The sequence below is a fragment of the Specibacter sp. NPDC057265 genome, assembly GCF_042668835.1.
GTDB lineage: Bacteria > Actinomycetota > Actinomycetes > Actinomycetales > Micrococcaceae > Specibacter.
In genome coordinates this window covers 1-51114 of record NZ_JBHUYE010000023.1, presented here as the reverse complement: position 1 = coordinate 51114, position 51114 = coordinate 1, and the positions used below count along the sequence as shown (strand labels likewise).

Sequence of the window (51114 nt, the reverse complement as noted above, 5' to 3'; positions counted from 1 at the left end):
GGCAGATTGTTGCCGGGCCGGCGCCGTGCCTGGGTGCTGGTGAAAAAGCCTAGATGGCGCCTGCGGACGCGCCAAAGAGCGGCGCCAGGGCCTGCCACCGCGCAATTTCGCAGCCATCGGTGCGTTTGAAGGTGGCATTGACTGTCTTGCCTTTAAACCAGCCGGTCACCACCGCCACCTCGGGGCCGCCATATTGTTGGGTGCACATGCGGGCGGGGTCCGGGACGGGAAAGAACGTTTTCTCCCCATGCCGCTCCACGGCCGCCAGCGCCGCCGCGGGATCGGGCACAGTGGAGCCGTCGGCGGGGACGGGTCCGGTGGCCACCAGCTTGAAGGTGCGCGGTGCAGCACCCGGAGCGCCGCTGAGCTCCACGGTGAGGTCAATGTCGTGGACGTCTTCCGTGCCGGGCTGGGTGTTGTCCGGGCCCGTGCTGCCGCCATGATCATGCTGCGCGCAGGCACCGACTCCCAGCAGGGCAGTCAACACGAGCACGGCTGCGCAGACGCGGAACAACTGAGGTACATGGAACACGGCTCATCACTTCCCAAGTTTGATGCCATGCTACCCCAACCCCGGGGCGCCTGACCTTTGGGATCCGAGAAATTGCGTCAGGCAAGGGCGCGCCGGCAAACGGTCCGGCGGACAAAAGGCTCCCCCGGCGGCACTGCCACGAAGGCCGTGCAGCCGGGGGAGCCTTGGCAAAAAGCCTGCGGGCAGGGAAGCCCTAAATGTCGCCCCGGATGAAGGCCTCAACCTTTTCATGGGCCACGTCGTCGGCGTACTGCTCCGGCGGGGACTTCATGAAGTAGCTGGAGGCCGAGAGGATGGGCCCGCCAATGCCGCGGTCCAGGGCAATCTTGGCAGCACGGATGGCGTCAATGATCACACCGGCGGAGTTGGGCGAATCCCACACTTCCAGCTTGTATTCCAAGGACACGGGCGCGTCGCCGAAGTTGCGGCCCTCGAGGCGCACAAAGGCCCACTTCCTGTCATCAAGCCAGGCAACGTAGTCGGACGGGCCAATGTGGACGTCGTCCTCGCCCAGCACGGCCGAGGTGTTGGAGGTGACGGCCTGGGTCTTGGAGATCTTCTTGGATTCCAGCCGCTCGCGCTCAAGCATGTTCTTGAAGTCCATGTTGCCGCCCACATTGAGCTGGTAGGTGCGGTCCAGGACCACGCCGCGGTCTTCAAACAATTTGGCCATGACGCGGTGCGTGATGGTGGCGCCAATCTGGCTCTTAATGTCATCGCCCACGATCGGCACGTTGGCGGCAGTGAACTTGTCAGCCCATTCCTTGGTGCCGGCAATGAAGACGGGCAGGGCGTTGACGAACGCCACACCGGCGTCGATGGCGCACTGGGCGTAGAACTTGGCGGCGGCCTCGGAACCAACGGGCAGGTAGCAGACCAGGACGTCAACCTCGGCGGCCTTCAGGGTGGCCACCACGTCCACGGGCTCGGCGTCGGATTCGACGATGGTCTCGCGGTAGTACTTGCCCAGACCGTCGAGCGTGGTGCCGCGCAGCACCGGAACGTTCAGGTGGGGAACATCGGCGATCTTGATGGTGTTGTTTTCGCTGGCGCCGATGGCGTCGGAGAGGTCCAGTCCGACCTTCTTGCTGTCAACGTCAAACGCTGCCACGAACTGCACGTCATTGACGTGGTACTTGCCAAACTCAACATGCATCAAGCCCGGAACCTTAGCGGCGGCGTCAGCATTTTGGTAGTACTGGACACCCTGCACCAATGAGGCGGCACAGTTACCCACGCCGACTATGGCGACCCTAATAGGATGATTGGACACGGAACTCCTTTATAAAAATCACACGGGCCCGGCTCTCACTTGCTGTGAAGGGTCGACGACAAGGTTTTACAATCTGGCAGTAAAAACTTTTCGCGCGGCTATACGGCCAGGCCTGACGCCCCAACGGCGCCCTTAACCATTCTAGTCAACTTCCCGGGCCCGCAATTTGTTCCTTCCGGCAGGAATTACTTTTGGGGCGCCGGATCCACTGCGTGTTGGTCAATGGTGCGCAGCTCCTCGTCGCTGAACTGCAGATTGTTGATTGCCGCAACATTGTTTTCCAGCTGGGTCACGCTGGAGGCGCCCACGAGGGCCGAGGTGACGGGGGTGCCCTTGGCCTGTTGACGCAGAACCCAGGCGATGGCCATCTGCGCCAAGGACTGACCGCGCCCGGCGGCAATGTCGTTCAGCGCCCGGACCCGGGACATTTTCTCTTCCGTCAGATCGTTGGTGTGCAGGAAGTGTTCCTTGGCTGCACGCGAATCCGCCGGCACACCCTTAAGGTAACGGTCGGTGAGCAAGCCCTGGGCCAGGGGTGAGAAGGCAATGGATCCGGCACCCACAGTCTCGAGCGTCTCATACAGGTTGGGTCCACCGGCCTCGGTCCAGCGGTTGAACATGGAGTAGGAAGGCTGATGGATCAGCAGCGGCGTTCCCATCTCTTTGAGAATGCGCGCAGCCTCCAGGGTCTGGGCGGGGGTGTAGGAGGAAATGCCCGCGTACAGGGCCTTGCCGGAACGGACCGCGTGGTCAAGCGCGCCCATGGTTTCCTCCAGCGGCGTTTCCGGGTCCGGGCGGTGGCTGTAGAAAATATCCACATGGTCCAGGCCCATGCGCGTCAGTGAGCTGTCCAAACTGTTGAGCAGGTTTTTGCGTGATCCCCACTCACCGTACGGGCCCGGCCACATGTGGAAGCCGGCCTTGGTGGAAATGACCAGCTCATTGCGGTGCTGTTGAAAATCGTTTTTAAAGTGGCGGCCGAAGTTGGTCTCCGCACTCCCGGCCGGCGGACCGTAATTGTTGGCCAAGTCAAAGTGGGTCACGCCAAGGTCAAAGGCGCGGCGCAAAATATCGCGTTGAACCTCAAAGGCCTTGTCGTCGCCAAAGTTGTGCCACAGCCCCAGGGAGATGGCGGGCAGTTTCAGCCCGCTGCGGCCAACACGGCGGTAGGGCATGGTTTCATAACGGTCTTCGCGGGCGTGAAAGGTCATGCCTGCCATCTTGCCACGGTATGGGTGTGGGCTGCATCATCTTTCACCGCAACTGCCGGTGTCCCCGCCCCTGACTCCCCTGTCCCACACCCTGGTGGGCCAGCCTGTCCCACACCTCGGGGATTGTCCGGGCCAGCAGTCCGGCATTGAGCGGGCGTCCAGGGTGCAGCTGCGAAAGTTCGCCGTGCAGTGCCGCGGCGAGCGCCGCGGTGCGGGCCAGCTCCTTGGCCGGTGGCGTGCCCTGCACGCCGGTCATGGCCAGCAGCGCCACCAGGATGCCGGCCAAGGTGTCGCCGCTGCCGGCAGTGGCCAGCCGTGGGAGTCCATTGGCTTGGGTGAAGATGGTGCCTGCAGGTTCGGCCACCACCGTGGTGGCGCCCTTGAGCAGCACCACGGCGCCACTGAGCCGGGCCGCCATGCGCGCGGCGGCCAGGGGCGCGGATTCAATGTCGGCGCGGCTTGCCGTGTGCCCCCAGCGCTGTAGCTGTTGGGCCAGTTCCCCGGCGTGCGGGGTCAGTATCAAGTGCTGGTTGTTCGCCCCCGCCTCCACCAGCGGCAGGGCGGCTGCATCCACCACCGTGGGCAGGGACGTGTGCATGGCGGCCCGGGCGCGCTCCAGCTGCAGGCTGTCTTCATTGATTCCCGGTCCCACCAGCCACGCCTGCACCCGGACATGCTGGGGCATGTCCTGTGAGGACACCACTTCGGGATTGCGCAGCTGCAGGGCCGCAGCAACAGCTTCCGGGCCCAGGTACCGCACCATGCCGGGACCGCAGGCCGACGCCGCGGCGGTGGCCAGCAGCGCCGCGCCCGGATAGGCTGCGGAGCCGGCAATGATTCCGGCCACGCCCCGGGTGTACTTGTGGTCCGTGGAGTCGGGTGCGGGCAGGGCGCGGGCCACATCCTGGGCCTGCAGGCGCATCAGTTCCGGCGTGCCCAGCCATGGCCCAATGCCCAGGTCCACCAGCTCCACCGTGCCGCAGAGGCGCTCGCCGGGGCCTGTGAGCAGGCCGGATTTGTAGGCTCCAAAGGTCACCGTGCGCTCTGCGCGCAGCACCGGTCCCTGCACCTGCCCCGTCGTGGCGTCAACCCCGCTGGGCAGATCGCACGCAACAACGGCCGGGCGCGCCGCGCCGTGCTGTTCCTGCAGCTGCTGCAGCCGGTCCACCACAGTGGCGGCCGCGCCGCGCAGCCCGCCGCGGGCACCGGTGCCCAGCAGGCCGTCCACGACCACTGCGGCGCTGCCGGCGGCGGCCACAGCCCGCCTTTCCCACGTCGGCGCGGCGGTGTCCGCCAACGCCAGCCACTGCCCGCCGGCGTCGCGAAAGGCTGCCAAGGCTTCGGGGTGGGTGCGTGGCCCCGTCAGGAACGCCTGCACCCCTGCTCCCAGGCAGGCCAGCCGGGCGCCGGCAAACAAGGCATCGCCACCGTTGTTTCCCGATCCCACCAGCAGCACTATTCTGGCGCCGTAGATCTTGGTGCCTCTGGAGCGCAGCGTTGCCACGACTGAACCAGCCAAACCATGGGCGGCACGCCGCATCAGTGCCAGGTTGCCGTCGGCGTCCACGCGTGGTTGCTCGGCGGCACGGACTGCTGCGGCGGTGTAGGCGTGGATCATGTCAGCTTTCGGCTATCACCATGGCTGTGGAGATGCCGCCATCATGGCTCATGGACAAATGCCAATGTTTGATGCCCTTGGCTTTGGCCACGGCCGCCACCGTGCCCTTGACGTTGATGGTGGGGCCATTGTGGTCCAGCCCTATCCAGCAGTCCTGCCAGTTCATTCCCGCCGGGGCGCCCAGGGCCTTTGCCACCGATTCCTTGGCGGCAAAACGCGCCGCCAGGGACGCGGTGTTGAGTCCACGTTCGGCGGGCACAAACAATCTGTCGCGCAGCCCGGGCGTGCGCTCCAACTGCCGGCCAAAGCGCTCAATGTCAACAACGTCCACACCAATACCAATGATCATGGTTCCACCCTATTCCCGCCCCGGCGCCACGGCACGCAAGCTCGCCGTCGGAGGCGGCTATTCCACTGTGACGGACTTGGCCAGGTTGCGGGGCTGGTCCACGTCATAACCCTTGGCCGTGGCGAGCGCCAGGGCAAAGATCTGCAGGGGCACAGTGGTCAGCAAAGGCGCCAGCAAGGTGCTGCCTTCGGGGACGTAGAACACATGCTCGGCATGCTCTTGCACCGCCTCGTCGCCTTCCTCGGCAATCACAATGGTCATGGCGCCACGGGCCCGGACCTCCTGGATGTTGGAGACCACCTTCGCATGCAGGGAGTGGCGGCCGCGCGGCGACGGCACCACCACAATGACTGCCTGGCCAGGTTCAATGAGGGCAATGGGTCCGTGCTTGAGTTCGCCGGCGGCAAAGCCCTCGGCGTGGATGTACGCCAGTTCCTTGAGCTTCAGGGCGCCTTCCATGGCCACCGGGAACCCCACATGACGGCCCAAAAACAACACCGTGCGGGTGTCGGCCATGCTGACTGCAAGTTCCTTGACCTGGTCGGCATCGGCGAGCACGCGGGCAATCTTGGCCGGGGTCGCTGACAGTTCGGCCAGGATGTCCTTGATTTGTTCCTGGAAGAGGTTTCCCCGCAGCTGGGCCAAATAGAGGCCCAGCAAATAGGTTGCGGTGATTTGGGCCAAAAAGGCCTTGGTGGAGGCCACGGCAATTTCCGGACCGGCATGGGTGTACAGCACGGCGTCGGATTCGCGCGGGATGGTGGATCCATTGGTGTTGCAAATGGATACTGTTTTGGCGCCCTGTTCCTTGGCATAGCGCACAGCCATCAGGGTGTCCATGGTTTCACCCGATTGGGAGATGGACACCACCAGGGTTTGTTCATCCACAATGGGATCCCGGTAGCGGAACTCATGGGAAAGCTCCACCTCGGTGGGGATGCGGCACCAGTGCTCGATGGCATACCGGGCCACCTGCCCTGCGTAGGCGGAGGTGCCGCAGGCCAGGACGATGATTTTATTGATGTCCTTCAGCACGGCCGGATCAATGCGCAGCTCGTCCAGCGTCAGCACTCCCGCCCCGTCGGTGCGCCCCAACAGGGTCTGCGCCACGGCGTCGGGCTGGTCGTTGATTTCCTTTTCCATAAAGGAGTCATAGCCGCCCTTTTCAGCCGCGGCGGCATCCCAGTTCACCAGGTATTCGCGCCCTTGGGCAGGGGTGCCGTAAAAATCAGTGATCAGCACCGAGTCGGCGGTGATGCTCACCACCTGGTCCTGATCCAGTTCCACGGCCCGGCGGGTGTAGTCAATGAAGCCTGAAACATCCGAGCCCAGGAAGTTTTCACCCTCACCCAAGCCCACCACCAGGGGCGAGTTCCTGCGGGCGGCAACCACCACTCCGGGCTCGTCGGCATGTGTGGCCACCAGCGTAAAGGCGCCTTCGAGCTGTTGCGCGACCAAGCGCATGGCCGTTGCCAGCCGGCCGCCGTCGGAAGCGTCGGCCGGGTTCAGGTTTGCGTGGATTTCCCCCAGCAAGGTGGCGGCAACTTCGCTGTCGGTTTGTGATTTGAAGGTAAAGCCCCGTTCGGCAAGTCCGGACTTGAGGCGGGAATAGTTTTCAATGATGCCGTTGTGGACCACTGCCAAGCGGCCTTCGGCGACAACGTGGGGGTGCGCATTTGCGTCCGTGGGGCCGCCGTGCGTGGCCCAGCGGGTATGGCCAATCCCGGCCTGCGCGCCCAGCAGGGGGTCGCGTTCCAATTCCTCCACCAGCTTGGCCAGTTTGCCGCTCTTTTTGCGCAACTGGATTCCGGCGGCGCCCGCGAGCGCCACCCCGGCGGAGTCGTAGCCACGGTATTCCAGCCGGCGAAGCCCTTCCATGATGACTTCCAAGGCCCGCTGACCGGCCGGCGCTTCAACGCCTGCTGCAACATTTCCAGCCGGGGCGGTACCGGCGTATCCCACAATTCCACACATGAAAACCAAGCATAAAGCAGAACCCAATTGCAGGACGTTCTACCTCCTACGGGGTGGTCTGCCTGAAAAACCGTCACACGAAACCACGCGCCTGCGCGGCGGCGTTTCCCACCCCGCGCCAAACAAGGCAGAATTAGCCAAGTGACAGCGCAAAGAACCGAGTCCGGCAGCAGCGTCAGCGCCTCCCCTTTTGTGGAATTGGACCGCCAGACTTGGTCCCGACTGGCCAGCAAAATCGAGCAGCCGCTGGGCGAGGACGACCTGCAGCGCATCCGCGGACTGGGCGACCAGCTGGATATGCGTGAAATCCGTGATGTCTACCTGCCACTGTCCAGGCTGCTTAATTTATACGTGGGGGCGGCGGGCCATCTGCACAATGCCACCACCACGTTTTTGGGTGAACACGGCTCCCGCACCCCCTTCGTGATTGGCGTGGCCGGCTCCGTGGCTGTGGGCAAGTCCACAACGGCCCGCGTGCTCCGCGACATGTTGCGCCGGTGGCCCGACACCCCCAATGTGCAGCTGGTCACCACTGACGGTTTCCTGTACCCCAATGCGGAGCTTGAACGTCGGGGCCTGATGGAAAGGAAGGGTTTTCCCGAGTCCTATGACCGCCGTGCCCTGCTGCGCTTTGTCAGCTCCGTCAAAAGTGGAGCCGAGGAGGTGCGGGCACCTTTGTACTCGCACCTGAGCTACGACATTGTCCCGGAGCGCGAAGTGGTGGTGGAGCGTCCCGATGTGCTCATTGTTGAAGGTTTGAACGTGCTGGCGGCCGCCCGCCCCCGCACCGACGGCCGCTCCGGACTTGCCGTAAGTGACTTCTTTGACTTTTCCATCTATGTGGATGCCAAAACCAGCTACATCGAGCAGTGGTACATTGAGCGTTTCCGTTCCCTGCGCAGCGGTGCCTTCGCCGATCCCAACTCCTATTTCCGCCGTTATGCCGCGCTCTCCGATTCCGAAGCCACCGCCACCGCCACCCGCATTTGGAAAAACATCAACGAACCCAACCTGCTGCAAAACGTGCTGCCCACCCGGGGCCGGGCCCAACTGGTGCTCACCAAGGATTCCGACCACTCCATCCGCCGGATGCTGTTAAGGAAGGTCTAGTGCAGCTGGTTGGATTCCATCAGGCCCGGCGCCCGCGCTTAAGTCCGGGGGCCAAGCTGCGCCGTGAGTTGTCCCTGCCCCGGCCAGGTGGTGTCATGGTGTCCCTGGTGGGGGCCGCCCTGGTCTTTGGCGGCGCCCTGGCCCTGGCCCCTGAAGTCGGCGGGCCGCTCCCGGCCGACCCAACGCCCGGGACCACGGCGGTGCAACCCTCCAGTGCGCCCCTTCCCACCACCGTCCCCGCAGCGCCGCCGTCAGCACCGGTGACGGCGGCCTCCCCCGCCCCCTCCCCCATACCCGGCGCGCTTGCGGCGTCGGGAGGTTCCGCCACCCCGCTTCCCCCGCCGGCTGCCGTCACCGGCGCCGCCCCCGGATCTGCGCTGCAGCAGCTCTTTGCCACCGGCACTGCGGCGCCGAAGGACAAGGCACTGCTCGATGTTGGCAACCCGGCCAGTCCCCTGGTGCTGGTGAACAAGCGCAACCCGCTGCAGCCCTTGAACTATGTGCCCACGGATTTGGTGGCGCCGGAGCTGGGAGGCGGAAACGGCGCGGAGGTGCTGCTGCGTTCGGAGGCGGCCGCGGCGGTGGAACGCATGATTGCCGCGGCGGCTGCTGAAAATGTGCACATCACGGTGAAAAGCAGCTACCGCTCCTACGCGAAGCAGCTGGAGCTGTACAACGGTTATGTGGCCGACAAGGGCGTGCAGGCCGCCGACTCCACCTCGGCCCGGGCTGGCTTCTCGGAGCATCAAACCGGACTTGCCCTGGACATTGGCGACGCCGATGCCGGGCCGGACTGTGATTTCAACTCCTGCTTTGCCGGGACCGCTGCCGGGCAGTGGGTGGCGGCCCATGCGGCAGACCACGGTTTTGTGGTCCGTTACCAGCCAGGTGGGGAAACAGTCACAGGGTACCTCCCGGAACCCTGGCATTTGCGTTACCTGGGCGCTGCGGTGGCGCAGGACATGCGGGCACGGGGCATTGACAGCTATGAGCGGTTCGCCGGTCTGCCGGGCGCCCCGGACTACAAATGACTTCGAACTTCGCATTGCCTGCGGCAGTGCGGCAAACCCCGGTGGTGCTGTAGCTTAAGGGCATGCTAAAAGGGTTTAAGGAATTCATCATGAAGGGCAACGTCATCGACCTTGCCGTCGCCGTCATCATTGGGTCCGCCTTCGGCGCAGTGGTCAACGCACTGGTGGCCAATGTCCTGATGCCACTTATTGCCGCCATCACCGGATCTCCCAACTTTGACAGCTTTGCGCTGATCACCATCAACGGGGTGGACATCAAATTCGGCGTCTTCCTCACCGCACTGGTCAATTTCCTCATCATTGCGGCAGCCATTTACTTTTTGGTGGTGGCACCCATGAACCACCTCATAGCTAGACGCAATGCCAAGCTGGACATCAAAGCAGCGGAAGTGCCCGTGGATGCGCACATTGAACTGCTCACGGAAATCCGTGACGCCCTGGCCGCACGCCCCAGCGGCGGGAAGCACTAGGCGGCACCACAAATATAGGCGCGCAAAAAAGGCGGCAGCCCCGGGCCCCGGGGCTGCCGCCTTTTTATGTCATGAATCAACCGTTGACGAAGGACAACTCGTCCTGGACCACCTGGACCAGATCCTGGCAGATGCGCGTGGCCGTGTCCACGTCGGCAGCCTCGACCATGACCCGGACCAGGGGCTCGGTGCCGGAGGGGCGCAGCAGGACCCTCCCGGTGTCCCCCAGCTCCTCTTCCGCCCGGGCAATGGCCGCATGCAGGGCGGGCACCAGGGCCGTGCGGCTTTTATCCACGTTTTTGACGTTGATCATGACCTGCGGCAGCTTGGTCATGGCCGAGGCCAGTTCCTTCAACGATTTGCCGGTCTTGGCCACCTGCGCGGCCAGCTGCAGACCCGTCAACACGCCGTCACCGGTGGTGGCGTACTTTGAGAAGATCACATGGCCCGACTGCTCCCCGCCCAGGGTGTATCCGCCGCGGCGCATTTCCTCCAGCACATACCTGTCACCGACGCCCGTTTCCCGGATGGTGATGCCCGCGTCGCGAAGGGCTATTTTCAGGCCCAGGTTGCTCATGATGGTGGCCACCAGGACGTCGTCCTTGAGCTCCCCGGCCGCTTTCTGGGCCAGCGCCAAAATGGCCATGATCTGGTCGCCGTCAATGACGTTGCCCTCGTGGTCCACCGCCAGGCACCTGTCGGCGTCGCCGTCGTGGGCTATGCCCAGATCCGCCCCAAGTGCCAGCACTGCGTCCTGCAGCGGACCTAGATGGGTGGAGCCCACCCCGTCATTGATGTTCAGGCCGTCCGGATCGGCACCAATGACAGTCACTTCCGCACCGGCGTCGGTGAACACCTGCGGGGAGCATCCGCTTGCCGCGCCGTGGGCGCAGTCCAAAACAATCTTCAACCCATCCAAGCGGTGCGGCAGGGTTGCCAAAAGGTGCACGACGTAGCGGTCCTCGGCGTCGGAAAAACGCTGGATCCTGCCCACGTCGGCACCCACCGGGCGGAAAACTTCACGTTCAAGCTCCTGTTCAATGGCTTCTTCCACATCGTCGGGGAGCTTGGTGCCGCCGCGCGCGAAGAACTTGATGCCATTGTCCGGGGCGGGATTGTGGGAGGCGGAAATCATGACACCAAAGTCCGCGCCCAGGTCGGCGATGAGGAACGCCGCGGCCGGGGTCGGGAGCACTCCGGCGTCGTAAACGTCGACGCCGGCACTGGCCAGTCCCGCCTCCACAGCAGCGCCAATGAATTCACCGCTGGCCCGCGGGTCGCGTGCAATGACTGCCCGGGGCCGCTTGCCCTCGCTCATTTGCTCATGGCCCAGGACCACGGCGGCTGCCTGAGCCAGGGAGAGCGCCAATTCAGCCGTCAGCAGGCCATTGGCCAGTCCGCGGACTCCGTCTGTTCCAAATAATTTCGCCATATCAGCCTTAGTCTAAATCATGACGCTGGCAAAGCCGCCCCGCAGCGCGTGGACTGCGCCATGGCACCGGCCGTGCCAAGGATCGGTGGGGAAACACAAAGGGCCGGATGCATAGGCATCCGGCCCTTTGTGCAGCGTAAAAGGTTTAGCGCTTGGAGTACTGCGAAGCCTTGCGGGCCTTCTTGAGACCGGCCTTCTTGCGCTCGATGACGCGCGAGTCACGCGTCAGGAAGCCTGCCTTCTTCAAGATGGCACGGTTGTTCTCAGCGTCGATCTCGTTTAAGGAACGGGAAACGCCCAGACGCAGGGCGCCTGCCTGGCCCGAGGGGCCGCCACCGTGGATGCGGGCCCACACATCGTAGGCACCATCCAGATCCAGGATGCGGAACGGGTCGTTTACTTCCTGCTGGTGCAGCTTGTTCGGGAAGTAGTTGGCCAGTTCACGGCCGTTGACAATCCACTTGCCGGTGCCGGGCACAACGCGAACGCGGGCAATTGCCTGCTTGCGACGTCCAACAGCAGCGCCTGAGACGGTCAGGGCGGGGCGTTCCTTCTTGGGTGCTGCATCTGCTGCAGCCGAGCTTTCGCTGGTGTAGCTGGTCAAAACTTCTTCCTCAGCCACAACGGCCTCGGTGTTCAGCTCTTCAGTGTTCTGAGCCACGATTCTCCTTGATTAATGATTTAGGTGGTGGCCAGGACTACTGGGCGACCTGGGTGATTTCAAATGTCTGGGGCTGCTGTGCACCGTGGGGGTGCTCAGCACCGCGGTAGACCTTGAGCTTGCTGATCTGGGCGTTGCCCAGCTTGGTCTTGGGGAGCATGCCGGCAACGGCCTTCTCCACAGCGCGAACCGGGTTCTTTTCCAGCAGTTCTGCATAGTTCATGCTTGAGAGCCCGCCCGGGAAACCGGAGTGGCGGTAGGCACGCTTCTGCTCGAGCTTGGCGCCGGTCAAGGCAACCTTCTCGGCGTTGATGATGATGACGAAATCGCCCATGTCCATATGGGGAGCGAAGGTCGGCTTGTGCTTTCCACGCAGCAGTGTTGCGGTCTGGCTGGCAAGACGGCCCAAGACAACGTCGTTGGCATCGATGATGTGCCACTGACGGGAGATATCGCCGGGCTTCGGGGTATACGTACGCACGGTTTTTGCCTTCGTTTCTTGTTCTAGGTGGTGTCACAGATGGGTGGCACCTGCTATCTATGCGTTTACCGGAACAGAGGTGAGGGCTCTAACACCAGTTATCCATACACTTCCCGATTACGCCCGCCCAGTGGTAGTCCTGCAACCGGACCTGTGGCGGGCGCGTGGTATCGAGATAGGACACGCACAACGACTATCAACGATACCTTTAACCGACGCCCCGGGTCAAAGCGGGGTGGGGAGCCTTGTTTTCCGGCAGCCGGCGTGCCCGGGTCAGCTGGGCGCGTTCACCCAACTGCGCGTCTGCCGGGTAGGCCACCTGCTCGAAAATGAGCGGGTGGGCGCTGGCCAACACGGATTTGGCATCCCTGACACCGGCCAACTGGCGCTCCCGCAGCCAGCTTTCGCCTTCCACCCCCCGCCCCACCCGCAGCGCTGCGCCGGTCAGGGCACGCACCATGTTGTGGCAAAAGGCGTCGGCCTGGATGTTGAGTTTAATCACACCGTCACTGCCGCGGCTGAAGTCGAAATGCTGCAGGGTCCTGACGGTGGTCGATCCTTCCCGCGGTTTGGCGAAGGCCTTGAAGTCGCCCAGCCCCAGCAGCTGTGCCGCCGCCGCGTTCATTCGCTCCACATCAAGGGAGTCGTTGAACCACAGGGTGTGGGCACGCAGCAACGGATCCCGGGGGGAGTGCGCGTCCGCTATCCGGTAGCTGTAGCGCCGCCAAAGGGCTGAAAAACGTGCATCGAAGCCCTCCGGCGCCCGTTGCGCGTGCAGCACCTGCACGGCCCCGTGCAGATCCCGGAGCACCGGACCCAAGGCGCCATTGAGCCGCCGCTGGGGCGCCGGCGAATGCTCCGCGGCGTGTCCGCGATTGAGCGCCTGCCACTCCTGCTGCGTGAGGTCCACGTGGGCCACCTGTCCGCGCGCGTGCACGCCGGTGTCGGTGCGTCCGGCAACGCTCAGCCGCGCCGGGCGGCGCAGGACCAGCGCCAGTGCCTCCTCAAGGGCGCCCTGGACCGTCAACCGCCCTGGCTGCACGGCCCAACCACTGAACGGGGCGCCGTCGTACGCAATATCCAGGCGCACGCGGACCAGTCCGCGCTCCTGCGGGGAAAGATGGTGGTTTTGCATGCCGTCAATTCTACCGGCGCGGCACCCGCCACACCGTCACCGCTGGCCGCTGCCCGAACCGGCCACGCCACCAGTTTCCGCCGGAAAGCAAAAGGACCCGCCTCCCCTCGCGGGGCGGCGGGTCCTTCAACGGTAAAGCGGAACCGAAGGGCTCAGAGCGCTACTTGGCGTCCTTGGCGGGTGCTTCTTCAGCAGCCGCCTCTTCAGCCGGAGCTTCCTCCACTGCGGCGTCTTCTGCCACAACTTCGGTCTCCACAACTTCTTCAGCCGGAGCTTCCTCAACCGGAGCGGCCTTGGCCGCTGCGGATGTGGCTTCCTTCACGACTGCCTGCTTGGCGCTTACGGGCTCGAGAACGAGCTCGATGACTGCCATGGGAGCGTTGTCGCCCTTGCGGTTGCCGATCTTCGTGATGCGGGTGTAGCCGCCTTCACGGTTTTCAACAGCCTTGGCAATGTCCGTGAACAATTCGTGGACAATGCCCTTGTTGGAAATGAGGCCCAGGACGCGGCGGCGTGAAGCCAGGTCGCCACGCTTTGCGAAAGTCACCAGTCGCTCTGCGTAGGGGCTCAGGCGCTTGGCCTTGGTCAAGGTGGTGGTGATCCGCTTGTGCTCGAAAAGCGAAGCGGACAGGTTCGCGAGCATCAGGCGCTCGTGAGCCGCTCCGCCTCCGAGGCGGGGACCCTTGGCGGGTGTAGGCATGGTGTTTCTCCTCAAGTGTCAGCCGGACCGAAGGCGGGCACATCAACTGTGTCCGCCCGGCCGGCTAAAAAATTTGTTGTTCGAACTTAGAGTTCGTCGTCGCCAAAGGCGTCGTCGTTCTCATCAAGGGCTGCAGCACGGGCGGCGAGGTCAAATCCTGGAGGGGAATCCTTCAGGGCCAAACCAAGCTCAACCAGCTTTGCCTTTACCTCATCAATGGACTTTGCACCGAAGTTGCGGATGTCCATCAGGTCAGCCTCGGAGCGAGCAACGAGTTCACCCACGGAGTGGATGCCCTCACGCTTGAGGCAGTTGTAGGAACGGACCGTCAGGTCCAGGTCCTCGATCGGCAGGGCCATGTCTGCGGCAAGAGCGGCGTCCGTCGGGGACGGGCCAATCTCGATGCCCTCAGCCGCGGTGTTCAATTCGCGGGCCAGGCCAAACAGCTCAACGAGCGTGGTACCAGCGGAGGCAATGGCATCCCGGGGGGAGATGGCCTGCTTGGTTTCCACATCAACAATGAGCTTGTCAAAGTCGGTGCGCTGTTCAACACGGGTGGCTTCCACACGGAAGGTGACCTTCAGAACGGGAGAGTAGATGGAGTCAACCGGAATGCGGCCGATCTCTGCATCAATGTTCTTGTTCTGTGCAGCTGAGACGTAGCCGCGGCCGCGCTCAATGGTCAGTTCAAGTTCGAACTTGCCCTTTGAGTTCAACGTGGCAATGTGCATGTCCGGGTTGTGGAATTCCACACCGGCCGGGGGTGCAATGTCTGCAGCCGTGACGACGCCGGGACCCTGCTTGCGCAGGTAGGCGACGACGGGCTCGTCATGCTCCGAAGACACTGACAGGCCCTTGATGTTCAGGATGATCTCAGTGACATCTTCCTTGACACCGGGAACAGTGGTGAATTCGTGCAGAACGCCATCCAGGCGGATGCTGGTGACAGCAGCCCCGGGAATGGAGGACAGCAGTGTCCGGCGGAGGGAGTTTCCCAGGGTGTAGCCGAAGCCGGGTTCCAGCGGTTCAATGATGAACCGTGAACGGTTTTCGGAAACTACTTCTTCAGAGAGGGTGGGGCGCTGTGCAATGAGCACTGGGGTTTCCTTTCAGCGAGCATCCGCTATATGACGCAACACAGGTAGTGGAAATGGCGGCTGATGAGACTTAACAGCGGCCAAGTTGGCCTCCACCATGGTGGAGGCCAACTTGGCTGCTAAAAATCTCGATTAGACGCGACGGCGCTTGGGCGGACGGCAGCCGTTGTGGGCGCTGGGGGTGACATCCGAGATGGAGCCAACCTCAAGACCAGCAGCCTGCAACGAACGAATTGCCGTTTCGCGGCCCGAACCCGGACCCTTCACGAAAACGTCAACCTTGCGAAGTCCATGCTCCTGCGCGCGCTTGGCAGCTGCTTCAGCAGCCATCTGTGCGGCGTAGGGAGTTGACTTGCGTGAGCCCTTGAAGCCAACTTCACCGGCGGAAGCCCATGAGATGACTGCACCATTGGGATCCGTGATGGACACGATGGTGTTGTTGAAGGTGCTCTTAATGTGCGCTTGGCCCAGCGCAATATTCTTTTTATCCTTGCGACGCGGCTTACGAACCGCGCCCCGAGTCTTTGGGGGCATTATATTCTCCTACGAAAGTTTATTGGGGCGGCGGGGCACGGACCCCACCACTAGCGTGACGCTAGTGGTGGTTACCTGCCAGCCTTCTTCTTGCCTGCGACGGTACGCTTCGGGCCCTTGCGGGTACGAGCGTTGGTCTTCGTGCGCTGGCCATGCACGGGCATGCCACGACGGTGGCGGATACCCTGGTAGCTGCCGATTTCCACCTTGCGGCGGATGTCTGCTGCCACCTCGCGGCGAAGGTCACCCTCAACCTTGTAGTTGCCCTCGATGTTGTCACGCAACTGAACGAGTTCAGCGTCAGAAAGGTCCTTGACACGGACGTCCGGGGAGATCCCCGTTTCCGCCAGGACATTCTTTGCACGGGTCTTGCCCACGCCGTAGATGTATGTAAGCGCTACTTCCAACCGCTTTTCGCGGGGAAGGTCTACGCCAGCGAGACGTGCCATATTTGGCTGCTCCTATGTGTAAACCGGAGGTCGTAGACAGTACACCCACAGGGATTTGATCCTCTGCGGCCCCGGCCTCCGACCGGGGGTCCGTTGACCGGTTGCGCAATTGCTTGCGCCTTCGTCCAACTTGTGCTGCCTGATTAATTTACTTGCGTGAGCAATTGCCCGGGGTTTTCCTTTGGAAGGAAAATTAGCCCTGACGCTGCTTGTGGCGCGGGTTCTCGCAGATCACCATGACTCGACCGTTGCGGCGAATCACCTTGCACTTATCGCAGATCTGCTTGACGCTCGGCTTGACCTTCATGGCATTCCTTTGCGTGATTGCAGTTGTGGTTATTTGTAGCGGTAGACGATACGACCACGTGTAAGGTCGTACGGGCTCAGCTCCACCACAACTCGGTCCTCAGGAAGGATACGAATGTAGTGCTGGCGCATTTTTCCTGAGATATGGGCAAGAACGATGTGCTTGTTTGTCAGCTCAACACGAAACATCGCGTTGGGCAGCGCTTCAGTCACAACGCCCTCGATCTCAATGACCCCGTCTTTCTTGGCCATATCCTCCGCTAACTTTGTTGCGCCGCTGCAGGCAACCCTGAAGGTTGGCTGCAAAGCGGCAATTGATGTACTACTTATTACTGTTCATCCCCGCGCACGCCACAGATGGGCAGGCAAAGACAACCAACAAGCTACTCTAGTACAAAGCCGCAAATAAGTTAAATCGGCGCCTTAGACACTCCCCGGCCACCCCGGCAGCTCCCCTGCCGGGGTGGTCACGCCCGGGGCCTGCGCAATTCCGTCCAAAATGGCCAGCCGCACCACCTCCGCCGCGGCGCTTTGCAATTCAATCAGTGCCGCCACGGGCATGCCGGCCGGTGCCTGCAGTTCCTCGGCGTTGGTTGCCAGCGTGAAGATGGTGTCGCCGTCGGCCAGGGTGTGGACCGGGTTCAATGCCCGCGCCATGCCGGCGTGCGCCGCCGTGGCCGTCCGCTTCGCCTGCGCCACGCTCAGCGTGGCATTGGTGGCCACCACCACCAAGGTGGTGTTCAACCCCGCTGATGACGGCGGCAGGGAAGCTCCCGCCAGCCACGGCACACCTGCGGCGTTCACCACCGCCAAGGCCCCCACGGCAATGTGTGCGTTGGCTCCCCCGAGCCGGGCGGATGCCGTCCCCACTCCGCCCTTGTACGTCCCTGCACCGATGGCGGCTCCGGTGCCGGCGCCCACATTACCGCGGTCGACGCCGGCCCCTTCCGTTTGGCTGGCGGCCGCACGTGCCGCCTCGTACCCGAGTGCGGCGTCGGGCCGCAGTGAAAAGTCACCTCCGCGGCCCAGGTCAAAGATCGCGGCGGCCGGGACAATGGGCACCACCCCGCCGGGCACCGGAAAGCCGCGGCCATTTTCCTCACACCATTGCTGCACACCGTGCGCCGCGGCCAATCCATAGGCGCTGCCACCCACCAGGGCCACGGCGTCGACCGTGGAAACCAGGGTGGACGGGTCCAGCGCATCGGTTTCGTGCGTGCCGGGACCGCCGCCCCGCACGTCAACCGCACCTATGGTGCCCGGCGGGGGCAGGGCCACGGAGACCCCGGTGAGCCAGCCGCCCCCCACGCGTTGGGCCTGGCCCACCCGGATGCCCGGCACATCCGTGATGGCACCATGGCTGTGTGTGTTTGTTGCGTCGGCTTGGCTGGTGCTGGGCACGGGCGGGCTCCTTCGGGGGCGGCAGGGGTTGTGGGCTAAGTGAATTTACCAAAGGGCCGCGCATCATTGGAAGCAACCTGTCCCCGCTTGAAGGACACAGACAAGGTTAGAAGCACGATGCCAACCATCAGAACAAGAACGGCAACACCGAGCAGGCCAATATCACTTCCCGTGGCTGGACAGCCCGCGGAACTGTCATCAATTTCAGGACAGCTCCTCCACGGCTGTAAAAACATGACAAAAGCACCTGCTGCTCCTGCGAGGGTGAGCACGGTTCCCCATGTTGCGTACAGCGTCTTTCCGGCAGCTTTCATGCTTCATCCAAACACGGCCACACCGCTCACTGCATCCCCCCGTAGGTGGAACGTTGGCCGGGCATCAAGGCTGGTACGGACCTCGGTACGAGATCGTCGGCGTAGCCGGTTACGGACCGTGCATAGAGCGGAAGGGCAAATGCGAGAGCCCTCAGCGCGGCATGCAAGGCCGCATCTGTTGCAGCCACCGTCCTGTAGAGCCAAGGTGTAGAAAGACTGCGCGGCACCAGTCACGGAGTCAGTCAGGCCGCTTCTTTCAGGGTTCGATGGCGGCCGGGCAACGTGCTCCGATGCATCATTCCCGGCTGAAAGAACTTTGCTGGTTGTCCCCGTCGGACAGAGGCAGTCCCGGCCTTTGACCGGACGGCTTAGTTGACGGCGAGGCAGTTCTCCCCGTCTATGACCACACGAAGCCTGGGCGACTCTAAACTTAGCTCACTTTCAACTACACACCCTGAACTTGCCTCAACTGAGACCGTCCCAAAGGGGAACCCCTCAATGCCGTAGGTGGATCCTACGGAGACTTCCTGCGAATTGGCGAAATCTCCATCAGGACCAATGATCTTCACCTCATAGGAGTTGCCTTGGGCTCCAGGAGCCATGGCCCGCACTTCAACTTCAACCTTTCCGGAATGAGCGTCGGTGGTGCAGCCGGTCATGGCACCGATTACTAAAAAAGCTGCCGTGAGAGGAACAAGATAGCTACTGGCCATGGGCCAAGTGTGCCATACCCCGTTGCACCGATCTAAGAAGCAGAGAAATCATTGGGCAGTCCGCCCACACGGGAATGACCTGATGACGGTGCCCAATCCCGATTTCCAAGCAGGGATGAGGCTGGGCAAATTTTGGCGTTCCATGTGCGTCGGAATTCTCTGGACCAGGTTTTGTTCTCCGGTATTGAACGCGTCTTGGCCGATGCCGTCCCAATTGCAGTCAGCGGTCCGCAAGGGAGGGATGCTTGGGTGGAGGGGCCGCCCTGGCTGCATGACTTGCCGCATGGTTTCGCGCATCTGGCGCATGCTTTCCTGCCTCGGGCATTGCCGGCGGGAGGTGTCGGCAATCCAGTACCGGGTCCAGGTCCTTTCCCAAGCGTTTTGCCAACGTGCACCCCACTCGGGAAGGCTGGCTGAGCCTGGCGCCTTTGAATTTCCCGGCAGCGGCTGCGGCAGAAATTCAGGAATGTCCGCCTCGGGGTCGAGCTGCCAAGCATGACGGATGAACACTAAAAGTTTTAGGGAAAACGGATGCTCCTGGGCCATAACTGCCATGTGCTCCGGCCACGGGGTTCCAGGCCCAAGGAATACTGAAGCACATTTTTTGCCCTTCGATCACCGGACCCCCAACACTTAATCCACTGACACGCCTCCCATGGTGGGGTCCGCCCCACAAGCATCATGACATTTGTTTCAGGCATCCCCCACAGCTGAACCGCATCGCCCCCAAAAAAGGCATTCCATGGAGTCCTGGCCGCACCGTCACGCATACCGGACCCCACCTGGCACATACTCCCCTTGTATCCTGCGGATTTATAAGTCTTTGCGCCTGGAGGAAAACGGCCCGCACCCTGGGACTTGTCCGGCGAGCGCGGGCCGCAGTGGGAACAGAAGGAACAGTTGAACCACGTAGCTTTTGCCCCCGGTCTGCCGAGCATTCACCATGGTGTCCCAAGAGGGGAACCTTGGCGCTTCCGCGTCGACCCGACCGCGGCTTGGGGCCCGGCCGGTGACGGGCCGCGCCGGGGCCCACAACCCGTGTCCGTCTAAAGGTAGGGCAAGACGTTGTCTTCGTAGGACTTGGTGATGGCCGTGGCGGCCGTGGCAAAGGCCTCGGCCGGATCTGCCTGCTGCAGCATGATCTTTTCCAACGCCGTGGTGAGTTCCTTGTCACCGTTGGGGACAAATACCCGGCCCCAATCCTGCACACGGGTGCCAGCGAGCTGGTCCACCGCAGTACGGAACTGCGGGGTCTTGGCGTAGACGGCCTGCATGGTCTCACCCTCAAGCGCTGAGGTGCGCACAGGCATGTAGCCGGTGTTGGAGGAGAAGAACGCGGTGTTTTCGGCGTTGGTCAGGAACTTCAAGAACATTCCGGCGGCCAATTGCTGTTCAGGTGATTTCCCGGCCGGAATGGCCAGTCCCGTGCCCCCGGTGGGGCAGGCCGGGCCCTGCTCCCCCTCGGGCAGGAAACCAGTTCCCAGCTCAAACTTGGCCGAACCCAAAATGCCACTCAACGAGCCCGTGGAGGCAATGGTGCAAGCTGTCAACCCGGCCCCAAAGTCAGCCACTTGATCCTTGGCCGTCACCGCGGCACTTTTGTCCTCATGGAGCATCTTCTGTAAGTACCCGGCTGCCGCAATGGCCTCCGGGGTATCCAGCGTCGTGGTCCAATCCTTGGAGTAGGCGCCGCCTGCGCCCCAGAGCAGATTGCAGAACCACCACGCAGTCCAGGACGTGCCTTTGCCCAAACCCAGCGGGGTGATGCCCGCGGCGGCCTGGATTTTCGGGGCCCATTCATCGAACTCCTGCCAGGTCTTGGGAGCGCGGTCGGGCAGCCCGGCCTGCTGCCACACTGACTTGTTGTAGTAGAACAGCGGGGTGGAGCGGGCGTAGGGAACCGCCCAGTTCGCATCTGCAAACTGGTAATCGTCATACAAGGTGGTGTTGAAGTCAGCGGTGTCGAACTCCAAATGCGCGGCAAGTTGATCCATGGGAATGATCTGGCCGTTGATCATGTAACGGAACCACCACACATCGCTGGCGATCACCAGGTCCGGGACATTGCTGGAGCCTGAGGCGGCCTGAAACTTTTGTGCCACCTCATCGTAGTTCGCGCCTGCGGTGACCAGGTTGACCTTGATTCCGCTTTCGGCCGTGAAGCGCTCAATGAGTTGCGTCTCGATGTCCTTGGAGGTGCCCGGGTGGTTTGACCACCATGTAATTTCGGTGGCTGGCGTCACTGAGGCCCAGTCGGTGGCGGCATCCGTGGCCGCTCCCCCGGCCTGCCCCACGGCCGGGCCGCCACAGGCGGCCAGTGCCCCGGCCCCGCCCATGAGGGCCGCCAATTGCAGCAGTTGGCGGCGGTTGATGCTGGCGAACGGTGAAGCTGACATGTTTTTCTCCTGGAAGAAGGTATAAAGCGAGGTTTTTTGGTGAGGGGCGGGTGTTTAGCCCGTGACTGCCCCGGAGGTAAGGCCCGTGACAATGCGGCGTTGCAAGAGGAAGAAGACAATGAGGACCGGCGCGGTGATCAGCACTGTTCCGGCCATCAGCACGCCCCAGTTGGTGACGCCGTCGTTGTTTTGGAGCAGGGTCAAGCCGACCGGCAGGGTCATCATTTCTGCCTTGTCCACCACCAACAGGGGCCACAGGTATTCGTTCCATTCAGACACAATTGAAACCAGCGCCACCGCGGCAATCGTGGGGGCGGAAATGGGAACCACAAAACGCCACAGGCGGGTCCAATGACTGGCTCCGTCCAATGCCGCCGCCTCCAGGATGGAAAGCGGCAGGGTGAGAAAATGTTGGCGGAACAGGAAGGTGCCAAAGGCGCTGGCCAGGCCGGGGATGATCAGTCCCTGGTAACTGTTGATCCACCCGAGATCGGAAACCAGGGTGTAGTTGGGAATGATGACTATCTGCTGTGGAACCAGCAGCGCAAACACCACCAGTCCAAACACGAGTTTCTTCAGCGGGAATTCCAAAAAGACCACGGCATAGGCCGTGGTGAGGCCAAGACAAATCTTTAAGGTGGCGCCCACCGCTGTGGTGATGATGGAGTTGACGAAGAAGTTTCCAAATGGCACGGCAGCAAGGGCATCGAAGTAGTTGCTCAGGGCAAAGGACTCCGGAAGCCACTGAATCGGAACTGTGTAAATTTCATCGCGCTGCTTGAAGCTCGCCAGCATCATCCACACCAGGGGCATGATCATGGCGGCAATTGCCAAGGCCATGAGGGCATAACCGCCCAACCGTGGCCTGCGCCTTTCCGGCACCGAGGGGTGGCCGGCACCGCTGGTGTTGGCACTTCCCGGGGTGCCGGCGTCGTCGGCTGTTCCTGTCAAGGGTCTCTGAGCGGACGCAACCCTCGTTTCGCTTACAACAATGCCCATCAGTAGTGAACCTTCTTTTGTACAAGCAGCATCTGCACTCCCGTGATCACCAGCAGCACCACGAACAGGACGGTGGCAATGGCCGAGGAGTAGCCGGCCCGCCCGGTGGCAAATCCCTCCTGATAGATCTGATACATCATGGTGGTGGTGCCTTCCAACGGACCACCGCGGGTCATGGCCTGAATGATGTCGAAGGACTGCAGCGAGCTCAGCAGCGTGGTGACGGAGAGGAAAAAGGTGGTGGGACCCAGCAGTGGCAGGACCACCGCCCGGAAAGTCGCCACGGGTCCGGCGCCGTCGAGGGTGGCGGCTTCCAGCAGGTCCCGGGGCACACCCTGCAGGGCGGCCAAATAAATGAGGGCGACGTATCCGACGTGCTTCCACAGGTACACGATGATGATCATGGGAAGTGCCCACGCAGGATCGTTGTACCAATCCGGGGATGCCAATCCCACGCTCTTGAGCACGGCGCCCAGCACGCCAAAGTTCGGGTCGAAGACAAAGAGCCACAGCAGCCCCACGGCGACGCCGGACAGGACATACGGCGCCACCACCACTGTTCGGGCAATGCCCGTGCCCCGCAGTTTGCGGTTGAGCAAAAGCGCCAGGGACAAGCCCAGCACCATGCCGCCGCCCACGGTTGCCAGCGTGAAGATCACCGTCACCCGCACCACGTTGGCGGTGGTGGGATCGGTGAACCAGTTGATGTAGTTGTCGAATCCAATGAAGCGCGCTGTGGCCGAGCCAATGTTCCACTGCAGCAGGGAATATTGCAGTGACTGCAGCAGCGGTTTGTAGGTGAAGACCAGCAACAGGGCAACGTTGGGACCGGCGAACAGCAGAAAGAGCAGCCATGACTTCCACGGGATGCGCTTTTTGCGCTGTGCCGTGTCCTGCGCTGTTTGAGTTTTTACGGCAGTGGCGCCGCTTGGGAGCACTTGAACCACGGCCTAGTTGCCCACCGTTGTTAAGGCAGCGTGTGCTGGAGCCTCAATGCCGGAAGGCGCCAAGCCTTGAATGAGCTCCGGATCGTCGGTGCAAATCCCATCGATGCCCAGGGCCTGCAATTCCCGGGCACGCAGCTCATCGTTGACTGTCCATACCCAGGCCTGCAGACCGGCGCGGTGAATGCTCTCAATGTCTTCCCCGTCAAGGCCGCCCTCCCAGACGGAAACCCCTTCGGCACCATGGACAACAGCGAATGCAATTGCGTCATCCAGGCTCCGGCCGGCAAAGTGGCTGTTTTGCACTCCTGCAGGAAGCAGGCCCAGAAACTTCTCGGGTCGGCCCACGCACAGCGGGTAGATTCTGGCCCCGGGGGCCTTGCGCACCACCGTGGCAAGGGCAGCCCAATCAGCTGACGAGACAAACCAGTCCAGCTCCGGGATGCCGGCCACCAGCTTCACCACTGAATCAACGGTGTTGGCGTCCTTGAGTTCAATGTTCACCCGTAGACGCCCGGCAGCGAGCCGAAGCACCTGCTCCAGAGTGGGCACAAATTGACCCGCCCCGGCATCCAAAAGCCCAAGTTCGGCGGCGGTGAATCCCGCCACCGGGCCGGAGCCGTTGGTGGTGCGGTCGGCCGTGTTGTCATGGATGACGACGGGCACGCCGTCCCGTGACAAGTGCACGTCCAGTTCAATGCCGGCAATGCCCAATTCAACTGCCCGCGAAAAGGCGGTCAGGGTATTTTCGGGCAAATGGGCGCAAACCCCTCGATGGGCGTAGATGTTCATGCGTGAGCGCTCCTCTAAATATGGCGAGAGGGGCCAAGTGCCGCGCTATGGCGTGTTGCCCCTGCTACAGGAGACGCTACGGATCGTGCAGGACGTTTTCGTGGCTTGCAGGTGGACATTTAGTTAACCGGGGTTTAAAGTCTTGCACCCCGCACCAGGTCTGTTGGGACTTGGTGCGGGGTGCAGGAACAACGCCGTTGAAGGCAACGCGTATGGAGTTGACGTACGGACCTTTAGTCCAGCGGCGCGGGTGTCACTCCCCACGGCTCGAGCCGCGACGCACCGCCGTCGGCCGCGGTAAGCACCCAGATCCCCTTGCTGTGCACAGCCACCGAGTGCTCCCAGTGCGCTGCCCGGGATTTGTCTTCGGTCACCACCGTCCAGTCGTCATCCAGGGTGCGGGTGTCCAGGCCGCCACGCACCAGCATTGGCTCCAGGGCCAGACACATGCCGGGCTTGAGCTTGGGGCCGCGATGCTTGGAGGCGTAATTCAAAACGTCTGGGGCCATGTGCATGGCCGAGCCAATGCCATGACCTACATAGTCCTCCAAAATACCCAGTTCCGGCCCGGGCTGTGAGGTGACATATTCATCAATGGCATCACCAATGTCACCAACATACTTGGCCGTGGCCATCGCCGCGATGCCGCGCCACATGCTCTCTTCGGTGATGTCGCTCAGGCGCCGGTCGGCCGGGTCCGCAGCGTCAGGGTTTCCCACGATGACTGTGCGGGCCGAATCCGAATGCCATCCTTCCACAATGGCGCCGCCGTCTATGGAAATCAAGTCGCCGGCTTCAAGGACCCGTGGTCCTGGAATGCCATGGACCACCTCTTCGTTCACCGAAGTGCAGATGGTCGCGGGGAAGCCATGGTAGCCAAGGAAATTGGACTTGGCACCGGCCTTCTGCAGCTCGGCGGCAAAAATGGCGTCCAGCTGTGCCGTGGTGACGCCGGGGGCCACTGCTGCGACGGTGGTGTTCAGGGCAGCATCCAGGATCAGGCCGCTGCGGCGCATGATGCGCATCTGGTCAAGGGTTTTATATTCGATTCGCTGCTGGCCAAATGCCATGGCTGAATCCTTTCGCTAGGGAAAACGGTGGAGGGCCCCTCCCCATGGTGCGGGTAGGAGCCCTCCTTCACCGGCTTGGCAACGCTGCCTCGCCGGTCATTGCTGGTGGCTGGTCAGGCTGTCCGGCTCGCGTCAATGGCTTCCATGATGCGTGCCGTGACGTCGTCCATCTCGCCGAGTCCATCAACCTTGGCCAGGATGCCGCGCTCCGCATAGCGGGACACCACAACTTCGGTCTGTTCGCGGTAGAGATCCAAACGGTGGCGAATCACAGTTTCCGTGTCATCGCTGCGTCCCGTTTCCAAGGCCCGGTTCAAGAGCCGCTTCACCAGTTCCTCGTCGTCGGCGGTGAGCTGCACAACCACGTCGAGTTCAGCATCCGCTGACGCCAAAATGTCGTCCAGTTCATCGACCTGCGGTGAGGTGCGGGGATAACCGTCCAGCAGGAAGCCCTCCGCTACGTCATCCTGCGCGAGCCGGTCACGGACCATGCGGTTGGTGACACTGTCCGGAACAAAGTCGCCATTGTCCATGTACTTCTTGGCCTCCAGGCCCAAGGGGGTTTCACCCTTGACGTTGGCCCGGAAGATATCGCCGGTGGAGATTGCCACAATGTCCAGCTGGGCGCAAATGCGTTCAGCCTGCGTACCTTTGCCGGAGCCGGGAGGCCCAATGATCAACATTCTCGTCATCGTAGTAGTCCTTCGTAGTGGCGCTGCTGGAGCTGCGCGTCAATTTGCTTTACCGTTTCCAGACCAACGCCCACGATGATCAGAATCGAGGTGCCGCCGAACGGGAAGCTCTGGTTGGCCCCCACCAGGACCAGTGCAATCAACGGGATCAGGGCAACAATGGCCAGGTACATCGCGCCCGGAAGCGTGATGCGCGAGATGACGTACTGGAGGTAATCCTGGGTGGGCCGCCCTGCACGAATTCCGGGAATGAAGCCACCGTACTTCTTCATGTTGTCGGAGACCTCTTCAGGGTTGAAGGTGATCGCCACATAGAAGTAGGTGAAACCGACCGTCAAGAGGAAATACATCAACATGTAGATCGGGTGGTCGCCACGGGTGAGGTAGTTGTTGATCCATTCCACCCATGCCGGAATTTCCGTGCTGTTGGCCGGAGTGGCAAACTGCGCCAGGAGCGAGGGCAGATACAGCATGGAGGATGCGAAGATGACCGGGATAACGCCGGCCATGTTGACCTTGATGGGGATGTACGTGCTGGTCCCGCCCATGGTGCGGCGGCCGACCATGCGCTTGGCGTACTGGACCGGGATGCGGCGTTGTGACTGTTCAACAAACACGACCAGTGCCACGACCATCAGGCCAATGACCATCACTGTCAGGAAGGTGCCCCAACCCTGGGTTTTGAGGATGGCGCCGAGGGAGGTGGGGAACTGCGCTGCAATGGCCACGAAGATCAGCAGGGACATGCCGTTGCCGACGCCCTTTTCAGTGACGAGCTCGCCCATCCACATGATCAGGCCGGAGCCTGCGGTCAAGGTGATGACGAGCAGCAGGATGGTGATCAGGCTGTCGTTGGGGATCAACGCCCCGTCAGTTCCTGCAGCACCACAACCGGCGAACAGCTGTCCGGACCGGGCCAGGGTCACCAAGGTGGTGGCGTTGAGCAAAGCCAGGGCAATGGTGAGGTAACGGGTGTACTGGGTGAGCTTTCCCTGTCCCTGGGCGCCTTCTTGATGCAGCTCCTGGAAACGGGGGATCACTACACGGAGCAACTGAACAATGATGCTTGCCGTGATGTAGGGCATGATTCCCAAGGCAAAAATGGAAACCTGAAGCAAGGCGCCGCCGCTGAACAAATTCACAAGCTGGTAAATACCTTGACTTGTGTCAGCTGCGTTCACGCACTGTTGGACATTTCGGTAATCAATTCCAGGCGATGGGATAAAAGCACCCATGCGGAAGATGGCAATAATTCCCAGCGTGAACAACAACTTGCGTCGCAGATCAGGCGTGCGAAAGGCGCGGCCAAATGCGGTAAGCAAGCGTCCTCCTGACGTGTAGTGATGAACTTGGCTTCTGGAGCAGAAGCCCAAGGATTGATTCTAAGGGTCGACCCGGTCGGCATTGAAACTATGACACGTCTCATGCACGGGGGTCGAAGAATGTAGGCGCCAGTCCAGGAAAGACGAAAAGACCCTTGGTGGGCGGAAGCAGTGCTTCCGCCCACCAAGAGTCTAGTCGCTAGATGTGCGCATTCGTGAACTTTCTACAGTTCGGTGGTGGTGCCACCTGCAGCAGTGATCTTTGTAATTGCGCTGGTCGAGAACGCGTCGGCAGCAACATCAACCTTGACGGTGATCTCGCCGGTGCCGAGCACCTTCACGGGCTGGTTCTTGCGAACCGCGCCCTTGGCAACCAGTGTCTCCACGGTGACTGCGCCACCTTCGGGGAACAATTCGTTGATCTTGTCCAGGTTTACAACCTGGAACTCGACGCGGAACGGGTTCTTGAAGCCGCGCAGCTTGGGCAGGCGCATGTGCAACGGCAACTGGCCGCCAGCAAATCCAGCCTTGACCTGGTAACGGGCCTTGGTGCCCTTGGTACCACGGCCGGCGGTCTTACCCTTGGAACCTTCACCACGGCCAACACGGGTTTTAGCCGTCTTGGCGCCCGGTGCAGGCCGCAGGTGGTGAACCTTCAGTGCACTTTGCTTTTCAACAGTTTCAGCTGTATTTTTTTCAGCCACTTTACTTCGTCTCCTCAACCTTGATCAGGTGCGGAACCGTGTTGATCATGCCAGCGGTCACTGCATCAGCTGTGCGGACAACGGTGTGACCGATGCGCTTGAGGCCCAGTGAACGAAGGGTAGCCTTCTGGTTCTGCTTGGCGCCAACAAGGCCCCGGATCTGAGTGATTTCAAGCTTCTTCTCAGAAGGCTGAATGTTCTTCGGTGTAGTCATTACAGACCTGCCTTTTGCATATTGCGCAGCAGCACGGCCGGAGCAACCTCATCCAAGGGCAGACCGCGGCGAGCCGCAACAGCCTTGGGGTCTTCCAGACCCTTCAATGCCGCAACAGTTGCGTGAACAATGTTGATGGCGTTGGAGGAACCAAGTGACTTGGACAGCACGTCATGGATGCCAACGCATTCCAGGATTGCGCGAACCGGGCCACCGGCAATAACTCCGGTACCAGCTGCGGCCGGGCGCAGCATGACGACGCCGGCAGCGGCCTCACCCTGCACGCGGTGCGGAATGGTCTTGCCAATCATGGGAACGCGGAAGAAGGACTTCTTGGCTTCTTCAACACCCTTGGCAATTGCTGCGGGAACTTCCTTGGCCTTGCCGTAACCGACGCCGACCAAGCCGTTGCCGTCGCCAACGATGACGAGTGCGGTGAAGCTGAAGCGACGACCACCCTTGACAACCTTGGCTACGCGGTTGATGTTGACAACGCGCTCGATGAACTGGCTCTTCTCAGCCTCACGTCCACCATCGCGGCCGCGGCCACGGCCACCGTCGCGACCGCCTTCGCGGCCTCCACGAGCACCGTCGCGGCCGCCACGGCCGCGGGCGCCGTCAGCGCCTGCAGCAGTTTCGGTCTTCGCGGCTGCACCGTCAGCTGCAGTTGCTTCTGACACAGTGTTCTCCTTGTTGATATTTTCGGTCACAGTGCCAGACCACCTTCACGTGCGCCGTCGGCAATGGCTGCGACACGGCCGTGGTAGCGGTTACCGCCACGGTCGAAGACAACAGCTTCAATGCCGGCAGCCTTGGCGCGCTCGGCAACGAGCTCGCCAATGCGCTTGGCCTTGGCGGTCTTGTCACCGTCAAATGCGCGCATGTCCGCTTCAAGGGTCGAAGCTGACGCCAGGGTCAAGCCCTGGGTGTCATCAATGACCTGAACGAATACGTGGCGGGCCGAGCGGTTGACCACCAGGCGCGGACGCACAGTGGTTCCGTTGACGCGCTTGCGAACACGCAGGTGGCGACGGCCGCGTGCTGCGGCCTTGGACTTTCCTCGTACGGATAGTGCCATGGTTACTTACCAGCCTTTCCGACCTTGCGGCGGATAATTTCGCCGGCGTAGCGTACGCCCTTGCCCTTGTACGGGTCGGGCTTGCGCAGCTTGCGGATGTTGGCAGCAACTTCGCCCACCTGCTGCTTGTCAATACCTGACACGGAGAGCTTTGTGGGGCTCTCTACGGCCAGTGTGATGCCTTCCGGGGCCTCAATGAGGACCGGGTGGCTAAAGCCCAGAGCGAACTCGAGGTCCTTGCCCTTGGCGACTACGCGGTAACCGGTTCCAACGATTTCCAGCTTCTTCTCGTAGCCTGCAGTGACACCGATGATCAGGTTGTCAATGAGGGTACGGGTCAGGCCGTGAAGTGAACGCGAGTTGCGCTCGTCATTGGGGCGGCTAACGGTGATGGTGTTCTCTTCGAGAGCCACCGCGATGGGGCTGGCAACAGTGTGCTCCAGCGTTCCCTTCGGGCCCTTGACGGAAACCAGGTTGTCTTCAACCTTGACTTCGACGCCGGCAGGCACGGAGATGGGGAGACGTCCAATACGTGACATAAGTTCTTATCCCTTCTCTCTACTACCAGACGTAGGCGAGGACTTCCCCACCCACGCCCTTCTTGGCAGCCTGACGGTCGGTCAGAAGACCGGAGGACGTCGACAGGATGGCGACACCCAACCCGCCCAGCACGCTGGGAAGGTTTGTGGACTTTGCGTAAACGCGCAGACCGGGCTTGGAAATACGGCGCAGGCCAGCGATTGAACGCTCACGTGCGGGGCCGTACTTCAGTTCGATGGTCATCTTTTTGCCGACTTCGGCATCTTCGACGTTCCACGCAGTGATGTAACCCTGCGCCTTCAGGATGTCGGCGATGTGACCTTTGAGCTTGCTGAACGGCATGGACACGGTGTCGTGGTGTGCCGAGTTTGCATTGCGCAGACGCGTAAGCATGTCTGCGACAGGATCTGTCATTGTCATTTGGGCGCTTGCCCTTCCTCGAAACGGTTTCCTTCGCGTGATGCCGCGGAATGGGAACTAAGTTCCCGCCCTGAACATCCGCAGAACGGACCTGTTACGTAGATTATTTATCTTCGGATTTGAACGGGAAGCCAAGCGCCTTAAGAAGCGCACGGCCTTCGTCATCTGTCTTGGCTGTGGTCACGACTGTGATGTCCATGCCGCGGGTGCGGTCAACGGAATCCTGGTCGATCTCGTGGAACATAACCTGCTCGGTCAAACCGAAGGTGTAGTTGCCGTTACCGTCGAACTGCTTGCCGCTGAGGCCGCGGAAGTCGCGGATACGGGGCAGAGCCAAGGTGACCAGCCGGTCCAGGAATTCCCACATACGGTCCCCACGAAGGGTGGCGTGGCAACCAATGGGCATGCCTTCGCGCAGCTTGAACTGTGCAATCGACTTGCGGGCCTTGGTGACCTGGGGCTTCTGGCCGGTGATGGCGGTGAGGTCCTTGACGGCACCGTCAATGAGCTTGGAGTCCTTGGCGGCATCTCCAACACCCATGTTGACAACTACCTTGACCAGGCGGGGAACCTGGTTGACGTTTGCGTAAGCAAACTCTTCGGTCAGAGCCGGCTTGATTTCCGCTGCGTAGCGGGCTTTCAAGCGGGGCACGATCGTGGGCGTGTTCTCTGCTGTTGCGGCGCTCATGCCAGGTCCTTCCCCGAGCTCTTGGCAAAGCGAATGCGTACTTGACGCTCGCGGCCATCGCGCTCAACGGTTTCGATGCGGTAACCGACGCGGGTCGGCTTCTTCGTGGACGGGTCCACGACAGCAACGTTTGAGATGTGGATGGGAGCCTCAACGGTCTCGATGCCACCGGTGTTGGTGCCACGTTCGGTCTGTCCGGCCTTGGTGTGCTTGGTGACACGGTTGATGCCCTCAACCAACACACGGTCAGTCTCGGTGTAAACCTTCAGGACCTTGCCCTGCTTGCCACGGTCGCCGCCACGCTCAGCCTTGGCGCCTGTGATGACCTGAACCAGGTCACCCTTCTTGATCTTTGCCATAAGTTACAGAACCTCCGGTGCCAATGAAATGATCTTCATGAACTTCTTGTCACGAAGTTCACGGCCAACCGGGCCGAAGATACGGGTTCCACGGGGGTCCCCGTCAGCCTTGAGAATGACAGCTGCGTTCTCATCAAACTTGATGTAGGAACCATCCGCACGGCGGCGTTCCTTCTTGGTGCGAACGATGACAGCCTTGACGACGTCACCCTTCTTTACGTTTCCGCCCGGGATTGCATCCTTGACGGTGGCGACAATGGTGTCGCCAATACCTGCATAGCGGCGTCCGGATCCACCGAGAACGCGGATGGTCAAGATTTCCTTGGCACCCGTGTTGTCGGCAACCTTAAGCCGCGACTCCTGCTGAATCACTAGTATCTCCTGTTCGTCGCGCCGGTTCTTGGCCACAAACCATCTGTGGACAAGCCTTGCGGAACGTATTGTTCGGGATGTCTCTGGACGTGCCTGGATTTTGCCAAAACACGCCTAAACGCTTCATGCCAACTGCACTTTCCATCCCGAGCTGGTGCGTGAAAATCACGCCTCGGACGGCAGTTTGTAGTGGCACGGACCATTTACGAGGAAATTGCGCACCTACTGCCGCCATCTAAGCGATGGCACAGAAAAAGCGCAGCAATATCCAATCCTAGCACGCACCACCAGCTGGGATCACAACGGGAGGCTGCATGCAGGCGTTACTTCGCGCACACGAAACGTCCCGGCATGCCTGCCACTGGCACTGGCACTGGCACCGGCACTGCCGTCACCATATGCGCAACACCCGTGTCGGGTTCTGCGCATGGCCACACCATGCGCAAAACCCAGCTTCAGTTCGGAGCATAAAGGAACGGCACGCAACGGCATGCGCCAAACCCAGAGTGGGTCCCGCGCACGGGTACCTGCGCACTGATGCCCCTGCCCCTGCCCCTGCCCTCTGCCTCTGCCCCTGCCCCTGCCCCTGCCCCTGCCCCTGCCGTCACCATATGCGCAACACCCGCGTCGGGTTTTGCGCATGGCCACACCATGCGCAAAACCCTGCTTCAGTTCGGAGCATAAAGGAACGGCATACAACGGCATGCGCCAAACCCCGGTGGAGTCCCGCGCATCGCGAGGCCTTAAACAACATTGGGCCCGTTGCCATAACTGGCAACGGGCCCAATGCGTAAGCAATCAATCACGCACGGGTGCGGGAAAGGGTTACTTGGCCTTCTCTACGATCTCAACCAGGCGGAAACGCTTGGTTGCTGAGAGCGGGCGGGTCTCGCTGATGACTACGAGGTCGCCGATGCCGGCGGTGTTCTCTTCGTCATGGGCCTTGACCTTCTTGTTGCGGCGCAGAACCTTGCCGTACAAGGCGTGCTTGACGCGGTCTTCGACCTCAACAACGATGGTCTTGTCCATCTTGTCGGAGACGACGTAGCCGCGAAGCTTCTTGCGCTCGTTGCGGACTACAGTCTCAGCGCCGGCTTCGGTGTTGTTTACAGAATCGCTCACTTGGCGTCCTCCTCAGATGTTGCGGCTTTCTTGGAGGCCTTCTTGGCGCCCTTTTCAGCCTTCTTGGAGGCCTTCTCCACGGGTGCGGGGGCAACGACCTCGGGACGAATCCCCAGCTCGCGTTCACGCAGGATCGTGTAGATGCGGGCGATGTCGCGCTTTACAACGCGCAAGCGACCGTGGCTTTCCAGCTGGCCTGTGGCCGACTGGAAGCGCAAGTTGAACAGTTCTTCCTTTGCCTTGCGGAGTTCTTCAACAAGACGTGCATTGTCAAACCCATCAAGCTGTGCAGGGGCAAGTTCCTTGGAACCAACTGACATCTCTACTCACCACCTTCGCGACGCACAATGCGTGCTTTCAACGGCAGCTTGTGGATTGCCAGGCGCAGGGCCTCGCGTGCTACCTCTTCGGAAACACCGGAGAGTTCGAAGAGAACACGGCCCGGCTTGACATTTGCAATCCACCACTCGGGTGAACCCTTACCGGAACCCATACGGGTTTCAGCAGGCTTCTTCGTCAAGGGACGGTCAGGGTAGATGTTGATCCACACCTTGCCGCCACGCTTGATGTGACGAGTCATGGCGATACGAGCGGACTCGATCTGACGGTTGGTTACGTAGGCCGGTGAAAGAGCCTGAATGCCCCACTCACCAAAAGTAACCGTGGTGCCGCCGGTAGCCTGACCGGAACGACCCGGGTGGTGCTGCTTGCGGTGCTTTACTCGACGTGGGATAAGCATTTAAGCCTCTCCTCCTTCTACTGCGGGTGCAGCAGCTACAGGAGCCTCCACCGCGGCAGCAGCCTCGGTGCGCTCAGGACGGTCGTTGCGACGACGGTCGCCACCGGCACGGGGGCCGCGGTTTCCGCGGTCATCGCCGTCACGGCGGGGGCCACGGCCACGGGCAGGAGCAGCGGCTGCCTGGGCAGCCAGTTCCTTGGACGTGACATCGCCCTTGTAGATCCAGACCTTGACACCAATGCGGCCGAACACGGTCTTGGCTTCGAAGAAGCCGTAATCGATGTTGGCACGCAGGGTGTGCAGGGGCACACGACCTTCGCGGTAGAACTCGGTGCGTGACATTTCAGCGCCACCCAAGCGGCCGGCACAAGCGACACGGATGCCCTTGACGCTGCCGGTGCGCTGTGCGGACTGCATGGCCTTCTTCATGGCGCGGCGGAATGCCACACGGGAAGTCAGCTGCTCTGCGATGCCCTGGGCAACGAGCTGAGCATCAGCTTCGGGGTTCTTTACTTCCAGGATGTTCAGCTGGACCTGCTTGCCGGTGAGCTTTTCGAGCTCGCCGCGGATGCGGTCTGCTTCTGCTCCACGGCGGCCGATCACAATTCCGGGACGTGCTGTGTGGATATCCACACGAACACGGTCACGGGTGCGCTCAATTTCAACCTTGGAAATGCCGGCGCGGTCCATGCCCGTGGACATGAGTGCGCGGATCTGGATGTCTTCTTTTACGAAGTCCTTGTAGCGCTGACCGGGCTTGTTGCTGTCCGCGAACCAGTGTGAACGGTGGTCCGTGGTAATCCCGAGACGGAACCCGTGCGGGTTAACTTTCTGTCCCACTTAGCGAGCCTCCTCTTTCTCGGGTGTCGCAACAACCACTGTGACGTGGCTGGTGCGCTTCTTGATCTGGAACGCACGGCCCTGTGCACGCGGCTGGAACCGCTTCATGGTGGGGCCTTCGTCAACGAAGATCTCGGTGACGTACAGATCATTTTCATTGAACGCGACGCTGTCGCGATCAGCCAGAACGCGGGCGTTAGCCACCGCGGACTGGACTACCTTGAAGACCGGCTCCGAAGCTGCCTGGGGGGCAAACTTCAAAATCGCCAATGCCTCATTCGCCTGCTTGCCACGAATCAGGTTGACGACGCGCCGGGCCTTCATAGGCGTGACGCGCAGATGACGCGCACTTGCCTTGGCTTCCATTGCTATCTCTCTCTCGTCTTTGCCGTAAAGCCAAGCGCCTAGCGGCGCTTGCCCTTACGGTCGTCCTTGACATGGCCGCGGAATGTCCGCGTGGGGGCGAATTCGCCGAGCTTGTGCCCGACCATCGACTCGGTAACAAACACGGGGATGTGCTTGCGTCCGTCGTGCACGGCAATTGTGTGACCCAACATATCGGGCACAATCATCGAGCGGCGGGACCAGGTCTTAATTACGTTCTTGGTACCCTTTTCGTTCTCCCGAGCTACCTTGACAAAGAGGTGCTGGTCAACGAAGGGACCCTTCTTCAGGCTACGTGGCATGTCTCCAGGCTCCTATCGCTTGTTCTTGCCAGTACGGCGGCGACGAACAATCAGCTTGTCGCTCTCTTTGTTCGGACGGCGGGTACGGCCTTCGCGCTTACCGTTCGGGTTGACCGGGTGACGTCCACCGGAGGTCTTACCTTCACCACCACCATGAGGGTGATCGACGGGGTTCATGACAACACCGCGGACGGTCGGGCGTACGCCCTTCCAGCGCATACGGCCAGCCTTACCCCAGTTGATGTTGGACTGCTCAGCGTTGCCGACCTCGCCGATGGTGGCGCGGCAGCGCGCATCAACGTTGCGGATTTCGCCGGAGGGCAGACGCAGCTGGGCGAACTTGCCTTCCTTGGCGACGAGCTGAACCGAAGCACCAGCCGAACGGGCCATCTTGGCACCGCCGCCGGGACGCAGCTCCACAGCGTGGATAACGGTACCCACCGGGATGTTGCGCATCGGCAGGTTGTTGCCAGGCTTGATGTCAGCTGCGGGACCGGCTTCCACGAAGTCGCCTTGGCTGAGCTTGTTCGGCGCGATGATGTAACGCTTGGTGCCATCAACGTAGTGCAGGAGGGCAATGCGCGCGGTGCGGTTGGGATCGTATTCGATCTCAGCCACGCGGGCGTTGACGCCATCCTTGTCGTGACGACGGAAGTCAATCAGGCGGTACTGGCGCTTGTGGCCACCACCCTTGTGACGGGTCGTGATACGACCAGTGTTATTGCGGCCACCCTTTTTGGGCAGGGGACGGACCAGAGACTTCTCCGGCGTCGACCGCGTGATTTCAGTGAAGTCGGCAACGCTCGAGCCGCGACGGCCCGGGGTTGTCGGCTTGTATTTACGGATTCCCATAGTATATTTCCTCGTTAAAGTGGTCTCCGCTTATGAAAGCGGACCGCCGAAGATGTCGATCGTGCCCTCGCGGAGGGAGACAATGGCGCGCTTGGTGTTCTTGCGCTGTCCCCATCCGAACTTGGTGCGCTTACGCTTGCCGGCACGATTGATGGTGTTGATCGAGTCGACCTTGACGGAGAAGATTTTCTCCACGGCCAACTTGATCTCGGTCTTGTTCGAGCGGGGGTCAACCAGGAAGGTGTACTTGCCTTCGTCGATCAAGCCGTAGCTCTTTTCCGAGACGACGGGTGCAAGCACTACGTCGCGCGGATCCTTGATGGTAACGGCGCTCACTTGCCGTCCTCCTTAATGCCTTCGGCGCCTTCAGCGGCGTCAACGGAAACGAGCTCTTCAACCAACAGCATGCTGGAAGCGAAAGCCTCAGAAGCGGCGCGGCCTTCAACGAAAGCCTCGTATGCGTGCTGAGTGAAGATCACGTCATCCGAAACCAGGACATCGTAGGTGTTGAGCTGGTCAACGTAGATGACGTGCAGGTTCGGGATGTTGCGAACGCTCAGTGCGGCGACATCATTGGCACGCTCAATGACAACGAGCAGGTTCTTGCGCGTTGACACTGCGGCCAAGGTGGCCTTTGCGGCCTTGGTGGACGGCACGGAGCCGGAAACCAATTCAGCGATGACGTGGATGCGGCCGTTGCGGGCCCGGTCGGAGAGGGCGCCGCGCAGGGCTGCAGCCTTCATCTTCTTGGGGGTGCGCTGGCTGTAGTCGCGGGGTGTGGGTCCGTGGACAACACCACCACCGGTCATGTGCGGGGCGCGGATGGAACCCTGACGGGCACGGCCGGTGCCCTTCTGTGCGTGCGGCTTGCGGCCTGCACCGGAAACTTCGGCGCGGGTCTTGGTCTTGTGCGTACCCTGGCGGGCAGCGGCAAGCTGAGCCACGACGACCTGGTGCAACAAGGGCACGCTGGTCTGTACGTCAAAGATCTCTGCGGGCAGATCAACTTTTACAGTAGCCATTTACTTATGCTCCCTTCACGGCGTTGCGTACGAGTACGACCGAGCCGCGGGCACCGGGGACGGCACCCTTAATAAGCAGCAGCGACTTCTCGGCGTCAACACCGTGAACCGTGAGGTTCATGGTGGTTACACGCTCGGCGCCCATGCGGCCTGCCATGCGCATACCCTTGAAAACGCGGCCTGGGGTGGATGCGCCACCGATGGAACCGGGCTTGCGGTGGTTCTTGTGAGCACCGTGCGAGGCCGGAGCGCCATGGAAGCCGTGACGCTTCATGACACCGGCGAAACCCTTACCCTTGGAAGTGCCGACGACGTCGACCTTCTGGCCGGCTTCGAAAATCTCAACAGAGAGTTCCTGGCCGAGGGTGTAGGTGCCGGCGTCTGCAGTGCGCAGCTCGACGACGTGGCGGCGGGGGGTGACACCGGCCTTTTCAAAGTGACCAGCCAGGGGCTTGGTGACCTTGCGGGGGTCGATCTGGCCGTAGCCGATCTGCACGGCGGTGTAGCCATCAACCTCTGCGTTGCGCAGCTGGGTGATGACATTGGAGTCGGCCTGGACGACGGTTACGGGAACAAGCAGGTTGTTCTCGTCCCAGACCTGGGTCATGCCGAGCTTCGTGCCCAGGATGCCCTTAGTGTTTCGGGTCGCGGTCATAGTTTCTCAGCACCTCCCTACAGTTTGATTTCGATGTTCACGTCAGCCGGCAGGTCAAGACGCATAAGCGAATCAACGGCCTTGGGCGTGGGATCAATGATGTCGATCAGACGCTTGTGCGTGCGCATTTCAAAGTGCTCGCGGCTGTCCTTGTACTTGTGAGGGGAACGAATTACACAGTAAATGTTCTTCTCGGTGGGCAGCGGCACGGGGCCAACTACCGTTGCGCCTGCGCGCGTGACCGTCTCAACGATCTTCCGGGCTGAAACATCAATGACCTCGTGGTCATATGACTTCAGCCGGATGCGGATTTTTTGTCCCGCCATGGCGTCGTGACTCTCTTTCCTGTAACGAAGCATCCTGTGGGAGCAATGCTGTTGACGTAAACGCTGTTTACTTTTCTTTGTTCATCCGTGGCACTCGCGGCCACACCCCGCACGAACTGAATCCGGATGATTCCGGGTTCCTCAATCCGTCGAAGCTCCGACCCCCGCGGTCGGGCGTGTCGCAATGATTTGCGCACGTACCCGGACTGTTTGCGAAGGATTGGTTATGTTTGGGCTTTAGCTTGGACCCTGCGACGAGCATTATCTCGACCGGGACACGAAAAAGCACTTGAACAACTCAATAAGTATGCCGGATCTTGGCCCCGAACGCCAATCGGCACAGCTGTGGCACTGGACACGGTGTGCCTCAGCTGTGCCTGGACGGCGTCAAAACAAGCGTCAGATTCCGCTTTGGTCCTTTGCGGCCGGGGCCGGCTTTTTGCGGTTGAGCCGCCAAATGGCAAAGGCAATGAGGGCCAGCGCCAGAACCGCAAGCAGCAGGTAGGTGTAGCCGCGCAGGTACCAAACCACCGCGGTGGCCACGCCCACGGCCCCCCAAACAGTGAACACGCGCTCATCCAGACCCATGCCTACCATCAGCAGCACCACAAACACCACCAGGGAAATGGCCTGTTCCAGCGCGTTGCCGTTGAACACTGTAATCAATGCACCCAGGCTGGCCACCGCCGACGCAGCCATGAGCAGCTGCCGGCCCATGGCGCGCTGCCCCCCGAGGTAGCGTTTCACCGACAGCGCAGCCAGCGCCATGGCGCACCACTGCACGCTCCAGAACGCGCCCAGGTCCACGTAGCTGGAGCAGGCCCAGAACCAGACAAGCGCGCAGCCAATGATTGCCGCATCCACCACTGGGCTCCTGAACCGCGCGGGGGCTTCAAAGCAGGCGGCAGCCGCCACCACCGTGAACGCCGCGGCGCCGGGCAGGACCGTGCCGTCGTCGGCCATGGCCCACAGGGCAAACAGTGCACCGCCGAGCAGGGCCGACGCCGTCAGCGCGCCAGTGTCAATGTTGCCAGTTCCGCCCAGATCCACCATGAGGAACCGCACCACATACAGTGTGCCGGTCAGGACCAGGAAACCGGCCAGCGCTGAAAATCCGGCGTTGTCCGTCATCTCCAGCACCTGTGCGCGGAACAGCAAGGCCGCAATGAAGATCAACAACGCACCCGGAATGGTCAGCCATCGCATTTTCATCAGCTGCGTGGCCGCCAGCAGCGCCAGTCCAGCCAGCAGCCACCAGCCGGCGAACACGCCCAGCGCCGCCCCGGCATCCACCACGTGCGCGGTCAGCAGCATGGCAGCCGTCGCGACCAGCCAGAACCATTGCAGCTCCGGTGATTTGGGCGTGGACAGGCAGCGCCACACAAGCACTGCCACGCCCAGAGCCAGCAGGCCCAGGGCGGTGGCACCGGTCCAGAGCGTCGGCGCCACCACGGCCGCAGCCCCCATCACCGCCATGATGGACAGGTATGCGGCACCGCGCTGCTTCAGCAACAACTGCGCGCAAATGGCCGCCGCCGCCAGCACGGCCAGCTCCAGCACCACCACCGGGCGCATGCCGGTGCCGGAGGCTCCAAATCCCCCGCTGGCACCGTAGTAGGCCAGGGGAAGAACCAGCTGCGCGGCCAGCACACCCCACAGGGTAAGCGTCATTACCTGGCCATGGCCCACCGCAGCGCGCAGGTGGGCCCGGCGGGAGATCAGCAGCTGCAGCCCAAACTGCACCACCAAGGCAAGGCACAGCACCAGCGAGACGGCGGTTGTGCCGGCGCCGAACAGCTGGGCCAATGCTGCCGCCAAGACTGTGCCCGTGCCCCGGGCCAGCAGCGCGTAAAGGCTGCGGGGCAGCAGCTGCCCCGCCCGGGCGGCAACGGCCGACGCCGTCACTGCGGCAAGTGCCAGCACCACGCTCAGGGGCGCCGGATCCGCCGCCCCCAGCAGGGCCAGGAGCAGCAATGCCACCGGTGCGGCCCAACGCGTGGCGGGCATGGGCGTTGCGGCGAGGGCACCGGCACCCATCAGCAGAGCCGCCGCCGCGGCCACGGCCGCAAGCAACACCAGCACCGTCCACACACCCTCGGGGGCACCGGGAACCCACGCCGCGGCCACCAGAACCGTCAGCGTCAGCGTGAGCGTGGCGTCCACATCCAGCCACCGGTGGCGGCGGCCCTGCCAGATGGCGCTGGCCACCCACAGCAGCTGCGGCAGCAGTGCCAGCGTCAACACCTCCCCCAGCCCCACCCGGGCACCGGCCGCAGTGGTGGTGGGATCGACCTCCGCCCACCACTGGAACAGTGCCGTGGCCAAGACCAGGGTTCCCAGCCGCGCCGCCCACCAGTAGCACCAGCGGTGCAGCTGGTGGCGGCCGTCGCGGCGCATGCCTGCGCACATGGCCAAATACCCCACAGTGAGCGCCCATGCCGTGGCCGCTCCCCCGGCATGAAAAACAGGTCCCACGGCCAACGCTGCCGTCACCAGGAACAGCGGCGCGGACAGTTCGCCCAAAACAGGCATCCGGTGGGCAAGTGAAACCGCTGAATATGCGACGGCGGCGAGTCCCATGAGTGCTGCGGCCACCAGGAATTCCATCCGCAGTGCGGTGGCCGAACCGCCACCCCAGGCGCCGAACAATGCCGGAACGGCCACCGCCAGTGACAGCAGCACCACCAGAAACGCCCCGGCCGTGGTCCAGATCAGGGCCAAATATACTGTCAACGGGTTGGCTGTGCGGGTGCGGGCCAGGGAAGCGTCCGCCAGCAGCTGCAGTGCACAGAGCACGGCGGTGATGGTCAAAATGGCCCCCACCTTGCCGGGCTGCGCAGGGACAGCCGCCGCCAGGGCCGCAGCCGCGAAGGCGGTGCCCGCCACCCGGGCCGCGCCCAGCCAGCTCCGCTTCCACCAGGCACTGCCGGCGGTGGCCCATCTAGTGACCGTGTAGCCCACCATGATCCCTAGAAGCACTGTCCAGTCCAGCGCCGTCAACAGCGGTGAGGTGACCAGCACCGCCAGCAACGCCGGCACAGGCAGCCACTCCCGCCGGGGCAGGAATGCCGGCACCGTCGCCATGCCCAACACCAGCGCCACCGCCAGTCCCCAGGCGGTAAAACGACTGCCATTTTCGGCAGCCAGGCCAACTGTCCAGACCAAACCGCCCACCGCGGCTGCGGGAACCGCAGCGACCAGGTCCCAGGACGTCCAGAGCACCAGGGGGCGCAGCGCCGCCGTTCTTGTCCGGGCCGCGGCAATGGCCAGCACCTGCAGTGCCAGCCCAAGGGCGAAGGCCCCGGCCACCCAAATGGCTTCAGCCTGCATCAGCCAGCCAATGAAGGGAGCTGCCAGTGTCAGGCAAAGGCGCAGGCCCACATAGTTCCAGCCGCGAACGGCTGGTCCCGGCAGCGCCAACAGCACAGCAAAATATATGACCCCTGCCACCAGGACCAGCAGGTGGTCCGCAGCGTTGAGCAAGGAACCGACCACCAGGGAGGCCAGCAGCCCGGCGGGGGCAAACCACGGCCCCAAATCCAGCAACGGCCTGGCGTAGAGCTGCGCTGCGCCGTGCCCCTTGCGGCTGCGGCGTTCCAGCAGTTGGGCCAGCAGCATCAGCAAGGCCGAGAAAACTATCAGTGCAGCGAAATACCAGGCCAGGGCCGCACCGAGGACGGCGGTGGAGGACCACACCGTGGAGAGCAGGAAAGCCAGCGAGGTGTAGACAATGAGGCGGCTTTGCATGCGTACGGCGGCCACCACGTACGCCACAGTGCCTATGAAGGAGGTGAACAGCCAGACGGCCGGGCCCTGGGGAAAGCCCAGGTTGTAGGTGGCGATGCCCGCAAACGGAATAATGGCCAGGGCCGTGCCGGTGAAGGCAACGGCTGCGGGCCTGAGCCGGGCCACCTTGCCGTGGGTCACAAGTCCGGCTGCGTAGAACACCGCCGTTCCAAACCACACACCCACCAGCCGCGCCGCAGGGGGCAGGGTGCTGCCCACGAACAGTGCTGCCGCAGCCACCATGAGCAGGCTGGCCACGTACAGGGTGATGTTGATGTTTTGTGTTTCGCGCCTTTGTCTGCGCTCAGCCACCAGCTGTGGATCGACGGCCATGGTGGCCGGTTGTGTCCAGGGGGCTTGTAACGACGGCGGCTGCGGCCACGGGGATGGCTGCGCCGGTGGGGCCTGCGCCGCCGGGGCCTGAAACTGCTGCGCTCCAGGGGCCGTGGCTTGGAAGGCTGCCGCGGCAGGGGCCGCAACAGCCCCGGCGGCAAGCTCCGGCGCAACGGGTGCAGCGCGTGTGACGGGTGCAGCTGACGGCGTAGGCGGCACCGCCTGCGCCGGCCCGCCGGCGGGGGTGGGAAGCTGCGCACCGGTCTGCAGATCAGCGTGACCGGGCTGCGCCGGAGCGGGCTCCCTGGCGGACAACTGCTGGGCAGCGACGGCATCGCGCCAGCCGGCCAAATGCCCATCCAGGTAGCCGCGACGGTACACGTCGTCAAGGTTTTGCGGCGCGGTGGGCGGAATGGCCGGTTCCGGATTGTGCTTCATGGGGCTCCCCTGCTGGTCATTGGCTCCCAGCATAGGCCAAGGGATCCACGCAGCCTGGACGCATGCCGCCAGATGGGCACAACTGCCCATGCCCGGCGGATTTCCCCGGTCCGGCACCTGACAGGGGGCGTGCGGTCAGGTGATTTTTCGGCGTCGCCCGGCTTGACGCAGGCCCAGCACCCCACCAACAGCCGCCCCGCCACCGAGCACCATGAGCGTCAGCCCAAGGTAATTTGGCATGCCCCAGCCATCACTGGCCAAAGCCGGCAGTTCGCTCTCAAGTTCGACGGCGGGACGCCCACCCAGCCGGTAGGCGACGGGTTGACCCACGATCTGATCCTTCGTGGGGAAATCCGCCACCCAACCGCCCGTGGAATCCAGCGGCGGGTGGTAGCTGGGAAAGTGGTTGCTTTGAAGCGTGTGCTCCTGGCCATCGCTGCCGGCAAAGGTCAACTCCACGGCCATGGCATGCCATTCGCCGTCGTCGGCGCGCACCACATTGGCCCGGGCATCCATGACCGTGCCCTGCAATCCAGAGTCCTGGAGCTCTTGGGCGGTGGCGGAATCGCTGCCTCCGGCCCGGAACATCCCCTGCCCGAACAGCAGAAGCACCGCGGCGAAGACCAGCACAATGATGGATGCGGTGCGCAAGGTGCCAGCCGGGATTTGCTGATTGTTCGCAGTCATGAAACCAGCCTATCCGGCGGGCGGATCCGGGGCATGGGCAATGGTGCCCATCGGCAAGGCTGGCCCAACGTTCTAGACTTCAGACAGAACAACCGGCGCAGGCCACGGACGTTCACCTCAATGAATGGACAGACATGAACTCAAACATGCTCGGCGCTGACCCGGAGCAGCTGCGGGCGCTCGCCAAGCTCTTCAGCAAATACTCTGCGGCGTTGGATTCCACGGCAGGAACCCTTCACCCCACCATCATGCGTGCACGCTGGAACGGCCCTGACGCGCAGAAGTTCCGCCAGCAGTGGTCCACCAGAATGCGTCCCCAGCTCAAATCGGCCAGCGAGCTGTTCCTGGACACCTCCAAAAAACTCCAGTCCCAAGCCAAGGAGCAGGAACAGGCTTCCTCCGAGGCCAGCCTGGCAGGAGGCCCTGGCGGTTCCGGCGGCGGCTCCGGGGCAGGCGGATCCGGAGGGGATGCGGGCACCGGCCTGCAGGATCAGTTGGAAAGCATGGACTCCCAGACGGCGCAGGAAGTCACGCACTGGTGGAACGGCCTCAGCAGGGAACAGCAACAGGAGCTGCTCAACGGCAAGGACGGGGACGGAATCCCCAACGCCTATCACCTTGCGGCACTTCAGGAGAAGCTGCCCTTGGATGCCCTGCGTGCGGCCAGGTCCATCCTGGTGGACAATGCCAAGGGCTCCATCCCCATGTACACCCAGAAGGACACCTTCGGTGTGGACGGCCAGGTGGCCTGGGTCCACGGCGGGGCCCACCTTTCAAGCCAGATCATTCAAAACGCCGACGGCTCCGTCACCTTGAAGCTCAGCGGCGACATTGGCGGCGGCGTCAACACGCCAAGCACCAAGGGTGGCGCCAACGCCACGCTGACCGGGGAGTTGTCCAAGACCTACAGGTTCAACAGCCTGGAGGAGGCCCTGGCCGCCCGCGACGACATGCTCACTTCGCTGCCCCCGGACGGCTTTGGCCGGGCCTCGGAGGCGGTGAAGGATCCGGGCGGATACATTGAGGGCACCCTTGACAAGGCCGCCAAGGAGAACGGGACCACCAAGGAATACATGAGCGCCAAAGGCACGCTGTCCTTCGGCGTTGAAGGCAAGGTCAGCGAAGACGCCTCCGCGTCGGCCAAGCTGGATCTGGCCTACGAACAGAACCTCGACGACGGCACCTCCGCTGCCACCGCAACGGCCAAGGTCACCGCGAAACTTGATTTGGGTGACGGCATGAAGTTCGGCGGCAACGGTGAGGCCGGGGTTAAACTGTCCATGGACAAGGACGGCGACATTCAGAAGATGACTGTCAACCTCAAGGGCACCATTGAGGGCTCTGTCAAGGATCGCGGAGAGAATCCGGATCCCATGACCGAGCTGTTCGACGCCAAGCCGCCGGCAGAGGGGCCAAGCGTCCAGTTCAAGGGCGGTGTGCAGGGAACAGTTCAGTTGGAGCTGTACACCACCGATGAGAACCGGCACCTGGTGGAAAGCTACCTGGGCAACCTGGCCAACGGCAACCCAGTGGCCGCAGCACAGGATCTGCAGGATATTTACCACGCGTCCGCCGTCACGGCGCAGCTGAATTCAACGGTTTCCTCCGAAACCAATCTGGTGGACTTCGACTCGGGCGTGGCAAGCCTGAAGGTCGGCGGCACCAGTGAAGCGACGGTCAATGCGGGGACCGTGCATAAATCTCCCTATGATGATGACTTCCACGGCATCCGCGGGGAATCGGATTATGTCCCCAAAAAATAGCCCGGCGTCCAACAACCACACCAACACGAGAGGCTGCAGATCTTGAGCATTCAATTCAGCACCGGACTTGGACTGCAGCTGACCCTGCCCGACGGAGCCGAACGCATCGCCGAATCCAGCGCCGGCCCGCTCAGTGCCCAGTTCAGCCTGCCGGGCGGAGAAGTCGTTTCCGCAATCCGCGATGACGCCGCCGCCAGCAGCCTGGCCGGCGTCATCGCCTGGACCCAAAGCATGGCCGGCCATTACACCGCCGAATACGGGGCCGTTGAAGAAATGCAGGGCAGCATCCCCGCCCAGGACCGGGAAGGCTACGCCTACAGCGTCTGCTTCACGGATGCCGAGCAGACCCCCCGCCGGGCCACCTTGGCAGGCTGCCTGCTCCCCGGTGGCGGCTTCGCCGGAATCACGCTGCTGAGCATCAATGACGGCAGCCCCCTTGACACTGCACTGGTGCAGGAGATTGTGCACGGAATCGCCCCCGCCAACCCCTAGTCAGCACCGGCCGGGCAGCACGGGCACACCCGCCGCCGCACCCCCGCCGGCGCATCCACCGGCGCGCAAGCCGCTGGCGCCGCTGCCGACAAACACAAACCGGCACACGCAAAGAAGGGCCCCAGCAAAAGCTGGGGCCCTTCTTCAAAGAGCTACAAGTGAGTCAAAGACTACTTGAGGATCTTGGTGACACGACCTGAACCAACGGTGCGGCCGCCTTCGCGGATAGCGAAGCCGAGGCCTTCTTCCATGGCGATCGGCTGGATCAGCACGACCGACATTTCGGTGTTGTCGCCAGGCATAACCATTTCCGTGCCCTCGGGCAAGGTGATGACGCCGGTAACATCCGTGGTGCGGAAGTAGAACTGCGGGCGGTAGTTGGAGTAGAACGGGTTGTGACGCCCGCCCTCGTCCTTGGCCAGGATGTAGACGTTGGCTTCGAACTCGGTGTGCGGGGTGATGGAACCCGGCTTGACGATGACCTGGCCACGCTCAACATCTTCGCGCTTGATGCCGCGAAGCAGCAGACCACAGTTCTCGCCGGCCCATGCCTCGTCGAGCTGCTTGTGGAACATTTCGATACCGGTAACCGTGGTCTTCTGGACCGGACGGATACCAACGATCTCAACTTCAGAGTTGATCTGCAGCGTTCCACGCTCGGCGCGGCCCGTAACAACGGTTCCACGGCCGGTGATGGTGAAGACATCTTCAACCGGCATCAGGAACGGCTTGTCCTTGTCGCGGATCGGGTCCGGAACGTTGTTGTCCACTGCATCCATCAAGTCCTCAACGGACTTGACCCATACGGGATCGCCTTCCAGGGCCTTCAGGCCGGAAACGCGCACAACGGGTGCCTCGTCGCCGTCGAAGCCCTGTGAGGAGAGGAGTTCACGAACTTCCATTTCGACCAGGTCGAGGAGTTCTTCGTCATCAACCATGTCGGACTTGTTCAGCGCGACCAACAGGTAGGGAACACCAACCTGGCGGGCCAGCAGAACGTGCTCGCGGGTCTGAGCCATCGGACCGTCAGTGGCGGCAACCACCAGGATGGCACCGTCCATCTGAGCAGCACCGGTGATCATGTTCTTGATGTAGTCAGCGTGACCGGGGGCGTCTACGTGTGCGTAGTGGCGCTTCTCGGTCTGGTACTCAACGTGCGAGATGTTGATGGTGATACCGCGCTGGCGCTCTTCCGGCGCCGAGTCGATGGAACCAAAATCACGCTGCTCGTTGAGATCGGGGTACTTGTCGTAAAGTACCTTGGAAATGGCAGCCGTCAACGTGGTCTTACCATGGTCAACGTGACCGATGGTACCGATGTTAACGTGCGGCTTGGTCCGCTCGAACTTTGCCTTCGCCACGGGTTCCTCCTAGAACGTTTTCAGATGACATACTTTCAACCGCGCTATTCGCAGTCGAAATTCAAAGTAAGTCTACTGGGGGCTTTTGATATTTAAGAAATTGCTGGGTGCCAGGCGCCCGGGCCACGGCAAATGCGTGAACCAGGCGCCTGACAGGGTGCGGCTACTCGCCGCGGGCCTTCTGGATGATCTCGTCGGCAACAGCCTTCGGGACCTCAGAGTAGCTGTCGAACTTCATCGAGTACACGGCACGGCCCTGGGTCTTGGACCGCAGGTCGCCAATGTAACCAAACATGCCGGACAGGGGCACCAGGGCCTTGATGACCTTGACACCGCTTGCGTCCTCCATGGACTGCATCTGGCCGCGACGTGAGTTGATGTCACCAATAACTTCACCCATGTATTCCTCAGGGGTGCGGACTTCAACTTCCATCAACGGTTCAAGCAGAACCGGGTTGGCCATCCGAGCAGCTTCCTTGAACGCCATGCGACCGGCAATCTTGAAGGCCATTTCGGAGGAGTCAACATCGTGGGACGCACCGTCAAGCAGTGTGGCCTTGATGCCGACCATGGGGTAGCCGGCCAGCACGCCGTCAGGCAGTGCGGACTGGATGCCCTGGTCAACGCTGGGGATGTATTCGCGCGGAACACGGCCACCAGTGACCTTGTTCTCGAACTCGTACATTTCGCCTTCGGCAGTATCCAAAGGCGCAATGGCGATCTGGATCTTGGCGAACTGGCCGGAGCCACCGGTCTGCTTCTTGTGCGTGTAGTCGTGCTTGACCACAGCGCGCTTGATGGTTTCACGGTAGGCAACCTGCGGCTTGCCAACGTTGGCTTCCACGTTGAACTCGCGGCGCATGCGGTCCACCAGGATGTCCAGGTGGAGCTCGCCCATGCCGCCAATTTCAGTCTGGCCGGTGTCTTCGTTGAGGTTGACGGTAAACGTCGGGTCCTCTGCGGAGAGCTTCTGGATTGCCGTGGAGAGCTTCTCCTGGTCACCCTTGGTCTTCGGCTCAATGGCAACGAAGATCACGGGAGCGGGGAAGGTCATCGACTCCAGGACAATCTGGTTGGCCGGGTCGCACAAGGTGTCACCGGTGGTGGTGTCCTTGAGGCCGATCACGGCGTAGATGTGACCCGCGTGGATCTCATCAACAGGCATTTCCTTGTTGGCGTGCATCTGGAAGAGCTTGCCAATGCGTTCCTTTTTGCCCTTGGTCGAGTTCATCAGCTGGGTACCGGAGGTTGCCCGCCCGGAGTACACGCGGATGAAGTTCAACTGGCCAAAGAAGGGGTGGGTGGCAATCTTGAACGCGAGTGCGGAGAACGGTGCCTCCTCGTTGGGCTCACGGGTGAGCTCAACTTCCTCGTCGCGGGGATCGTGGCCCACCATGGCGCCAACGTCCAAGGGGTTGGGCAGGTAGTCAATGACTGCGTCGAGCATGGGCTGCACGCCGCGGTTCTTGAATGCCGAACCACAGAAGACCGGGTAGATCTCCGAGTTCACCGTCAACTTGCGAATGCCGGTCTTGAGTTCCTCAACGGAAGGCTCTTCGCCTTCGAGGTACTTCTCCATGAGCTCTTCGGAGGACTCGGCAACTGCCTCAACGAGGGCTGCGCGGTACTCTTCGGCCTTTTCCTGAAGATCCGCGGGGATCTCCTGGACTTCGTAGGCAGCACCCATGGTGACGTCACCCTTGGAGTCGCCGGCCCAGACAAACGCCTTCATGCTCAGCAGGTCAACGACGCCGGTGAATTCGCTTTCAGCACCAATGGGCAGCTGCATTACCAGCGGCTTGGCACCGAGACGGTTGATGATGGTGTCCACGGTGAAGTAGAAGTCAGCACCAAGCTTGTCCATCTTGTTGACAAAGCAGATACGCGGAACGTTGTACTTGTCAGCCTGACGCCAAACGGTCTCGGACTGGGGCTCAACGCCTTCCTTGCCATCAAAAACAGCGACGGCGCCGTCAAGCACGCGCAGTGAGCGCTCAACCTCGACGGTGAAGTCAACGTGGCCGGGTGTGTCAATGATGTTGATCTGGTTGTTGTTCCAGAAGCAGGTCACGGCGGCGCTCGTGATGGTGATGCCGCGTTCCTTTTCCTGTTCCATCCAGTCGGTCGTCGAAGCGCCGTCGTGCGTTTCGCCGAGCTTGTGGTTCACACCCGTGTAGAACAGGATGCGCTCAGTTGTAGTGGTCTTGCCGGCATCAATGTGGGCCATGATGCCAATGTTGCGGACCTTGTTAAGGTCTGTAAGCACGTCCTGTGCCACGGTTTCTCCCTCGTTTAGAGATGAGCTAAGAAAGCTGCCGGCGGGTTGGCCGCCGGCAGCCTCATGACTCTAGTTACCAGCGGTAATGAGCGAAGGCCTTGTTGGACTCTGCCATCTTGTGGGTATCTTCGCGGCGCTTGACAGCGGCACCAAGACCGTTGGAAGCATCCAATACTTCGTTGCGCAAGCGCTCCGTCATGGTCTTCTCGCGGCGTGCCTTGGAGTAACCAACCAACCAACGCAGAGCCAGGGCGGTCTGACGACCGGGCTTGACCTCGACGGGGACCTGGTAGGTTGCGCCACCAACACGGCGGGACTTGACCTCAAGGCTGGGCTTGATGTTTTCCATGGCCTTCTTCAAGGCAACCACGGGATCAGCACCGGTCTTTTCGCGTACACCTTCAAGGGCACCGTAAACGATGCGCTCTGCAGTGGACTTCTTGCCGTCTACCAGAACCTTGTTGATCAGCTGTGTGACCAGGGGGGAACCGTATACGGGATCTACAACTAGCGGCCGCTTGGGGGCCGGACCCTTGCGAGGCATATTACTTCTTCTCCATCTTTGCACCGTAGCGGCTGCGGGCCTGCTTGCGGTTCTTGACGCCCTGGGTATCCAATGCACCGCGGACAATCTTGTAACGAACACCGGGAAGGTCCTTCACACGGCCTCCGCGAACAAGCACGATGGAGTGCTCCTGGAGGTTGTGGCCCACACCGGGGATGTAGGCGGTGACTTCCACGCCACCGTTAAGGCGCACACGTGCAACCTTGCGCAGAGCCGAGTTCGGCTTCTTCGGGGTGGTGGTGTAGACGCGCGTGCAGACGCCGCGGCGCATGGGGCTGCCCTTCAGTGCGGGAGCCTTGGTCTTGGTGACCTTGGGTGTCCGGCCCTTTCGGACCAGCTGGTTAATCGTAGGCACTTTCGTGTTCTCCGTTTTTTCTCGAGAGGTTTCTCGCTTTGCCTGCCCGGTGGCCCGCATGGTGCAGCCGCTGGGATGTGGCGATTTACTGGTAGTCGCAGACTTGGCGACTTCACAGCGCCCAGGCATGCAAAAATGTGGCATTCGCTGTACAAGAACCGTACAACCCGGACCCGCATCCGCTCCCCGCGAAGGGAATTGACACTCTTATCCACTGCCACACTAACAATTACTCATTACACTACCATGCCGGAGGCCGCCGGCTGAAATCGATGCAAGCGCCGATCCTTGACAGCTTCCCGCCGGTGGCCCAGTCTCAGATGTACTCCACGGCGTGGACAACGCCGGGCGCGGTGACGGGACTTTTGCAGAGGGTGTGGCTGGTTCATGGCTGAGGCGGATTTGGTGCTTGAGGGCGGCGGCGCGAAGGGGCCGGCACTGGTGGGTGCGGTGGCGGCGCTGGCCGGGGCCCGGGACCCGTATGTCTTTCACCGGGTGGCGGCGGCCTCGGCCGGGGCCATTGTGGGAGGACTGTTGGCGTCAGGGCTGGAGGTCTCCCAGATCAAGGCCATCATGGATGGCCTTGACTTTGCCAAGTTCAAGGACAATGCCGGCCTGCTGGGGCATGTTCCGCTGCTGGGCCCCGCCGCGGGGCTGCTGTTCCATCAGGGGATGTACAGCGGTGAATACCTGCACCGCTGGATCACTGAACTGCTGGCGGCCCAGGGCGTCTACACCTGGGCGGACCTCAGGCACGAGGACCCCGGCAGCGCCCTGCCGCTTCGGCAGCGCTACAAGCTTGTGGTGATCGTCTCGGATGTCTCCCGCGGGATCATGCTGCGTCTGCCGTGGGACTACGAAAAACTGCTCGGCGTCGATCCGGACACCGCCTTGGTTGCCGACGCCATCCGGGCCTCGGCGTCCATACCTTTTTTCTTCCGGCCCTGGAACATGCCCACGGATCCGGCAGTGACCGGCCATGACCACATTGTGTGCGTGGATGGAGGGCTGCTGTCCAACTATCCGCTGTCGATCTTCGACAGAACCGACGGGAAGCTGCCCAGGTGGCCCACCCTGGGGGTCAAGCTTTCCGGCCGGAACACCATCCGCGACCAGGCCTGGAACCCGGACAACAACAGCTTCGAACTGGCCAAATCGCTGCTGATCACCTTGCTGGGCGCTCAGGACCGCAGCTACATCAGCGATCCCCAGGCGTCCTCCCGGACCATTTTTGTGGACACCTCCAAGCAGCGCGCCACGGATTTCAAGCTGACACAGCGCGAGAAGGATGCAATGTACGCCACAGGCGAAGCCAGCGGAAAAAAGTTCCTTGCCGGCTGGGACTGGGAAAAGTGGAAAAGCGGCGACTACCGCCGGTAGCGGGGTGGATCCGCCTTAAAGCCCGACGGCGGTTGGCTGGTTTCGCAGGGAAA

At 62.0% G+C, this 51114-nt stretch carries 58 protein-coding genes; 6 read left to right on the top strand and 52 right to left on the bottom strand.

Translation table 11 applies throughout. The features are described from left to right. Window positions 1-49: 49 nt before the first annotated feature. From ACFUCV_RS13480 to glmS, 6 genes are all read right to left on the bottom strand, one after another. Complete coding sequence (locus tag ACFUCV_RS13480; protein WP_380816550.1) at window positions 50-532, bottom strand: serine protease inhibitor; 483 nt, start codon at window positions 530-532, stop codon at window positions 50-52. Between the two features lie 193 nt (window positions 533-725). Continuing rightward, window positions 726-1805, bottom strand: coding sequence for an inositol-3-phosphate synthase (locus tag ACFUCV_RS13475; protein ID WP_380816548.1), 1080 nt, complete (start codon window positions 1803-1805; stop codon window positions 726-728). Window positions 1806-1990: 185 nt separating this feature from the next. Next, window positions 1991-3016 carry an L-glyceraldehyde 3-phosphate reductase gene (gene mgrA, locus ACFUCV_RS13470; RefSeq protein WP_380816546.1) on the bottom strand — a complete coding sequence of 342 codons (1026 nt, stop codon included), beginning with the start codon at window positions 3014-3016 and terminating at the stop codon, window positions 1991-1993. A 43-nt stretch (window positions 3017-3059) separates the two neighbouring features. Then, on the bottom strand, window positions 3060-4634 hold the full coding sequence (locus tag ACFUCV_RS13465; protein WP_380816544.1) for an NAD(P)H-hydrate epimerase: 1575 nt from the start codon (window positions 4632-4634) through the stop codon (window positions 3060-3062). 1 nt (window position 4635) lies between these two features. Continuing rightward, entirely contained in the window at window positions 4636-4983 is a 348-nt protein-coding gene (locus tag ACFUCV_RS13460; protein ID WP_380816542.1) for a holo-ACP synthase, read from the bottom strand. A gap of 57 nt (window positions 4984-5040) precedes the next feature. Then, the gene (glmS, locus tag ACFUCV_RS13455; RefSeq protein ID WP_380816539.1) at window positions 5041-6957 is read right to left on the bottom strand and encodes a glutamine--fructose-6-phosphate transaminase (isomerizing); all 1917 of its coding nucleotides are present in this window, start codon (window positions 6955-6957) and stop codon (window positions 5041-5043) included. Window positions 6958-7098: 141 nt separating this feature from the next. Here glmS and coaA point away from each other — a divergent pair, with 141 nt between their 5' ends. The 3 genes from coaA (at window position 7099) to mscL (ending at window position 9568) form a co-directional block, all read left to right on the top strand. Further along, window positions 7099-8067 carry a type I pantothenate kinase gene (gene coaA, locus ACFUCV_RS13450; protein ID WP_380816537.1) on the top strand — a complete coding sequence of 323 codons (969 nt, stop codon included), beginning with the start codon at window positions 7099-7101 and terminating at the stop codon, window positions 8065-8067. After that, window positions 8067-9098, top strand: coding sequence for a D-alanyl-D-alanine carboxypeptidase family protein (locus ACFUCV_RS13445; protein ID WP_380816535.1), 1032 nt, complete (start codon window positions 8067-8069; stop codon window positions 9096-9098). Before coaA ends, ACFUCV_RS13445 begins: the two co-directional genes overlap by 1 nt. A 62-nt stretch (window positions 9099-9160) precedes the next feature. Further along, window positions 9161-9568, top strand: a complete 408-nt coding sequence (gene mscL, locus ACFUCV_RS13440) for a large conductance mechanosensitive channel protein MscL (RefSeq protein ID WP_380816533.1) — start codon at window positions 9161-9163, stop codon at window positions 9566-9568. Window positions 9569-9644: 76 nt separating this feature from the next. On the opposite strand, the gene glmM is transcribed toward mscL, so the two are convergent. The 42 genes from glmM to ACFUCV_RS13230 form a co-directional block, all read right to left on the bottom strand. Next, window positions 9645-11000: a phosphoglucosamine mutase gene (gene glmM / locus ACFUCV_RS13435; protein ID WP_380816531.1), complete on the bottom strand. Its 1356-nt coding sequence runs from the start codon at window positions 10998-11000 to the stop codon at window positions 9645-9647. Window positions 11001-11145: 145 nt separating this feature from the next. Then, complete coding sequence (gene rpsI, locus ACFUCV_RS13430; RefSeq protein ID WP_380816528.1) at window positions 11146-11661, bottom strand: 30S ribosomal protein S9; 516 nt, start codon at window positions 11659-11661, stop codon at window positions 11146-11148. A gap of 37 nt (window positions 11662-11698) precedes the next feature. After that, on the bottom strand, window positions 11699-12142 hold the full coding sequence (rplM, locus tag ACFUCV_RS13425) for a 50S ribosomal protein L13 (RefSeq protein WP_380816526.1): 444 nt from the start codon (window positions 12140-12142) through the stop codon (window positions 11699-11701). A 208-nt stretch (window positions 12143-12350) separates the two neighbouring features. After that, window positions 12351-13277: a tRNA pseudouridine(38-40) synthase TruA gene (gene truA, locus ACFUCV_RS13420; protein ID WP_380816523.1), complete on the bottom strand. Its 927-nt coding sequence runs from the start codon at window positions 13275-13277 to the stop codon at window positions 12351-12353. Window positions 13278-13437: 160 nt separating this feature from the next. Continuing rightward, entirely contained in the window at window positions 13438-13977 is a 540-nt protein-coding gene (rplQ, locus tag ACFUCV_RS13415) for a 50S ribosomal protein L17 (protein ID WP_380816521.1), read from the bottom strand. An 86-nt stretch (window positions 13978-14063) separates the two neighbouring features. Next, window positions 14064-15074: a DNA-directed RNA polymerase subunit alpha gene (locus ACFUCV_RS13410; protein WP_380816519.1), complete on the bottom strand. Its 1011-nt coding sequence runs from the start codon at window positions 15072-15074 to the stop codon at window positions 14064-14066. Window positions 15075-15206: 132 nt separating this feature from the next. Then, complete coding sequence (gene rpsK, locus ACFUCV_RS13405) at window positions 15207-15608, bottom strand: 30S ribosomal protein S11 (RefSeq protein WP_038464649.1); 402 nt, start codon at window positions 15606-15608, stop codon at window positions 15207-15209. Between the two features lie 71 nt (window positions 15609-15679). Next, on the bottom strand, window positions 15680-16057 hold the full coding sequence (rpsM, locus tag ACFUCV_RS13400) for a 30S ribosomal protein S13 (protein ID WP_062286656.1): 378 nt from the start codon (window positions 16055-16057) through the stop codon (window positions 15680-15682). A 193-nt stretch (window positions 16058-16250) separates the two neighbouring features. Then, complete coding sequence (gene rpmJ / locus ACFUCV_RS13395) at window positions 16251-16364, bottom strand: 50S ribosomal protein L36 (RefSeq protein ID WP_011775570.1); 114 nt, start codon at window positions 16362-16364, stop codon at window positions 16251-16253. 29 nt (window positions 16365-16393) lie between these two features. Next, a complete protein-coding gene (infA, locus tag ACFUCV_RS13390) occupies window positions 16394-16615 on the bottom strand; it encodes a translation initiation factor IF-1 (protein ID WP_009358723.1) in 222 nt (73 codons plus the stop codon). A gap of 171 nt (window positions 16616-16786) precedes the next feature. Further along, on the bottom strand, window positions 16787-17764 hold the full coding sequence (locus tag ACFUCV_RS13385; RefSeq protein WP_380816516.1) for a P1 family peptidase: 978 nt from the start codon (window positions 17762-17764) through the stop codon (window positions 16787-16789). A 35-nt stretch (window positions 17765-17799) separates the two neighbouring features. Further along, window positions 17800-18078, bottom strand: coding sequence for a hypothetical protein (locus ACFUCV_RS13380; RefSeq protein ID WP_380816514.1), 279 nt, complete (start codon window positions 18076-18078; stop codon window positions 17800-17802). Window positions 18079-18446: 368 nt separating this feature from the next. Continuing rightward, window positions 18447-18791 (bottom strand): hypothetical protein, encoded by a 345-nt coding sequence (locus tag ACFUCV_RS13375; RefSeq protein ID WP_380816511.1) that lies wholly within the window; start codon window positions 18789-18791, stop codon window positions 18447-18449. Between the two features lie 1046 nt (window positions 18792-19837). Beyond that, a complete protein-coding gene (locus ACFUCV_RS13370; RefSeq protein ID WP_380816509.1) occupies window positions 19838-21187 on the bottom strand; it encodes an ABC transporter substrate-binding protein in 1350 nt (449 codons plus the stop codon). A gap of 54 nt (window positions 21188-21241) precedes the next feature. Beyond that, on the bottom strand, window positions 21242-22138 hold the full coding sequence (locus tag ACFUCV_RS13365; protein ID WP_380816507.1) for a carbohydrate ABC transporter permease: 897 nt from the start codon (window positions 22136-22138) through the stop codon (window positions 21242-21244). Between the two features lie 47 nt (window positions 22139-22185). Then, a complete protein-coding gene (locus ACFUCV_RS13360) occupies window positions 22186-23133 on the bottom strand; it encodes a carbohydrate ABC transporter permease (RefSeq protein ID WP_380816505.1) in 948 nt (315 codons plus the stop codon). 3 nt (window positions 23134-23136) lie between these two features. Then, the gene (locus ACFUCV_RS13355) at window positions 23137-23922 is read right to left on the bottom strand and encodes a glycerophosphodiester phosphodiesterase (protein WP_380816502.1); all 786 of its coding nucleotides are present in this window, start codon (window positions 23920-23922) and stop codon (window positions 23137-23139) included. A gap of 233 nt (window positions 23923-24155) precedes the next feature. Beyond that, on the bottom strand, window positions 24156-24992 hold the full coding sequence (map, locus tag ACFUCV_RS13350) for a type I methionyl aminopeptidase (protein ID WP_380816500.1): 837 nt from the start codon (window positions 24990-24992) through the stop codon (window positions 24156-24158). Between the two features lie 113 nt (window positions 24993-25105). After that, the gene (locus tag ACFUCV_RS13345; RefSeq protein ID WP_380816498.1) at window positions 25106-25684 is read right to left on the bottom strand and encodes an adenylate kinase; all 579 of its coding nucleotides are present in this window, start codon (window positions 25682-25684) and stop codon (window positions 25106-25108) included. Next, window positions 25681-27006, bottom strand: coding sequence for a preprotein translocase subunit SecY (secY, locus tag ACFUCV_RS13340; protein ID WP_380816496.1), 1326 nt, complete (start codon window positions 27004-27006; stop codon window positions 25681-25683). The genes ACFUCV_RS13345 and secY overlap by 4 nt, the downstream gene beginning before the upstream one ends. A 224-nt stretch (window positions 27007-27230) precedes the next feature. Continuing rightward, on the bottom strand, window positions 27231-27710 hold the full coding sequence (gene rplO, locus ACFUCV_RS13335; protein WP_380816494.1) for a 50S ribosomal protein L15: 480 nt from the start codon (window positions 27708-27710) through the stop codon (window positions 27231-27233). A gap of 1 nt (window position 27711) precedes the next feature. Continuing rightward, on the bottom strand, window positions 27712-27924 hold the full coding sequence (gene rpmD, locus ACFUCV_RS13330; RefSeq protein ID WP_380816492.1) for a 50S ribosomal protein L30: 213 nt from the start codon (window positions 27922-27924) through the stop codon (window positions 27712-27714). Beyond that, window positions 27924-28604 carry a 30S ribosomal protein S5 gene (gene rpsE / locus ACFUCV_RS13325; protein ID WP_380816491.1) on the bottom strand — a complete coding sequence of 227 codons (681 nt, stop codon included), beginning with the start codon at window positions 28602-28604 and terminating at the stop codon, window positions 27924-27926. The genes rpmD and rpsE overlap by 1 nt, the downstream gene beginning before the upstream one ends. A 26-nt stretch (window positions 28605-28630) precedes the next feature. After that, a complete protein-coding gene (rplR, locus tag ACFUCV_RS13320; RefSeq protein ID WP_380816488.1) occupies window positions 28631-29002 on the bottom strand; it encodes a 50S ribosomal protein L18 in 372 nt (123 codons plus the stop codon). 2 nt (window positions 29003-29004) lie between these two features. Beyond that, window positions 29005-29541, bottom strand: coding sequence for a 50S ribosomal protein L6 (gene rplF, locus ACFUCV_RS13315; RefSeq protein WP_380816486.1), 537 nt, complete (start codon window positions 29539-29541; stop codon window positions 29005-29007). A gap of 22 nt (window positions 29542-29563) precedes the next feature. Beyond that, window positions 29564-29962 (bottom strand): 30S ribosomal protein S8, encoded by a 399-nt coding sequence (gene rpsH, locus ACFUCV_RS13310; RefSeq protein ID WP_380816484.1) that lies wholly within the window; start codon window positions 29960-29962, stop codon window positions 29564-29566. A gap of 103 nt (window positions 29963-30065) precedes the next feature. Next, window positions 30066-30650 carry a 50S ribosomal protein L5 gene (rplE, locus tag ACFUCV_RS13305; RefSeq protein WP_380816482.1) on the bottom strand — a complete coding sequence of 195 codons (585 nt, stop codon included), beginning with the start codon at window positions 30648-30650 and terminating at the stop codon, window positions 30066-30068. Next, on the bottom strand, window positions 30647-31009 hold the full coding sequence (gene rplX / locus ACFUCV_RS13300) for a 50S ribosomal protein L24 (RefSeq protein ID WP_380816480.1): 363 nt from the start codon (window positions 31007-31009) through the stop codon (window positions 30647-30649). Before rplX ends, rplE begins: the two co-directional genes overlap by 4 nt. Window positions 31010-31012: 3 nt before the next feature. Continuing rightward, the gene (gene rplN / locus ACFUCV_RS13295) at window positions 31013-31381 is read right to left on the bottom strand and encodes a 50S ribosomal protein L14 (RefSeq protein ID WP_062286641.1); all 369 of its coding nucleotides are present in this window, start codon (window positions 31379-31381) and stop codon (window positions 31013-31015) included. An 825-nt stretch (window positions 31382-32206) separates the two neighbouring features. After that, window positions 32207-32503: a 30S ribosomal protein S17 gene (rpsQ, locus tag ACFUCV_RS13290; protein ID WP_380816478.1), complete on the bottom strand. Its 297-nt coding sequence runs from the start codon at window positions 32501-32503 to the stop codon at window positions 32207-32209. Then, window positions 32500-32823 (bottom strand): 50S ribosomal protein L29, encoded by a 324-nt coding sequence (gene rpmC / locus ACFUCV_RS13285; protein ID WP_380816476.1) that lies wholly within the window; start codon window positions 32821-32823, stop codon window positions 32500-32502. The genes rpsQ and rpmC overlap by 4 nt, the downstream gene beginning before the upstream one ends. A gap of 2 nt (window positions 32824-32825) precedes the next feature. Beyond that, on the bottom strand, window positions 32826-33242 hold the full coding sequence (rplP, locus tag ACFUCV_RS13280) for a 50S ribosomal protein L16 (protein WP_380816474.1): 417 nt from the start codon (window positions 33240-33242) through the stop codon (window positions 32826-32828). Then, complete coding sequence (gene rpsC / locus ACFUCV_RS13275; RefSeq protein WP_380816472.1) at window positions 33243-34082, bottom strand: 30S ribosomal protein S3; 840 nt, start codon at window positions 34080-34082, stop codon at window positions 33243-33245. After that, complete coding sequence (rplV, locus tag ACFUCV_RS13270; RefSeq protein WP_380816470.1) at window positions 34083-34448, bottom strand: 50S ribosomal protein L22; 366 nt, start codon at window positions 34446-34448, stop codon at window positions 34083-34085. Window positions 34449-34486: 38 nt separating this feature from the next. Beyond that, window positions 34487-34768 carry a 30S ribosomal protein S19 gene (rpsS, locus tag ACFUCV_RS13265; RefSeq protein WP_018773666.1) on the bottom strand — a complete coding sequence of 94 codons (282 nt, stop codon included), beginning with the start codon at window positions 34766-34768 and terminating at the stop codon, window positions 34487-34489. 12 nt (window positions 34769-34780) lie between these two features. After that, window positions 34781-35620 (bottom strand): 50S ribosomal protein L2, encoded by an 840-nt coding sequence (gene rplB, locus ACFUCV_RS13260; protein ID WP_380816468.1) that lies wholly within the window; start codon window positions 35618-35620, stop codon window positions 34781-34783. A gap of 30 nt (window positions 35621-35650) precedes the next feature. After that, the gene (gene rplW, locus ACFUCV_RS13255) at window positions 35651-35956 is read right to left on the bottom strand and encodes a 50S ribosomal protein L23 (RefSeq protein ID WP_038464693.1); all 306 of its coding nucleotides are present in this window, start codon (window positions 35954-35956) and stop codon (window positions 35651-35653) included. Beyond that, window positions 35953-36642: a 50S ribosomal protein L4 gene (rplD, locus tag ACFUCV_RS13250; RefSeq protein ID WP_380816466.1), complete on the bottom strand. Its 690-nt coding sequence runs from the start codon at window positions 36640-36642 to the stop codon at window positions 35953-35955. Before rplD ends, rplW begins: the two co-directional genes overlap by 4 nt. Before the next feature lie 4 nt (window positions 36643-36646). Then, complete coding sequence (gene rplC, locus ACFUCV_RS13245) at window positions 36647-37297, bottom strand: 50S ribosomal protein L3 (protein ID WP_380816464.1); 651 nt, start codon at window positions 37295-37297, stop codon at window positions 36647-36649. Between the two features lie 17 nt (window positions 37298-37314). Beyond that, window positions 37315-37623, bottom strand: a complete 309-nt coding sequence (gene rpsJ, locus ACFUCV_RS13240) for a 30S ribosomal protein S10 (protein ID WP_038464699.1) — start codon at window positions 37621-37623, stop codon at window positions 37315-37317. Window positions 37624-38022: 399 nt separating this feature from the next. Beyond that, a complete protein-coding gene (locus ACFUCV_RS13235; protein ID WP_380816462.1) occupies window positions 38023-42180 on the bottom strand; it encodes a hypothetical protein in 4158 nt (1385 codons plus the stop codon). Between the two features lie 135 nt (window positions 42181-42315). Next, a complete protein-coding gene (locus tag ACFUCV_RS13230) occupies window positions 42316-42867 on the bottom strand; it encodes a hypothetical protein (protein WP_380816460.1) in 552 nt (183 codons plus the stop codon). Between the two features lie 134 nt (window positions 42868-43001). Between ACFUCV_RS13230 and ACFUCV_RS13225 the strand changes: the two genes are divergently transcribed. Both ACFUCV_RS13225 and ACFUCV_RS13220 read left to right on the top strand, forming a co-directional pair. Then, complete coding sequence (locus ACFUCV_RS13225; protein ID WP_380816458.1) at window positions 43002-44630, top strand: WXG100 family type VII secretion target; 1629 nt, start codon at window positions 43002-43004, stop codon at window positions 44628-44630. 42 nt (window positions 44631-44672) lie between these two features. Continuing rightward, window positions 44673-45122 (top strand): hypothetical protein, encoded by a 450-nt coding sequence (locus ACFUCV_RS13220; RefSeq protein WP_380816456.1) that lies wholly within the window; start codon window positions 44673-44675, stop codon window positions 45120-45122. Window positions 45123-45292: 170 nt separating this feature from the next. Here ACFUCV_RS13220 and tuf read toward each other — a convergent pair whose 3' ends face one another. From tuf to rpsL, 4 genes are all read right to left on the bottom strand, one after another. Next, complete coding sequence (gene tuf / locus ACFUCV_RS13215) at window positions 45293-46483, bottom strand: elongation factor Tu (RefSeq protein ID WP_380816454.1); 1191 nt, start codon at window positions 46481-46483, stop codon at window positions 45293-45295. A gap of 163 nt (window positions 46484-46646) precedes the next feature. Then, on the bottom strand, window positions 46647-48761 hold the full coding sequence (gene fusA / locus ACFUCV_RS13210; RefSeq protein WP_380816452.1) for an elongation factor G: 2115 nt from the start codon (window positions 48759-48761) through the stop codon (window positions 46647-46649). 73 nt (window positions 48762-48834) lie between these two features. Then, entirely contained in the window at window positions 48835-49305 is a 471-nt protein-coding gene (gene rpsG / locus ACFUCV_RS13205; RefSeq protein ID WP_038464713.1) for a 30S ribosomal protein S7, read from the bottom strand. A 1-nt stretch (window position 49306) separates the two neighbouring features. Continuing rightward, the gene (gene rpsL, locus ACFUCV_RS13200; protein WP_038464715.1) at window positions 49307-49681 is read right to left on the bottom strand and encodes a 30S ribosomal protein S12; all 375 of its coding nucleotides are present in this window, start codon (window positions 49679-49681) and stop codon (window positions 49307-49309) included. 387 nt (window positions 49682-50068) lie between these two features. On the opposite strand from rpsL, the gene ACFUCV_RS13195 reads away from it, so the two are divergent. Further along, window positions 50069-51061: a patatin-like phospholipase family protein gene (locus tag ACFUCV_RS13195; protein ID WP_380816449.1), complete on the top strand. Its 993-nt coding sequence runs from the start codon at window positions 50069-50071 to the stop codon at window positions 51059-51061. Window positions 51062-51114: the final 53 nt, after the last annotated feature.

What these genes read in the sequence shown, in the direction of transcription:
- rplE (WP_380816482.1), bottom strand. Translation starts at nt 30,650, where the DNA reads ATGAGCGCCGCAACAGCAGAGAACACGCCCACGATCGTGCCCCGCTTG.
- ACFUCV_RS13380 (WP_380816514.1), bottom strand. Translation starts at nt 18,078, where the DNA reads ATGAAAGCTGCCGGAAAGACGCTGTACGCAACATGGGGAACCGTGCTC.
- rplB (WP_380816468.1), bottom strand. Translation starts at nt 35,620, where the DNA reads ATGGGAATCCGTAAATACAAGCCGACAACCCCGGGCCGTCGCGGCTCG.
- ACFUCV_RS13345 (WP_380816498.1), bottom strand. Translation starts at nt 25,684, where the DNA reads ATGACGAGAATGTTGATCATTGGGCCTCCCGGCTCCGGCAAAGGTACG.
- ACFUCV_RS13195 (WP_380816449.1), top strand. Translation starts at nt 50,069, where the DNA reads ATGGCTGAGGCGGATTTGGTGCTTGAGGGCGGCGGCGCGAAGGGGCCG.
- ACFUCV_RS13370 (WP_380816509.1), bottom strand. Translation starts at nt 21,187, where the DNA reads ATGTCAGCTTCACCGTTCGCCAGCATCAACCGCCGCCAACTGCTGCAA.
- glmM (WP_380816531.1), bottom strand. Translation starts at nt 11,000, where the DNA reads ATGGCGAAATTATTTGGAACAGACGGAGTCCGCGGACTGGCCAATGGC.
- rpsJ (WP_038464699.1), bottom strand. Translation starts at nt 37,623, where the DNA reads ATGGCGGGACAAAAAATCCGCATCCGGCTGAAGTCATATGACCACGAG.
- glmS (WP_380816539.1), bottom strand. Translation starts at nt 6,957, where the DNA reads ATGTGTGGAATTGTGGGATACGCCGGTACCGCCCCGGCTGGAAATGTT.
- ACFUCV_RS13460 (WP_380816542.1), bottom strand. Translation starts at nt 4,983, where the DNA reads ATGATCATTGGTATTGGTGTGGACGTTGTTGACATTGAGCGCTTTGGC.
- rplQ (WP_380816521.1), bottom strand. Translation starts at nt 13,977, where the DNA reads ATGCCTACACCCGCCAAGGGTCCCCGCCTCGGAGGCGGAGCGGCTCAC.
- rpsK (WP_038464649.1), bottom strand. Translation starts at nt 15,608, where the DNA reads ATGCCCCCAAAGACTCGGGGCGCGGTTCGTAAGCCGCGTCGCAAGGAT.
- map (WP_380816500.1), bottom strand. Translation starts at nt 24,992, where the DNA reads ATGGCATTTGGCCAGCAGCGAATCGAATATAAAACCCTTGACCAGATG.
- infA (WP_009358723.1), bottom strand. Translation starts at nt 16,615, where the DNA reads ATGGCCAAGAAAGACGGGGTCATTGAGATCGAGGGCGTTGTGACTGAA.
- rplC (WP_380816464.1), bottom strand. Translation starts at nt 37,297, where the DNA reads ATGACCGCGACCCGAAACACTAAGGGCATCCTGGGCACGAAGCTCGGC.
- rpmJ (WP_011775570.1), bottom strand. Translation starts at nt 16,364, where the DNA reads ATGAAGGTCAAGCCGAGCGTCAAGCAGATCTGCGATAAGTGCAAGGTG.
- mgrA (WP_380816546.1), bottom strand. Translation starts at nt 3,016, where the DNA reads ATGACCTTTCACGCCCGCGAAGACCGTTATGAAACCATGCCCTACCGC.
- rplX (WP_380816480.1), bottom strand. Translation starts at nt 31,009, where the DNA reads ATGGCAAAGATCAAGAAGGGTGACCTGGTTCAGGTCATCACAGGCGCC.
- rplD (WP_380816466.1), bottom strand. Translation starts at nt 36,642, where the DNA reads ATGGCTACTGTAAAAGTTGATCTGCCCGCAGAGATCTTTGACGTACAG.
- rplP (WP_380816474.1), bottom strand. Translation starts at nt 33,242, where the DNA reads ATGCTTATCCCACGTCGAGTAAAGCACCGCAAGCAGCACCACCCGGGT.
- rpmC (WP_380816476.1), bottom strand. Translation starts at nt 32,823, where the DNA reads ATGTCAGTTGGTTCCAAGGAACTTGCCCCTGCACAGCTTGATGGGTTT.
- rpsH (WP_380816484.1), bottom strand. Translation starts at nt 29,962, where the DNA reads ATGACAATGACAGATCCTGTCGCAGACATGCTTACGCGTCTGCGCAAT.
- ACFUCV_RS13230 (WP_380816460.1), bottom strand. Translation starts at nt 42,867, where the DNA reads ATGACTGCGAACAATCAGCAAATCCCGGCTGGCACCTTGCGCACCGCA.
- rplV (WP_380816470.1), bottom strand. Translation starts at nt 34,448, where the DNA reads ATGGAAGCCAAGGCAAGTGCGCGTCATCTGCGCGTCACGCCTATGAAG.
- ACFUCV_RS13225 (WP_380816458.1), top strand. Translation starts at nt 43,002, where the DNA reads ATGAACTCAAACATGCTCGGCGCTGACCCGGAGCAGCTGCGGGCGCTC.
- truA (WP_380816523.1), bottom strand. Translation starts at nt 13,277, where the DNA reads ATGCAAAACCACCATCTTTCCCCGCAGGAGCGCGGACTGGTCCGCGTG.
- rpsG (WP_038464713.1), bottom strand. Translation starts at nt 49,305, where the DNA reads ATGCCTCGCAAGGGTCCGGCCCCCAAGCGGCCGCTAGTTGTAGATCCC.
- rpmD (WP_380816492.1), bottom strand. Translation starts at nt 27,924, where the DNA reads ATGACTACACCGAAGAACATTCAGCCTTCTGAGAAGAAGCTTGAAATC.
- rplR (WP_380816488.1), bottom strand. Translation starts at nt 29,002, where the DNA reads ATGGCACTATCCGTACGAGGAAAGTCCAAGGCCGCAGCACGCGGCCGT.
- mscL (WP_380816533.1), top strand. Translation starts at nt 9,161, where the DNA reads ATGCTAAAAGGGTTTAAGGAATTCATCATGAAGGGCAACGTCATCGAC.
- ACFUCV_RS13235 (WP_380816462.1), bottom strand. Translation starts at nt 42,180, where the DNA reads ATGAAGCACAATCCGGAACCGGCCATTCCGCCCACCGCGCCGCAAAAC.
- ACFUCV_RS13355 (WP_380816502.1), bottom strand. Translation starts at nt 23,922, where the DNA reads ATGAACATCTACGCCCATCGAGGGGTTTGCGCCCATTTGCCCGAAAAT.
- ACFUCV_RS13465 (WP_380816544.1), bottom strand. Translation starts at nt 4,634, where the DNA reads ATGATCCACGCCTACACCGCCGCAGCAGTCCGTGCCGCCGAGCAACCA.
- rpsS (WP_018773666.1), bottom strand. Translation starts at nt 34,768, where the DNA reads ATGCCACGTAGCCTGAAGAAGGGTCCCTTCGTTGACCAGCACCTCTTT.
- rplF (WP_380816486.1), bottom strand. Translation starts at nt 29,541, where the DNA reads ATGTCACGTATTGGACGTCTCCCCATCTCCGTGCCTGCCGGCGTCGAA.
- ACFUCV_RS13375 (WP_380816511.1), bottom strand. Translation starts at nt 18,791, where the DNA reads ATGGCCAGTAGCTATCTTGTTCCTCTCACGGCAGCTTTTTTAGTAATC.
- rpsM (WP_062286656.1), bottom strand. Translation starts at nt 16,057, where the DNA reads ATGGCACGTCTCGCTGGCGTAGACCTTCCCCGCGAAAAGCGGTTGGAA.